Below are 57671 nucleotides of genomic sequence, written 5' to 3' on the forward strand. Positions count from 1 at the left end.
TGAGCGAACCGCTGGCGCAGGGCGAGACATTGGTACTCGAACTCGAAGTGAAGTCCACCTGGCTGGGGCGCTGGCTCGATCCCTATGTTGAGGTGGGCGATGATCGTCAGGATCTGGAGCGGGGCGTCAGAGGGCGGCGTTTCCTCAATCTGTCGGGGCAGGTCGATGCGCTGGCGCAAGGGACTCTGACGCTGCGTGGCCGATATTGCGTACCTGCTGCGACGGGCGTGTTGTGGGTAATGGCCAATCCGGACTACAGCCGCCAGCGGGTCATGGTCATCGCGCCCCATGCCGATGATGCAGAACTCGCCGCCTTCGGTCTGTACAGTCGATGCGAAGGCGTCAGCATCGTCACCCTGACCCAGGGTGAGATCGAGGCTGAAGACTTTCAGCGCCTGGGCCTTGATCAATCCGCAGCAGCACGATTGAAGGGCCGCTTGCGCAGTTGGGACAGCCTGGTGATTCCGCTGTGGGGGGGCGTGCCTGCCGAGCGTTGTGTGCAATTGGGCTATTACTGCCTGCAACTGCCGTCGATGGCCGAAGCGCCGACCCAGGCGTTCGGCTCCCGGGAATCGCAGGAAAACGATATTCGCAGTGTGCGCCGGCATAACCCATTGATCCTGCCCGCCGACGTTGACGGGCAGCCGACCTGGCAAAACCTGCTGGGTGATCTGACGGCCCTGCTTGAGCACTATCGCCCGGAAGTGGTCGTTACACCGCATCCTGAACTCGATCCCCACAGTGATCATGTAGCGTCGACCCAAGCGCTGCTTGAGGCTATCGAACGCAGTAGCTGGAAACCGGCGACCCTGCTGCTGTACGCCAATCACCTGCACGACAATGATCGCTGGCCGATGGGGCCTGCCGGTGCGGGTGTTCCGCTGCCTCCCGCCATCGAGCCGCTACCGGCTGATCGCCTGTGGAGTCCGCTGCTGTCGGCTGACGTGCAACTGGACAAAGCCATGGCGCTGGCCATGGAACACGATCTGCAGGGCCGACAGGCGTTCAAACGGCAATTGCGCCGCTGGATCCAGCAGGCTCTGGCCGGCCGTCGCTGGCCTGAAACGGGCAGTAACGAGTTTTTCCGCAAGGCAGTCCGGCGTCACGAGTTGTTCTGGGTGCGCGACCTTTCAGATTGAGGCGGACGGCGCTTTACCCTGTGTTAATATCGCGCCCCTGTTCATTTTGTATGTGGGTTGCTCCATGAAGTTGTCCATGCCGCGTTTCGATCAAGCCCCGGTCTTGGTAGTCGGCGATGTCATGCTCGACCGTTACTGGCATGGCGGAACCTCACGGATTTCCCCTGAGGCGCCGGTGCCGGTCGTTAAGGTCGAGCAGATCGAAGACCGTCCGGGCGGTGCCGCGAACGTTGCCTTGAACATTGCCGCGCTGGGTGCGCCGGCGTCGCTGGTCGGTGTGACCGGCGATGACGAAGCCGCCGACAGCCTGAGCAACAGTCTCAAAGGCGCGGGCGTACGCGCTCTGTTCCAGCGCATCGCGCACCAGCCAACCATCGTCAAGCTGCGGGTCATGAGCCGGCACCAGCAACTGCTGCGTATCGACTTTGAAGAACCGTTCGCCACCGACGCTCTGGCCCTTGGTTCGCAGGTCGACGACCTGCTCGAAGGCATCAAGGTGCTGGTGCTCTCCGATTACGGCAAAGGCGCCCTGAAAAACCATCAGGCGCTGATCCAGGCCGCCCGCGCGAAGAACATTCCGGTGCTGGCCGATCCAAAGGGCAAGGACTTCTCGATCTATCGCGGCGCCAGCCTGATCACTCCCAATCTCAGCGAATTCGAAGCCATCGTCGGCGGTTGCGTCGATGAGCATGAGCTGGTGAGCAAGGGCGCCGCCCTGATGCACGACCTCGAACTCGGTGCGCTGCTGGTAACGCGCGGCGAACATGGCATGACCCTGTTGCGTCCGGATCAGCCGGCGCTGCACCTGCCGGCCCGTGCCCGTGAAGTGTTTGATGTCACCGGTGCCGGTGACACGGTGATCTCCACCCTGGCGGCAGCGATTGCCGCCGGTGAAGACCTGCCCCACGCCGTTGCGCTGGCCAACCTGGCCGCCGGCATCGTGGTTGGCAAACTCGGTACGGCCGCCATCAGCGCCCCGGAACTGCGTCGCGCCATTCAGCGTGAAGAAGGTTCCGAGCGCGGAGTGTTGGGGCTGGAGCAGTTGCTGCTCGCCGTGGCCGATGCCCGTGCGCACAACGAGAGGATCGTCTTCACCAACGGCTGCTTCGACATCCTCCATGCCGGCCATGTGACCTACCTGGAGCAGGCGCGGGCACAGGGCGACCGGCTGATTGTCGCGGTCAACGATGATGCTTCGGTCAGCCGTCTCAAAGGCCCGGGCCGCCCGATCAACAGTGTTGACCGGCGCATGGCGGTTCTCGCCGGCCTCGGCGCTGTGGACTGGGTGATCAGTTTCCCTGAAGGCACCCCGGAGAACCTGCTGCGCGAGGTCAAACCGGACGTGCTGGTCAAGGGCGGCGATTACGGCATCGATCAGGTAGTCGGCGCTGATATCGTCACTGCTTATGGCGGTACCGTAAAGGTGCTGGGACTGGTGGAAAACAGCTCGACAACTGCGATTGTCGAGAAGATCCGCAGTCGTTGATCAGATGAATTTTTACCGTTGTGTACTGCGTGTGAACGGATTTTGCCTTGGGGATTTTACCGTTTCCGTTGATGTAGGCTGCTTTGAATCCGATGCGCTTGCCTGCCTACGTCGCGTGGTCAATTAACCTATGAAAGTCATGCTCCTGGTGATGGACGAGCAGCGGGTCATTCTCGACCGGCTCTACGACATCGTGCAGCAGAACTGTGATGAGTGTTTCATCTATCGTTTGAGCAAAAAACAGCAGTTGAATCTGGGGTCGTTTCTGGCCTCGGTCGATTACCAGACCTTCGATCGCGTGGTGATTTTCTCCCGGGTCAAACGCCTGGCCACGCAACTGCAGGTGCTCAAATGCATCCCCGGGCTGGTCTTCCTCGAACACGACGCCTACCAGAACTACATGCCAGCGAGTAAATACCGCGGCGCGTATTCACGGCTCTACCGTCGTCTGCCGAGTTGCCGGGCGCTGGTGTCCGGTGCCGTGGTCGCGCGCAAGATGCTCGCTGAAGGCATCGACACGGTGTTTGTCTCCAAAGGTTATGACGAGCAGATGCTGCACAACACCGGCGTCGAGCGGGACATTCCCATCGGTTTTCTTGGCAGCTTGAAAAGCACCGAATATGCCGAGCGCAAAGCCATGCTCGAGTCGCTCTCGCAGCGAACCGGGATGCTGGTGACCCGTACCAAGTCGGGTGCGGAATACCTGCAGACGCTCAATCGCATCAGGATTTTCGTCAGCGCCGACATCGGCATGAACGAGTTCATGATCAAGAACTATGAGGCCATGGCCTGCGGTTGTGTGCTGCTGGCCTGGAGTCAGGGCGAAGAAGACCGTCTGCTCGGCTTTGAAGACATGCACAACACCGTGTTCTACCGCAGCGCAGATGAAGCGGTGGAAAAGATCCAGCTGCTGCAGAGCGACCCGGAACTGGCAGAGCGCATCGCCCTCAATGGCCAGGAGTTCGCGCAAAGCCGTTATTCCTTTGCCCGTGTCGGTCAGGCACTGGCTACGGAAATCCAGCGTGAGATGCGTCCATGGCAGCCGCCCTCGGCGTTCACGCGATTCTGGGTGAAGCTGCGTTACGGGATGAAGGTGCCGGTCTGAATGAAGGACGAACACATGGCGCTGGATGCGCTGCCCGGTGGTGATCAGTCCGTACCGGGGGCGTTACCGACAGAACTTCTCGACTGTCTGAGTCGTGCGCCTCGGGTGGTGCTGATTGCCAACAACCCGGCCATTACCGCGGCGGACTTTCAGGCGTTGAACATTGGCGTCGATGACGTCGTCGTCAGCTTCAATACCTGCATCAAAGCGGCGCTGCTCAACAAGCAGAGCGTCAATGTCTTTGTGCATGGCTACAACGCGCCGGACGCGTATTTTTTTGGTCTGCCTTACGCGCCGCCGGTACAGCAGATGTTCGAACAGGCGAGCGAACGTTGTTTCAGCATGCTGGTGGGCTGCGCCGCACCGATGTGTCCACTGCCACGCGTGGCCATGTATTGGGATCGCATTCCACTGCCGCCACTGTGGAACTACCCGGTCGACCGCCCGGGCGGCAAGCGCTACGTTGGGCCTTCCACCGGTTTCAACACGCTGGTGCTGTTTGACTGGTTGCGCGCTCATGCCGGTTATACCTATCAGCTCATGACCCTGGGCTTTTCCAACGAAGCAGGAAAACTGTGGGGTGGCCATGCCTGGGACTATGAGCGTGACTGGCTGCAGAAGTCGGACATCATCGTGGTGCCGCTGCAACCCCGTCGCTGGTGGCAAAAGCTGTTTCGGCCGAAGTAAGCGATATCGTCTATCCGGTTGCCAGCAGGCCCGAACTACTTTCAAAAGGTGCTGTTGAGTGTTGAAAATTGCCGTAGCTTTTTTCGGAATCCCGAGAAATTCGCCGATCTGTTTCCCCTCCATCGAGCAAAACGTGCTGGCGCAGTTGCCTGCGGGCAGCGATGTAAAGTGCTTCTACCATCTGTACAAGATCGATGAGGTGCAAAACACGCGATCCGGTGAGAAAGGCGAACTGAAGGCGGACAACTACCAGCCATTCGAATCGATGACCGGCACACTCACCTCGACCGAGGGCGTGCTGGAGCGCTGGGATTTCGAACAGGTCAAAGCACAGGGCGATACCTGGGCAGATGACTTTGCGTCATTGCGCAATTTGATCTTTCAGCTCAACTCATTGCATACCGTGACCAGCATGATCGAGCCGTTCAATCCGGATTTCGTTGTGTTCGTGCGCCCGGACAATTTCTTTCACAGCGCATTGCCTGCCTATGTCTTCGCTCACCCCGAGGCTCGCAAGCACAACGCTTATATTCCTGACTGGCAATGGTGGGGCGGTTTGAACGACCGTTTTGCCGTGTGCGGGCGCGACACGTATGTCGCGTACGGCAAGCGAATCGAATGTATTTTCGATTTCTGCAAGGCAACAGGCCGAAAGCTGCATTCCGAACGCTTGCTTAAATATGCCCTGCAGCAGGTCGATGCCAAAATCTGCACGCTGCCGACGCAGGCATCGCGGGTGCGCATTACCGGTGCATTTGCCGAAGAATCGTTCTCGCCCAAGCGTGGCATGGGCAAGCGCGAAAACCGCTACTTTCATTTCTTCGCCGGGTTGCGCACCTGGTGGGACCGTCGCCGCTAAACCGTTATTTACCGGTTTTCTTGCCCAGACCGACCAGTCGCAGCGCCTTGATACTCAGTTGCTTGAGTCCCTGACGCGGGGCTTTCGCCGGTTGCAGGCCCTGCTGCACCAACCAGTCCTTCCAGCGAATCCGCTCTTCGCGCACAACCCAGCCGGTTTGTGTGGCAAAACTCTCGGCCAGATAAAGACCCCGGGTGCTCGCCGGTACCAGTTTGTCGCGCTTGAGCGTGTACAACTCTGCCAATGGCGCGCCGTCCTTGAGGGGCATCAAGTACAGGTCGGGCCGTTTGCGGTCGAGTCGGGCCACCAGTTGATCACCCTCCAGGCGTTCGTCGACGTGGAACAGGCTCAGGGACTTGGCTTCCTTGGGCACATCCAGACGCAAGTCGTAGATCAATTGCAGCGATGCGGTCGGCAGATGCACGTAGGCCCGTGGGCGTTCGAGCAATTGCAGATTGGCGCTACGTATCGGTCGCGCTGAGCCGGACAGCGGGGTCAGGCGAAACGGCAGCGCTTCGCGATAATGCAGTGCAGCGGAGTAGGGCGCCGGCAGCCAGGTGTCGTTGAAACGTCCGCCGAGCCAGCCTTCCGGTGTTTCCAGCAAACACTCTTCGGCAATTTCCTGAATGGCCGTGTGTAGCGGAATATTCAGTTCATGCGCCGGCACGTAACCGGAAATCAATTTGAGCACGACATCGCCACGATCCTGACGGCGCTGGCGCACCAGCACCCAGTAGTCGCGATTCTGCCAATGCAGGGTCAGGCGCACGGAAACCCCGAGGTTGGCCAGTTCCAGCGAGAAGCGCTCGGTGTCAGCCACGCTCACCGGTTTACGCCGCTGCAAGGTCTGCGCAAAGTTCAGCGGCATGCCGACGCTCTGGTAGGTCAGACCTTCGGGGGTGGCTTCGACGTACAACGGCAGGGTCTTGAAGTTGCTCGGGTTCTTTCTGATGAGCGTGCGCGGCATATCGGCTCCTGCTTAAGGCCGCGAAGCGGCGTCAGTGACCACGTAGGACCTGGGCAACGGTCGCAACGTTGTGGGCGAGGTGCAGCGGATTGATCGTCCCGACAATAGCACTGGCCACGCCAGGTTGCGCGAACAGCAATTCGAAGCTGGCGCGCACCGGATCCACGCCCGGACTCAAACAGACGTGACCGCTGGCCAGGGCTTTTTTCACCAGAATGGCTTTGCCGTGGGCAGCAGCATAGTCAATGACAGCCTTCTCGTTTTGTTCGTTCAGATTGTAGGTGACCATCGCACAGTCGCCTTGCTCCAGCGCTTTCAAACCGCCCTCGACGGTTTTGCCGGAAAAACCGAAGCCGCGAATCTTGCCCTCGGCCTTGAGCGCCGCGAGTGTCGCGTACACCTGTTCATGCTCAAGGATCGCCATGTCGTTGCCGTCGGAATGCACCAGCACCAGGTCGATAAAATCGGTTTCAAGACGTTGCAGGCTGCGCTCCACCGACATCCGTGTGTGTGCTGCGCTGAAATCGTGTTGCGAGAGGCCATCGGCAAACTCTTCGCCGACCTTGCTGACGATCACCCAGTCTTGACGTTGACCGCGTAGCAACGGGCCAAGGCGTTCTTCGCTGCGACCGTAGGCCGGGGCGGTGTCGATCAGGTTGATGCCCAGATCGCGCGCCTGACGCAGCAGCATCCGCGCTTCATCATCGCCGGGGATCTGAAATCCGTTGGGGTATTTCACCCCTTGGTCGCGGCCGAGTTTGACTGTGCCCAGGCCCAGCGGCGAAACCGTCAGGCCGGTGCTGCCCAAGGGACGATGCAGATCGTGCAGGGTGGCAATGGTCATGGCAGCAATTGCTCCCAGGCAGGAACGCCCAGCGGTGGTTTTGGCAGTGCGGGCAATGGTTCGGTGGCTTGTGGCTGGATGCCGTCGCGCTCCAGGGCGGCGATGACCCGGTCAGCGAAGTCCGGCGCCAGCGCCAGTTTGGTCGGCCAGCCGACCAGCAAGCGGCCTTGCTCGGCAAGGAAGGCGTTGTCCGGGCGCGTCAGCCCGGTTTGCATTGGCTCGGCACGGTCAACCCGCAGGGTCGCCCATTGCGTAGTGCTGAGGTCGATCCACGGTAACAACTGGGCGATCTCTTTCTGCGCGGTGGCAATCTGCTCGGCCGGCTCGCGGTTCACACCTTCGCTTTCGGCGATGTCGCCACCCATGTACCAGACCCACTGGCCGTCAGCGGCCGGATGCGTGGTCACAGTGATGCGCGGTTTGGTGCCGCCGCCCAGGCAGTGGGCGTACAGCGGCTTCAGACCTGGGCCTTTGGCGATGATCATGTGCAGCGGGCGGCGTTGCATGGCCGGCTGGCTCAAACCGAGGTCTTCGAGCAGTTGGGCAGTACCGGCACCGGCGCTGAGGACAATGCGTTGCGCGCGGATTTCGCGACCATCGACTTTCAGGCCGACCAGCACGCCGGCCTCCAGCAGTGGCTCGATAGTTTGCCCGGCGAGCAGGCCATCTCCGGCCAGATCGGCCAGGCGCTGGATCAGGCTCGGTACGTCAACCACCAGTTCGGCAAGGCGATACACCTTGCCCTTGAAGCGTTTGTCTTGCAGGGCCGGCGGCAATTGCTCGCCCTTGACCTGGTCGACCCGGCCACGCACGGCTTTACTGGCGAAGAAACTGGTGAGGTTGCCGGCGAGGGTGCCTGGCGACCACAGGTAATGGGCCTCGGACAGCAGGCGCACGCCGGACAGATCCAGCTCGCCACTGCCGGCCAGCGCTTCACGCCAGCGGCGTGGCATGTCGGCGATGGCTTCCGAGGCGCCAGTCAGCGCGCCGTGCAACGCGTACTTGGCGCCGCCGTGGATAATGCCTTGGGACTTCACACTCTGCCCGCCGCCGAGGCTGGCGCTTTCCACCAGCACGGTCGAAAAACCCTGGCGGCGCAGGCGCGCGTTCAGCCAGAGGCCGGCGACACCAGCGCCGACAATCAGAACGTCGGTGGAAATAACGGATGGCATGCAGCGACCTCAGTGTTCAAGACGAGGGCGCAGTATACAGACTCGGGAAAGGGGCGGATTTGTCGATGATCAACAGGTTGAACGCAGAACCAAATGTGGGAGCGAGCTTGCTCGCGAAGAGGGTGTGTCAGATAGCAATCATGCGTCTGACGAACCGCTTTCGCGAGCAAGCTCGCTCCCACAGGGATTGTGGTTGGATTTTAGTGGCCGGCGGTTTTCGAGAACAGCTGGATCACCACGACACCCAGCACGATCAACGCCATCCCCAGCATCGCCGGGATATCCAGCTTCTGTCCGTAAATGAACAGCGCCGCGACGCTGACCATCACAATCCCCATGCCCGCCCACACCGCATAGGCCACGCCAACCGGAACGGTGCGCACCACCAGGGTCAGCATCCAGAACGCGATCGCGTAGCCGACGATGACCAGCACCAATGGCAGTGGCGTGCTGAAGCCTTTGACCGCTTTCATCGACACGGTGGCGATCACTTCGGCGCAGATGGCAATGGCCAGGTAGGCGTAGGCGTTCATGGTTCAAATCCTCAATGTGAAACGTTGCTTGCTGAGGCGGCATTCTAGTGATTCGCCAGATGGGGTAAAGTCATTACCTATCTGCTACAGAGATGGGTTGGTGAATCAACATGCAATGGAATCTGGATCAACTGCGGGTGTTTGTCGACGTCGCCGAACACCGCTCGTTTTCCGCCGTGGCGCGCCAGCAGCGTAAAGCGCAGTCGGCGATCAGCAGCGCGATTGCCATGCTCGAAGATGACCTGGGCGTCAGCCTGTTCGAGCGTAGCAGCGGCCGTCAGCCAACGCTCACCGAGGCGGGCGAAGCGCTGTTGGAAGAGGCACGTGAAGTCCTGCGTCAATGCGAGCGCCTGAATGGCCGGGCGATGGCGATGCTGCGCGGCCAGGAAGCACAACTGCGCGTGGCGCAGGATGAGGCGATGCCCTATCAGGCACTGGTGGAAAGTTTCGGTGAACTGGCCGAGCAGTTTCCCAGTCTTGAAGTGCAACTGACCAGCGCCGCGCAAGGCGAAGTCGCGCGCAAGCTGGTCGAGCGTCGTGCCGACCTCGGCCTGTTGTTCTATCACGATGAAATCCCCGAAGCACTGGAGCGCCGGGTGCTCGGCAGCGTCGAAATGGTCACGGTCTGCGGCATCAATCATCCGCTGGCGAAGCAGTCTTACGTGACCTGCCAGCAACTGGCGCAACACCGGCAGTTGCTGATGTCGACGCAAACCAGTGTCTATCCCGGCAACGAGCCGGCCAGCCCGCAGGTATGGCGCGCCGACAGTTTTTACGTGATGTCCGAATGGCTGGTACGCGACCTCGGCTGGGCCTGGTTGCCCCGGCATGTGGTGCAGTACTCGGCCTATCAGGGCTTGATGGTCGAACTCGACAGCGAATGGACCCCGCCGGCACTGGTGGTGGAACTGGTCTGGCGCCGCGACGAACCGCTCGGCCCGGCCGCGCGCTGGCTGGCCGAACGTTTTGCCGTGCACTTGCGGGCGATCGGCGACAAAAGTCGATAAACTCCGCCGCCATGAATAGAACTCTCTACACCGCGCTGTTTTACCTGGGGCTGCCATTGGTGGCGATTCGGCTATGGCTGCGTGCGCGCAAGGCGCCGGCGTATGCCAGACGGATTGGCGAACGTTTCTCCTACGGCATGCCGACGCTGCAACCCGGCGGCATCTGGGTGCACGCCGTGTCGGTGGGCGAAAGCATTGCCGCCGCGCCGATGATTCGCGCTTTGCTGCAACGTTATCCACAACTGCCGATCACCGTGACCTGCATGACCCCGACCGGTTCGGAGCGGATTCAGGCGCTGTTCGCCAATGAGCCGCGCATCCAGCATTGTTATCTGCCGTACGACTTGCCGTGTGCGGCGGCGCGTTTTCTTGATCGCGTTCAGCCCAAGCTCGCGGTGATCATGGAAACCGAGCTGTGGCCCAATCACATTCATCAGTGCGCCAAGCGCGGAATTGCCGTGGCATTGGCCAATGGACGCTTGTCCGAGCGTTCCGCCAAAGGCTATGGCCGCTTCGGCAAACTGACCGCGCCGATGCTCGCCGAAATGAGTTTGTTCGCCGTGCAGACCGAAGCCGAAGCCCAGCGCTTCCGCGATCTCGGTGCGCGCCCGGAAACCGTTGAGGTCACCGGCTCGATCAAGTTCGACCTGACCATCGATCCGCAACTGCTGCAACGTGCAGCTGACTTGCGTGGCCAGTGGCAGGCGCTGGAGCGTCCGGTGTGGATTGCCGCCAGCACCCATGAAGGCGAGGACGAAGTGATCCTCGACGCCCATCGCCGCTTGCTGGCCAATCACCCGGATGCGTTGCTGATTCTGGTGCCGCGTCACCCGGAACGTTTCAACTCGGTGTTCGAACTGTGCCAGCGTGAAGGCTTCGTCACGGTTCGGCGTTCGACTGGGGCCAATGTCGATGCGCAGACGTCGGTGCTGCTCGGCGACACCATGGGCGAGTTGCTGTTTCTCTATGCCTTGGCGGACAGCGCGTTTGTCGGCGGCAGCCTGGTGGCCAATGGTGGGCACAATCTGCTGGAGCCGGCAGCCTTGGCCAAACCGGTGATCAGCGGCCCGCACCTGTTCAACTTCCTCGACATCGCCGCGCAATTGCGCGAAGCCGGAGCGTTGGCCGAGGTCGATGATGCCGAAGGACTGGCGGTGGAAGTGCAGCGCCTGTTTGAGCTGCCGCGCGATGCGCAGCGTATGGCCGACGCCGGGCTGGCAGTGATGCGCCGCAATCAGGGCGCGTTGCAGCGTTTGCTGGATGGTTTGGGCCGACTGATCAAGTAAAGCAAAAAAGATCGCAGCCTTCGGCTGCTCCTACATTGGAATACGTTTCCTGTAGAAGCTGCCGAAGGCTGCGATCTTTTGTTTTTAAGGCTTAAGGCCGGGCCTTGAGCTGCGCCTCGGCCGCTTTGGCCAGATCCGGCGGGAGGAAATCCTTGTCCGGGTTGTAGTCGGCTTTCAGATAACGCCGTAGATCTTCCAGATCCCCCGGGTTCAACGTTCCCGCCGCCTGCTTCAAGCGCAGGTTGTCGAGGATGTAGTCATAACGCGTGTTGTTGTAGTTGCGCACCGAGGTGTACAGCTGGCGCTGCGCATCGAGCACGTCGACGATGTTGCGCGTACCGACCTGATAACCGATTTCCGTGGCTTCCACTGCGCTCTGGTTGGAGATGATCGACTGGCGACGCGCCTGCACCTGCTCGACGTCGGTGTTCACCGCGCGGTGCAGGTTGCGGGTGTTCTCGACGATCTGCCGGCGCAGGGATTCGCGCTGTTGTTCGCTCTGATTCAGTTGCTCATACGACTGGCGCACTTGCGAGCTGGTCAGTCCGCCGCTGTAGATCGGGATGTTCAATTGCAGGCCGACCGTGCTCTGTTCGACATTGTCACGGTACGGCACACCGAAAGCGTTCGGGTTGGAAAAGCCGAGGGCGTCGTTGTCACCCTTTTCGTATTTGGCCACGGCATCGAGGGTCGGCAAGTGGCCGGCCTTGCGCTGCTTGAGGGTCTGCTCGGCGGAGCTGACGGCGAAGTTGCTCGCCAGCAGATTGAGGTTCTGTTTCGCCGCGGTATCAACCCACGCCTTGGCGTCGTTCGGCGCTGGCGGCAGGATCGGCAGCGTGTGGACGATGCCCTGAATCGAGTTGTACTGGCGGTTGGTCAGGGTGATCAGCGCTTCGAAGGCATCGTCGACCTGACGTTGCGCAACGATGCGGTTGGCCCGTGCGGTGTCGTAGCTGGCTTGCGATTGCAGCACGTCGGTCTTGTCTGACAGGCCGACATCGAAGCGTTCGTTGGACTGGTCGAGCTGGCGCTTGAACGCGGCCTCTTCAGCTTTGGTCGAGGCGAGGTTGTCCTGGCTGCGCAGCACGTTGAAATAGCTTTCGGCCGATTGCAGGATCAGGTTCTGTTCGGTCGCCGACAGTTGCAGCGCTGCTTGCTCGTTGACGTCCTTGGCCGCCTGGTACTGGAACCAGCGATCGGCGCGGAACAACGGCTGGGCCAGAGTCGCCTGGTAGGAGTGAGCGCTGCGGTTGGCAGTGGCCGAGGGCTGATCGATCGACGTCCGCACATTGGCCACCTCAGCGCCGCCTGACAGGTTCGGCAGCAGACCGGCGCGGGCCTGTGGCACCACTTCTTTCTGTGCGCCGTACTGCGCGCGGGCGGCGGCGAGGTCGGCGTTGTTGTCGACCGCCTCCTGATAGACGCTGACCAGATCGGTTTTGGTCGACAAGGGCGCTTCTGCTGCCCAGGCCATTGCGTTGGACGCACAAGACACGGCAAGAGCCAGTGAGAGTTTGCGCAGCATGAGGCGATCCCTAGCATTAATATTATGGAAGTAATCCGGGCGCCAAAGGTAAGGCGCAGGCCCCACAGCGTCAAGGCGTGGCGGGGCAAAGCGAGTGTAGTTGCGCATTTGCCTCACAACAATCAGCCAAGCCCCTGTATTTATGCCATTCATCATGGTGTTTGCTGCGGTGTTGGCGTTCTTTGCCGGTTGTGTCTAGACTGGCCGGGTTCTTGTCGGGGTGCCTTGCTATGAGGCTGAGATCGAATAATTTCGGATCCCGTTGAACCTGATCAGGTTAGCGCCTGCGTAGGGAACAAGATTTCTCGTCACCCGGCGAGTCCTCTTGTGCTTCGTCCGGGAAATTGTTCGACAATCGAACGCTCGACGACGAGGCACAGCACCGGTCCTGGTGCGTCCGTGCCTTTCAGGTTCTGCTCCGACAATCCACTGCCTGGATGCTGTCTGGAGAGCCCGTGATGATGACGACAAAATCAAAAAACGCGATCAACCTGAGTGACTCGGCCAAGGTCGACGAGCAATCGGTCAAGCCGTTCACCCGTTCGCAAAAAGTCTACGTTCAGGGCTCGCGCCCGGACATCCGCGTGCCGATGCGCGAAATCACCCTCGACGTGACCCCGACCGATTTCGGCGGCGAAATCAACGCGCCGGTGACCGTTTACGATACGTCGGGCCCCTACACCGATCCGAACGTGGTGATCGACGTCCGCAAAGGCCTGGCCGATGTGCGTTCGGCGTGGATCGACGACCGTGGCGACACTGAGCGTCTGGCCGGCCTGAGTTCCAACTTCGGTCGCGAGCGCCTCGCCGATCCTGAATTGACCAAGCTGCGCTTTGCCCACGTCAACAACCCGCGCCGCGCCAAGGCCGGGGCCAACGTCACGCAAATGCACTACGCGCGTCAGGGCATCATCACGCCCGAGATGGAATTCGTCGCCATCCGCGAAAACATGAAACTTGAAGTGGCCCGCGCCGCCGGCCTGCTGGATCAGCAACACCCGGGTCACAGCTTCGGCGCCAGCGTGCCGAAAATCATCACCCCTGAATTCGTCCGTGAAGAGATCGCCCGTGGCCGCGCAATCATTCCGGCCAACATCAACCACACCGAACTGGAACCGATGATCATCGGCCGTAACTTCCTGGTGAAGATCAACGGCAACATCGGCAACAGTGCCTTGGGTTCGTCCATCGAAGAAGAAGTGGCGAAACTGACTTGGGGCATTCGCTGGGGCGCGGACAACATCATGGACTTGTCCACCGGTAAGCACATTCACGAAACCCGCGAGTGGATCATCCGCAATTCGCCGGTGCCGATCGGCACGGTGCCGATCTATCAGGCGCTGGAAAAAGTCGGTGGCGCGGCCGAAGACCTGACCTGGGAGCTGTTCCGCGACACGCTGATCGAGCAGGCCGAGCAGGGCGTCGACTACTTCACCATTCACGCCGGCGTGTTGCTGCGCTACGTGCCGCTGACCGCCAAACGCGTGACCGGTATCGTTTCCCGTGGTGGTTCGATCATGGCCAAGTGGTGCCTGGCGCATCACAAGGAAAACTTCGCCTACACGCATTTCGAAGAAATCTGCGAAATCATGAAAGCCTATGACGTCAGCTTCTCGCTGGGCGATGGCTTGCGTCCGGGTTCGATTGCCGACGCCAACGATGCCGCGCAATTCGGCGAACTGGAAACCCTCGGCGAACTGACCAAGATCGCCTGGAAGCACGACGTGCAAACCATGATCGAAGGCCCGGGCCACGTGCCGATGCAGTTGATCAAAGAGAACATGGACAAGCAGTTGGAGTGCTGCGACGAGGCGCCGTTCTACACCCTCGGCCCACTGACCACCGACATTGCGCCGGGCTACGACCACATCACCTCGGGTATCGGTGCGGCGATGATCGGCTGGTTCGGTTGCGCCATGCTCTGCTACGTGACGCCTAAGGAACACCTGGGCCTGCCGAACAAGGATGACGTGAAGACCGGGATCATCACCTACAAGATCGCCGCGCACGCAGCGGACTTGGCCAAAGGGCATCCGGGTGCACAGATTCGCGACAACGCCTTGAGCAAGGCGCGCTTTGAGTTCCGTTGGGAAGACCAGTTCAACCTCGGTCTGGACCCGGACACCGCGCGTTCGTATCACGATGAAACCCTGCCGAAGGATTCGGCGAAGGTCGCGCACTTCTGTTCGATGTGCGGGCCGAAATTCTGCTCGATGAAGATCACTCAGGAAGTCCGCGAATACGCGGCCAACCAGCGGATCGACGCGGTCGACGTGGACGTCGCCAAAGGCCTGGCGGAACAGGCCGAGCGGTTCAAGAAGGAAGGCAGTCAGCTGTACAAAAAGGTTTGATCTGACCTGAAAAGGGTGGGCCTGCAAGGGCCCCTTCGCGAGCAGGCTCGCTCCTACTTTGGAATGCATTCAAGTGTGGGGGCGAGCTTGCTCGCGAATGCGATCAACACAACAACAAATGTCCCTCTGAGATAACACCCTTGAGCATTCAACCCAGCACCTATTCCCCCGACCTCGCCGTACTCGCCGACAAGCGTGTGTTCGGCGGTCGCGATCTGTTTTCCCTGTGGTTCTCCCTCGGCATCGGCCTGATGGTTTTGCAAACCGGCGCATTGCTCGCGCCTGGCCTGGGCTTGTCCGGTTCACTGCTGGCGATTTTCCTCGGTACACTGGTTGGCGTTTTGCTGCTGGCCGCCGTCGGCGTGATCGGCAGCGACACCGGCCTGTCGTCGATGGCCGCGCTGAAACTCAGCCTCGGCAGCAAGGGCGCGAGCCTGCCGGCGCTGCTGAATTTGCTGCAACTGATCGGTTGGGGCTCGTTCGAAATCATCGTCATGCGCGACGCCGCCAGCCTGCTCGGCACCCGGGCGTTCAGCGAAGGTTCGTTGTGGTCGAGCCCGCTGTTGTGGACACTGTTTTTCGGTGCGTTGGCGACGTTGCTCGCGGTCAGCGGCCCGCTGACTTTCGTCCGGCAGATCCTGCGCAAGTGGGGCATCTGGCTGTTGCTGGCGGCGTGCCTCTGGCTGACCTGGAACCTGTTCGCCAAAGCCGATCTGGCCGATCTCTGGTCGCGTGCCGGTGACGGTTCGATGCCGTTCGCCGTGGGCTTCGACATTGCTATCGCGATGCCGCTGTCGTGGCTGCCGCTGATCGCCGATTACTCGCGTTTCGGCAAGCGCGCGAAGAATGTGTTCGGTGGTACTGCCGTCGGTTTCTTTATCGGTAACTTCTGGCTGATGAGCCTTGGCGTCGCCTACACCCTGGCCTTTGCGCCAAGCGGTGAAGTCAACGCGCTGTTGCTGGCTCTGGCTGGCGCCGGTCTGGGCATTCCGCTGCTGCTGATTCTGCTCGATGAGTCGGAAAACGCCTTCGCCGACATTCATTCGGCAGCGGTATCGAGCGGGATTCTGTTGCGCCTGAAAGTCGAACATCTGGCCTTGGCCATCGGCGTGATCTGCACGCTGATCGCCCTGCTGGCGCCATTGGCCCAGTACCAGAATTTCCTGTTGCTGATCGGTTCGGTGTTTGCGCCGCTGTTCGGCGTGGTGCTGGTCGATCACTTCATCCTGCGCAAGCGTAGTGCTCAGGTCGCGTCAGCCGCGTTGCGCTGGCCGGCGTTGTTGGCGTGGCTGGGCGGCGTGAGCACCTACCACTTGCTGGCGAATCTGTATCCGGATGTCGGCGCAACCCTGCCGGCGCTGGTGCTGGCAGGGCTGTTGCAGCTCGTGCTGGGCCGGGCCTTCAGTTACGGCCGGGAAACAGCTCGGGCTTGAGAATGCCGTTCAGACGCGGGTAAGGAATCTTCAGTTCGACGTGGCCCAGTGCGTAAGGCGCAATGGTGCTCACGTCGTACTTGAGGATCACACCGCCATAGGTCAGCGCCACGTTCGGGGTTTTCACGAACGGCCAGCTCTTCACAAAGTCCGCTTCCTGGTCGAGCTTGGTGCTGATCAACCAGCTGTTGTGCGCGACTTGCGCCGCTTTCCAGAATGCCTCTTCCTGACCCGGCATCAACATGTCGGACAGGTTCAGTACTTTATGCTGCTGGCGCGAATAGTTGATGAAACCGCGACCCGGTGTGCCATGCGCACCGCCGGTGTCGAGGTAGCTCGACACCTCGATGATCACCAAGCCGTCATGCTGCTCGCGTACTTTCGCTTGCAGGTAGCTGCTGTTGCGTGGGCCGGCGCTGGCCAGAAACTGCTCGCGGTAGGCCGCCAGGGTTGGCGCCACCGGGGCGTTTTTCTCGGTGCGGGTCATTTGCAGCAGGCGTTTTTCGATAATGCCGTCCAGCGCAGGTTCGGCCGGGAAGCGCAGGGTGTCGATGTTCACCAGCGGGCAATCAGGGTTGGAACATCCAGGCTTAAGTTGTTCCGACGCATCGCGGGTGGTTTCCAGCGGTGTGCGGTAGTTGGGCTGGAACAGGCTTGCGCACGCGCCGAGGGTCAGGGCGATGGCGGCCACGGAGGCAATTTTGAAAAGCGACATGGGCGTCCTTTCGAAAGCAGGGGAAGGCAAAAAGATATCCGCTTCGACTCTCGCAGAAGCAGTCAGTTCGCCACTAAGCTAATTAGAGTGGGTTTCGCCTCCACCGTCCATCCCGCTGACGGTAAAGGGGCTGCATCAAACCGTTCGGGCGCGTTAGGATGGCGCGAAGTCGAGGTTGCCAGTCACCAACAGCAACCTCGTAATGGATCTGCAGAAAAGAGGATGCTCATGACTGATTTTGCCAACGCCATTCCGACTACCGTCGACGTCGTGCGACGCGAGCGCTGCTACGAGGGTTTTTACAAACTCGATCGTTTGCACCTGCGCCATGAATTGTTCGCCGGTGGCATGAGCCGCGAGATCAACCGTGAAGTGTTTGTGCGTCACGATGCGGTGTGCATGTTGCCCTACGATCCACAGCGCGACGAAGTGGTGTTGATCGAGCAGTTCCGCGTCGGCGCCATGGGCAAGACCGACAATCCGTGGCTGGTCGAACTGGTCGCTGGTCTGATCGACAAGGATGAACAACCGGAAGAAGTTGCTCACCGCGAGGCGCAGGAGGAAGCTGGGCTGGACATCAAGGCCCTGTGGCCGATGACCAAATATTTCCCGTCGCCGGGCGGCAGCAACGAGTTTGTGCATTTGTATCTGGGGCGTTGCAGCACCGAAGGCGTTGGCGGCCTGCATGGCCTGGAAGAAGAGGCAGAAGATATCCGCGTCACGGTCTGGGCTTTCGAAGATGCCTTGCAGGCCGTCCGTGACGGTCGCATTGCCAACGCGGCGAGCATCATCGCCTTGCAATGGCTGGCGCTGAACCGCGCCGAAGTGAGGGGGTTATGGTCGTAAACAAGCTGCGCGATCGTTATCGAGTCGACCTCGTGGGGCTGCAAGCCGCCTGCGAGGCCAACTACGCGCGCTTGATGCGACTAGTTCCGGACATGCGCAACGAACCCGAGGCGCGGCGCATCGCCGTCACTCAGGGCGAGCAGATGCTCGGCGTGCTGGCCCTCGAAGTGCTGCAAACCTGCCCGTACACCACCACTTTGCAGGTGCGTCAGGAACACAGCCTGCCATGGCTGCCGGTGCCGCAACTCGAAGTGCAGGTCTACCACGATGCGCGCATGGCCGAAGTGATCAGCGCCGAACACGCACGACGCTTTCGCGGCATCTATCCTTACCCGAACGCGGCGATGCATCAGCCGGATGAAAAGGCTCAGCTCAATCTGTTCCTGGGGGAATGGTTGAGTCACTGTCTGGCGTTGGGGCATGAGTATGAAGTCGTACGCTAGTTGTGAACTGCGTCCGGTTCGGCGGTTTCCTCTTTCCCTGATCCCCCAGCATAATTGCGGCACTTGATCGATTCCGTGCTTTTGCCTTGGGAGAGCGCCTTGCCGAGCGTATCCACGTTGACCTCCGCCGATACGGCGCTGCTGGTGCAGTTGTCCGACAGCCATCTGTTTGCTGAAACGGACGGCACGCTGCTGGGCATGAACACCCGTGAAAGCCTGCAAAAGGTCATCGAATTGGTGCTGGAACAACAGCCGCAGATCGATCTGATTCTGGCCACCGGTGATATCTCGCAAGACGGCACGCTGGAGTCGTATCAGCAGTTTCGCCAGATGAGCGCCCAAATCACTGCCCCGGCGCGCTGGATTCCCGGTAATCATGATGAGCCGATGATCATGGCCCAGGCCGCTGTGCAGAGTGCCTTGCTGGAATCGGTGGTCGATATCGGTAACTGGCGGGTGACTTTGCTGGATTCGGCGGTGCCGGGTTCGGTGCCGGGGTTTCTGCAGGACGATCAATTGCAACTGCTGGTCCGTTCGCTGAGCGAAGCACCGGAGCGCCATCATCTGGTGTGCTTTCACCATCATCCGGTGTCGATTGGTTGTGCGTGGATGGAGCCGATCGGTTTGCGCAATCCCGAGGCATTTTTCGAAGTGCTGGATCGTTTTCCGCAGGCCCGGGCGGTGTTGTGGGGGCATGTGCATCAGGAGATCGACTGCGATCGCAACGGCGTACGTTTGCTGGCTTCGCCTTCGACGTGCATTCAGTTTGAGCCGGGGAGTGCGGACTTTAAAGTGGGTGAGCAGGCGCCGGGCTATCGCTGGTTGCGGTTGTTGCCGGATGGGCGGTTGGAGACCGGGGTTGAACGCGTCAGCGATTTTGCCTTCACGGTTGATTACGGTTCCAACGGCTATTGAGCGACAAATCATAGCCCTCATCGGAACGCCGCCCGCCCAGCCCTCTCCCGGAGGGAGAGGGAGCCGACCGAGGTGTATTGCGTCATCCATCGACCTGAAAGAATGTGTTGATTATGGATTCGCTGAAGCTCGCTCAAGTCGGTGTAGCACTTGAATATCCCCCATTCAGTCCCCTCTCCCTTGGAGAGAGCTAGGGTGAGGGGCGCCCCTGCTGAATGACCAATTTCTCGAAACCACCCCCAATCCGCGCTTCTCTCCCTGTAAACTCCGCAAACCCAAACCGACACCCAGGGAGCTCAAATGTCCGGTTCGATCCTCTATATCCACGGTTTCAACAGCGCTCCGGCCTCGAAAAAGGCCTGTCAGCTGGTCTCCGTGATGGAGCAGCTGGGTTTGAGCGACAAATTGCGTGTCCCGGCCCTGCATCATCACCCGCGCGAAGCCATCGGTCAGTTGGAACAAGCGATTGCCGAACTGGGCAGCCCGCTGCTGGTGGGAAGCTCACTCGGCGGCTACTATGCGACTCACCTGGCCGAGCGCCATGGCCTGAAAGCCCTGCTGGTCAACCCGGCGGTCAGCCCGCACCGGATGTTCGACGGCTATCTGGGCCCGCAGAAAAACCTGTATACCGATGAAACCTGGGAATTGACCCACGACCACGTCACGGCTCTGGCCGAACTGGAAGTGCCGGCGCCTCAGGATGCGCAGCGCTATCAGGTGTGGTTGCAGACCGGCGATGAAACACTGGACTATCGCCTCGCCCAGCAGTATTACCGCGCCTGCGCCTTGCGTATTCAGGCCGGCGGCGACCACAGTTTTCAGGGTTTCGCCGGGCAATTGCCGGCGTTGCTGAGTTTTGCCGGCATTGGCGCCGATTTGTATCAGGCCATCGATTTCTCCGCATTGTGAGCTGTGGCCCCATGAATTCTTTTTTCACCGAACATTGACGACGAGACCCTATGGCCACTCCCAGCGCTAGCTCTTATAACGCCGACGCCATCGAAGTCCTCTCGGGCCTCGACCCGGTGCGCAAACGCCCCGGCATGTACACCGACACCAGTCGGCCGAACCACCTCGCCCAGGAAGTCATCGACAACAGTGTCGACGAAGCCCTGGCGGGTCACGCCAGATCGGTGCAGGTCATCCTCCATGCCGACCATTCGCTGGAAGTCAGTGACGACGGCCGTGGCATGCCGGTCGACATTCATCCGGAAGAGGGCGTGTCGGGTGTCGAGCTGATCCTCACCAAGCTCCACGCGGGCGGCAAGTTTTCCAACAAGAACTACCAGTTCTCCGGCGGTCTGCACGGCGTGGGTATTTCCGTGGTCAACGCCTTGTCGACCGAAGTCCGTGTGCGTGTAAAACGTGACGGCAACGAATACCAGATGACCTTCAACGACGGTTTCAAAGCCTCGGAACTGGAAATCGTCGGCACCGTCGGCAAGCGCAACACCGGCACCAGCGTGTACTTCGCGCCGGACCCGAAATACTTCGATTCACCGAAATTTTCCATCAGCCGCCTCAAGCACGTGCTCAAGGCCAAGGCTGTGCTGTGCCCGGGGCTGCTGGTCAGCTTCGAAGACAAAGGCACCGGCGAGAAAGTCGAGTGGCATTACGAAGACGGTCTGCGTTCCTATCTGGTCGATGCGGTCAGCGAGTTCGAACGCCTGCCGGACGAGCCGTTCTGCGGCGCTTTCGCCGGTAATAAAGAAGCCGTCGACTGGGCCCTGCTGTGGCTGCCGGAAGGTGGCGACGCGGTGCAGGAAAGCTACGTCAACCTGATCCCGACGGCGCAGGGCGGTACTCACGTCAACGGTCTGCGTCAGGGCCTGCTTGATGCGATGCGCGAGTTCTGCGAATTCCGCAGCCTGCTGCCGCGCGGCGTCAAGCTGGCGCCGGAAGACGTCTGGGAGCGCATCGCGTTCGTCCTGTCGATGAAGATGCAGGAGCCGCAATTCTCCGGCCAGACCAAAGAGCGTCTGTCATCGCGTGAAGCGGCGGCGTTTGTCTCTGGTGTGGTCAAGGACGCGTTCAGCCTGTGGCTCAACGCCAACCCGGAAACCGGTCTGGCCCTGGCGGAACTGGCGATCAACAACGCCGGTCGTCGTCTTAAGGCAAGCAAGAAAGTCGAGCGTAAACGTGTGACTCAGGGGCCAGCGTTGCCGGGCAAACTGGCGGACTGCGCCGGGCAGGACCCGATGCGTTCCGAGCTGTTTCTGGTCGAAGGTGATTCCGCTGGTGGTTCCGCCAAGCAAGCGCGGGACAAAGAGTTCCAGGCGATCCTGCCGTTGCGCGGCAAGATCCTCAACACCTGGGAAGTCGATGGCAGCGAAGTACTCGCCAGCCAGGAAGTGCACAACATCGCCGTGGCCATCGGTGTCGATCCGGGTGCGGCGGATATGAGCCAGCTGCGTTACGGCAAGATCTGCATCCTTGCCGACGCCGACTCGGACGGTCTGCACATCGCAACGCTGCTCTGCGCATTGTTCGTCCAGCATTTCCGCCCGCTGGTGGATGCCGGTCACGTCTACGTGGCGATGCCGCCGCTGTACCGCATCGACCTGGGCAAAGAAATCTACTACGCCCTCGACGAAGCCGAGCGCGACGGCATTCTCGACCGTCTGGTCGCCGAGAAGAAGCGCGGCAAACCCCAGGTCACCCGATTCAAAGGTCTGGGTGAAATGAACCCGCCGCAGTTGCGTGAGACCACAATGGACCCGAATACTCGGCGTCTGGTGCAACTGACGCTGGGTGAAGACTTCGCCGAAACCTCGGAAATGATGGACATGCTGCTGGCGAAGAAACGCGCCGGTGACCGCAAGACCTGGCTCGAATCCAAAGGCAACCTCGCCGAGGTGCTGGCCTGATGCGGTTTGGCTGGGCCTTGGCGGGTGCGTTGCTGCTGAGTGCGATGAGCGTGTCGGCCGAGCCGTTGCAGGAATTGCGCGTGCTCTCCGAGCACCCGGTCGACGGCATGCGCGGCGGCAACCTGTCGGGGCTGGCCATGTGCGGCAGCGAGTTGTGGACGGTGTCGGATCGCGATGACGATCAGATCTATCGGCTCAATACCGCCGATCAGGTCTGGCAGGCCGAAGCCTTGCACATCGACGTGCCCCTGGTGCCGGAGACCGGTCTGCCGTGGGGGTTGCGCTCGCGCAATTGGGCCGCATCGTTCGTGCGCGGTGGCGACCTGGATTTCGAGGGCATCAGCTGCGACAGCGCCGGCAATCGCTACATTGTCAGCGAGGGCCATGCGGCAGTCTTGCAGGTGCCCGTCAGCGGCCCGGTCAACTGGCTGAAGATCTCGCCGATGATGGTTCGCGAAGCACGGGCCAGCGGCATGCTCCTGCATTTCAATGCGATCTTCGAGGGCTTGGCGATCAATCCGGCGGGCGATCAGATGTGGCTGGCTGCCGAACGGCAAAGCCGTGGCTTGCTGCTGATCAAGCGCCAGCAGACGGTGTGGGATTGCGACGGTCGTTGCGTGCTGCTCAGCGAGGGCGGCAAGGAAATGCAGCCGCCGCAGTTCCCGAAGGCCAGAGCGGTCGACCGGGACTTTTCCGACCTTTCATTGTTTAACGGCAAATTGTTTACCCTTGAGCGCAACGCCTTTCAGATTTGTCGGCGCGATGCGCAGACCGCCAAGGTCGAGCGTTGCTGGTCGTACGCCGCTGAACTGTTGCAGGCCAACCGCCGTTATTCGCAGAACTTCGGGCTGGAAGAGGCGCTGATCGTTGACGCTGATGGTGCGTGGGTCGGCGTCGACAATAATTTCGGCCCGCGGGCCGACGGTGAGGTTCGGCCGATCGTCTGGCGCTTCGCCGCGCCTGACGGTGGCTGGAGCGCCAAGCCTTAGCGTACTGCGTCCGAGTATTGCTGACGGGTATTTGCCGATCTGTGAGCAGATCAGGAAACTGCTGCAATACTCCAATCGGGACGGCCCTGGCCGTTGTGAGTGAGAACGCTTGAGGCGGCTCACTCGCGCAGGTTTTGGAGGGTGTGCCGGAAGCAAGGCGCGCTGGATGATTTACAGGTTTGCTGCGCTGGCCGCTGATTGAACAGCGAGCCATGAAGTGCAGACAATGAAGCTCTGAAGCAATGCTGTCGAGAAAGTAGTGTGATCGTTGAATTCCGACATGTCGTGCAAGGCTCGGGGAAACTTGAAACGCCGACTGCGGGAGATTCAATGATGAAACTCAACCTCTTTATTGCGGGTTTTTTGCTTGTCTGGAGTTCGCTGGGACTGGCCGCCGACCCGGAACTGCGGTTGCTTTCTGAGCATCCGGTGGAGGGGATGCGCGGAGGCAATCTGTCCGGGCTGGCCAAGTGTGGCGAGCAGTTGTGGACGGTGTCGGATCGTGACGACGACCGGATCTACCGGCTCGATAAGCAAGACAAGGTGTGGAAGGCCGAGGCTGTTTTGATTAATGTTCCACCGGTGCCTGAAGATCCCGGCCGGACGTTGGCCATGAAAACCCAGAGCTTTTTCAGATCGCTTGCGGGTAACGGTGCGTTGGACTTTGAAGGGATCACCTGCGACGCTAGCCAGAATCGCTACATTCTCAGTGAAACGTATTCAGCCATTCTCAAGATCTCACCCAGTGGAGAACTGGCCTGGTTGCGCATCTCGTCGCAGGTGCTGACTATGGCGCGAGAGGCTGGGCTGGCTACGCACGCCAATGCGTTGTTTGAAGGCTTGGCGGTTTCCGGCATTCTTGGCAGTGAAATCTGGCTGGCTGCAGAGCGGCAAAAAAGAGGGTTGGTCAAAATCAGGCGGCTACTGACTCCTCCCCTTGATAACAAATGGTACTGTTTTTCCATTTGTGTGCTCATGACCGAGGGAGGACTGGCGCCGCAACCGCCGCAATTTCCAGGCTCCAAACCGGTAGAGAAGGATTTTTCGGATATTGCTCTATTCAATAACAAACTGTTTCTCCTGGATCGCAACGCTTTCAAAATCTGTCGGCATGAAATGTTGACGGGTAAACAGGAACGCTGCTGGTCATTCGCTGCGGATGCACTGGTTCCGAATCGTCAATATGCGTCCGAACACGGACTGACCGAGGCGTTGCTGGTCGACGCGCAAGGCGCGTGGATTGGCGTCGACAACAATTTTGCAACCCGCGCCGATGGCGAGTCTCGCCCAATTGTGTGGCGCTTTGCAGCGCCTGAGGGCGGCTGGATTCAATGAGTATGGGTGAACAACGACAACAACCCCCGGGCAAGCGCGCCGGTCGGGTGCTGATGATTCTGGCCTGGTGTGCGGCGCTGTTTCTGGCGACGCGGTTTTTTGGCCAGTGGGAGCAACGCCAGCAGAATCCGAACGTCGTGGTCAGTTCGGAGCAGGGCGAAGGGTTTATCGAGGTGAAGCTGGCCGGCAATGCCCAAGGGCATTTTGTCGCCAGCGGTCAGATCAACGGCGAACCGGTCGAGTTCATGCTCGACACCGGCGCAACCGATGTGGCGATCCCGGCGGATCTGGCCAAGCGTTTGAAGCTGGAAGAAGGTTTCGGTGTGACCCTGAGCACGGCCAATGGCCTGAGCCAGGGCTATCGAACCAAAATCGACCGCCTGCAACTCGGTGACATCGTGCTGCGCGACGTCCGCGCACTGGTGGCGCCGGGGCTGCATGGCGATCAGGTGCTGCTCGGCATGAGCGCCCTGAACAAACTTGAATTTACTCAGCGCGGTGGCACCATGCTGCTGCGCCAGACAACGAACCGATGAGGCCTGCATGAGCAACCCCCTTGATCTCAGCCTGGACGGTGTAGAACGCCGCTCGTTGGCCGACTTCACCGAAAGTGCCTACCTCAACTACTCCATGTACGTGATCATGGACCGTGCTCTGCCGCATATCGGCGACGGCCTGAAACCGGTACAGCGGCGTATCGTCTACGCCATGAGCGAGCTGGGGCTGGACGCCGACTCCAAGCACAAGAAATCGGCGCGTACCGTCGGTGACGTGCTCGGTAAATTCCACCCGCACGGTGACTCGGCGTGCTACGAAGCGATGGTGCTGATGGCCCAGCCATTCAGCTATCGCTACACGCTGGTCGACGGTCAGGGTAACTGGGGTGCGCCGGACGATCCGAAGTCCTTCGCCGCCATGCGTTACACCGAAGCACGTCTGTCGCGGTATTCCGAAGTGCTGCTCAGCGAACTGGGCCAGGGCACTGCCGACTGGGGCCCGAACTTCGACGGCACCTTACAAGAGCCGCTGGTGCTGCCGGCACGCCTGCCGAACATCCTGCTCAACGGCACCACCGGTATTGCCGTGGGCATGGCCACCGACGTGCCGCCACATAACCTGCGCGAAGTCGCCACCGCTTGCGTGCGTCTGCTCGATGAGCCGAAAGCCACGGTCGAGCAGCTCTGCGAACACATTCAGGGTCCGGACTATCCGACCGAAGCGGAAATCATTACGCCGCGCGCCGACTTGCTAAAGATGTACGAAACCGGCAAGGGCTCGGTGCGCATGCGCGCCGTGTACCACGTCGAGGACGGCGACATCATCGTCACCGCGCTGCCGCATCAGGTGTCCGGCGCCAAGGTGCTGGAGCAGATCGCCGCGTTGATGCAGGCCAAGCCGTCGAAAGCCCCGCAGATCGCTGACCTGCGCGACGAATCCGACCACGAAAACCCGTGCCGCATCGTGATCATTCCGGTCAACAGCCGCGTCGATCATGAAGCGCTGATGCAGCACTTGTTCGCCAGCACCGAGCTGGAGTCGACCTACCGGGTCAACGTCAACATCATCGGTCTGGACGGCAAGCCGCAGCTGAAAAACCTGCGAGCGCTGCTGGTCGAGTGGCTGGAATTCCGCGTGCTGACCGTACGTCGCCGCCTGCAATTCCGCCTCGACAAGGTCGAGCGTCGTCTGCACCTGTTGGACGGTTTGCTGATCGCCTACCTCAACCTGGATGAAGTGATTCACATCATCCGTACCGAGGAGCATCCGAAGGCCAAGCTGATCGAGCGTTTCGCCCTCAGTGAGATTCAGGCCGACTACATCCTCGACACCCGTCTGCGTCAGTTGGCGCGACTGGAAGAGATGAAGCTGCGCGACGAGCAGGACGAACTGCTCAAGGAACAAGCCAAGCTGCAAGCCCTGCTGGGCAGCGAAGCCAAGCTGAAGAAGCTGGTGCGCACCGAACTGTTGAAAGACGCCGAAACCTACGGCGATGACCGTCGGTCGCCAATCGTCGAGCGCGCTGAAGCCAAGGCGCTGACCGAACACGATCTGCTGCCGAACGAAAAAGTCACCGTGGTGCTGTCTGAAAAAGGCTGGATCCGTTCGGCCAAAGGTCATGACATCGACGCCACCGGCCTGTCGTACAAGGCCGGCGACGGCTTCAAGACCTCGGCAGCGGGGCGCTCCAACCAGTTTGCGGTGTTTATCGACTCGACCGGCCGCAGCTACTCGGTGGCCGCGCACACCCTGCCATCGGCTCGGGGCCAGGGCGAGCCGTTGACCGGTCGTCTGACACCACCGCCCGGTGCGAGCTTCGAATGCGTGCTGATGCCGGAAGACGACGCGTTGTACGTGATCGCTTCCGACGCCGGTTACGGTTTTGTGGTCAAGGGCGAAGACCTGCAAGCCAAGAACAAGGCCGGTAAAGCCCTGTTGAGCCTGCCGAACAACGCCAAAGTCATCGCGCCACGTCCGGTGGCCGATCGTGAGCACAACTGGCTGGCGTCGGTCACGACCGAAGGTCGCCTGCTGATCTTCAAAATCAGCGATCTGCCACAATTAGGTAAGGGCAAAGGTAACAAGATCATCGGTATTTCCGGTGAGCGTGTGGCCAGTCGCGAAGAATATGTCACGGACATCGCCGTCCTTCCGGAAGGCGCCACCTTGGTGCTGCAGGCCGGAAAACGGACCCTGTCGCTGAAGGCCGATGACCTCGAACACTACAAAGGTGAGCGTGGGCGTCGTGGCAATAAGCTGCCGAGGGGCTTCCAGAGAGTGGATGCGCTGCTCGTCGAAAACCTCAATTAGGCGCCCTAGAGCGTTGGATCTACGATTTAACGCGTAGATCGACGCTTTGGCGCTGGAGTCGGAACGCATATTCACGGATGATATGGCCTTTCCAAGCGCCGGCGTGGCCGAGCGTTCTTCATATTTATTGAGTATTTTCACTGTGGTCAGCCTTGTGGCGGCCACCTGGACGGGATGATGACTGCTCTGCGCCCCCTTATTTTCCTGCTCGCCGGCGTTTTGGGCCTGGCGGGTTGCAGCGTTCACCAGCCGGTGTCGCTGTATCAACTGGACAGTGGAAGTCCGGTTCAGCCTGCGCAAAGCGCGGGCATGGCGGTTCTTTTGGGTCCGGTAGTCGTAGCCGATTACCTGCAACGTGAGACATTGCTGCAACGTCAACCCGATGGCAGCCTGCAAGCAGCGACAGACGGTCGTTGGGCTGGCAGCCTTTCGTCGGATATCGATCAGTTGCTGATGCGTCAGGTTGCTGGCCATCTGGACAGCCAGCGTGTAGTGCTGGCACCGGCCACTACGGGGTTCACTCCGGATGTGCAGGTGTTGCTGACCATCACGCGTCTGGACTCTGGCCAGAAACAACCGGCGATTCTCGATGCTCAATGGCGTCTGATCGACCGTCGTGGTCAGGTGCGCGATAACCGCATCGTTCATCTGCAAGAGCTGCATGCCGGCAGTACCGCTTCGCAGGTTCAGGCCCAGGGCATTTTGCTGCAGCGTCTGGCCGAGCAATTGTCTGTAGCGCTCAAGCCGTTGGCCAATCAGCCACCGGTGGCCGAGGCACCGCGTAAAGCGGCACCAAAACCGGCAGCGCCGGCGGCGGAATCAGAGAAACAACCGAAGATTCCGATGGCATCGCCGATTCGGACAGACATGGAAGTGTTCCGCTTCTAAGCTGGATCGAGTCAGAACAGAGCCCGCCTTGTGCGGGCTTTGTTGTGTCTGGGGTTCTGCGCGAAAGATCAAAAGCCCCTCACCCCAGCCCTCTCCCTGAGGGAGAGGGGGCCGACCGAGATGTCTGGCGCCATGCATCGACCTGAACGATCCTGGCTGTTATGGATTCAAAGCAGGACGTGCAGGTCGGTGTATTCCGGCAATAATCCCGGATCGGTCCCCTCTCCCTGTGGGAGAGGGCTAGGGTGAGGGGCTTTTCAGGGTGCTTGCAATCTCGATAACACCGGCCACAAAAAAGCCCGCAGACAATCACTCGTCTGCGGGCTTCCGTGTTTCAGGCCTTAGGCTTACGCCCGGCGCTCATGCATCCGCGCCAGTTGCCGTTCCAGCATCGACGGATACGGTTCCATCAACCGCTCCACGCAGCAAGCCCCCTCAGGGCTGGCGATTGGCCGGATCCGTGCACGCTGGCGTATCAGCGCATCGTCACTGATCTTGCGTTCGACCAGCAGCAGGTTACGGCTGTGCTGCGACAAGGCCAGCGCATCCTGCGCCGAATCGGTCAGCAGCAGATCAATCTGACTCAAGCCGAACAACTCATCGCCCAGGGTCAGGCCCAGCTGCAGTTGCAGGGTGATGCCGCTGTCTGCGACTTCAATCTGCAACTGATGACCCAAGGCCCGCAGCAACTCGCCGCAGCAGATTGCGTTGGTCAGGTAATCGTCACCGCTGTCTTCGGTGTGGAAGAGCATCAGCGTGCTGCCGTCGTTGAGGGTTTCGATTTCACCCTGATACAGCGAAGCAGCCTGATCGAGGCAGTCACGATAACGCTCCTGCAATTCTTCCAGACGTGCCCGCGGCAAGCGGCGCAGTTGTTCCTGTGAGCCCAGTTGTACCGCCAGCACGGCGCTGTGTTGTGGCACGCTCGGAGTCGCCTTGCGGGCGACCGGTTGTGGCGCAACGTCCAGCGATTCATCGCGCAGATCAGCGAACGCGTCATCGTCATCATCGTCTTCGACGGTGCTGACCAGATGTCGCGGTGCAGGCTTCTGCGCGGCCATCGGACGGGTTTCGTCGAAACTCGGATCACGCAAGTTGCGCACCTCGAATTCCGGCTCGTCCTCTTCGTCCTCGAACTCAGGCTCCGGTTCCGGTGCAGGCTCTGGCGCGTAGTTGGCGTGCAGCTGACGCGCCAGATCGCCGATTTCATCCTGACGATCAATGCCCGGCGTGTGTTCGTCGATGCGTCGCAACCAGACACGCAATTGCAGCAACGGCGTCGACAGATAGCGGCCCATGCGCAGGCTCAGGGCCAGCGACAGCGCCAACAGGATCCCGCTGAGAATGCCCATGCTTTGCAGGCTGATGGTCATCGGCTGCTGGAACTGATCCATGTCCAGGCTGATGCGCAGTTGCCCGGCAGTCACGTCCTGGAAGGTGATCTTGCTCTCGTACATGCCCTCGGCTTCGCCCAGCAGGCTGTGCTTGGGCCGCTGACCGGACTCGGCGAGGATGCGGTTGTCCACGCTGTAGATCGCCGCGTGGGCCACCAGTTTGTTCTTGGTCAGATTATTGAGCAGCACGTTGAGGCTGAGGATGTCGTTGGACACCAACAGCTCGGTGGCCGAGGTCGCGGTCTGCGTGGTCAGGCTTTCGCCCAGCGCATCGGCCTGCTGGTGCATGGCCTGCTTGAATTGCAAACCCATCACGCCGGCATAGATCACCAGGGCCAGAGCGACCAGGATCACGTTATGGCTGGCAATGCGCAATGCAATCGGTACACGGCGGTGGCGCAGTGCACGGAAGATCAGCAGGAAGAAGTTATCGGTTTTAACTGGCGTGGGCCGGTTCACTGAGCTCGGCTCTTTTGTCCGTGAAGTTGACGCGCAGTATAGCGACAGGCCCTAGACCGGCAAAGCGCTCGCGGTGCCCGATGGTCACTGAAAGTGGGTAGAATGCGGTTTTTTTCCAGTTGCGGGGGTGCGCGTTGCGCGAAATCGTCCTGATTAACATCACGGGAGTCGACCGTCCGGGTCTGACTGCGGCCATTACCGGCGTTCTGGCACAAGGTGGTGTGAACATTCTCGACATCGGTCAGGCGGTGATCCACGACACCCTGTCGTTCGGCATCCTGGTTGAAATCCCCGATTCCGAGCAAGGCAAGTCCGTGCTCAAGGACATTCTGTTCAAGGGCTACGAGCTCGACCAGCAGGTGCGGTTCACGCCGGTGTCCGAAGAGGATTACCAGCAATGGGTGGGTAATCAGGGCAAGAAGCGTCACATCGTTACCCTGCTGACCCGCAAAGTGACCGCTGGCCAATTGCAGGCTGTCAGCTCGATCACCGCCAAATATGGCCTGAATATCGATCACATCGACCGTCTGTCGGGTCGCATGCCACTGGACACGCCAGCGGACAAGGGCAAGGGCTGCATCGAGTTCTCCGTGCGTGGCGAAGCCGCCGATCCACAGGCGCTGCGTGCCGAATTCCTCAGCGTTGCCCAAGCGCTGAACGTCGACATCGCCTTCCAGGAAGATTCGCTGTTCCGGCGCAACCGTCGTCTGGCGGTGTTCGATATGGACTCGACGCTGATCGAGGCCGAGGTCATTGACGAGCTGGCCAAGGCTGCCGGGGTTGGCGAACAAGTCTCCGAAATCACTGAGCGGGCCATGGCCGGCGAACTGGATTTCCGCGCCAGCTTCAAAGAGCGTCTGGCGTTGCTCAAAGGTCTGGATGTCAGCGTGCTGGACTCGATCGGCGCTTCGCTGCGTCTGACCGAAGGCGCCGAAACGCTGTTCGCTGAACTCAAGCGACTGGGCTACAAGACCGCGATCCTGTCCGGTGGCTTCACTTATTTCGCCAAGCAATTGCAGGCAAAACTCGGCATCGACTATGTGTTTGCCAACGAACTGGAAGTGGTCGATGGCAAGTGTACCGGCGTGGCGATCGAGCCGATCGTCGACGCGCAGCGCAAGGCTGATTTGCTCAAAGAGCTGGCACACAAGGAAGGTTTGCGTCTGGAGCAGACCATCGCGGTCGGCGACGGTGCGAATGACCTGCCGATGCTGGCGATTGCCGGTTTGGGCGTAGCGTTCCGTGCCAAGCCGTTGGTGAAGCAGTCGGCGAAGCAGGCGATTTCGACGTTGGGGCTGGATGGCGTGTTGTATCTGCTGGGTTTCCGTGATCGCGACGGGCAGCTCTGAGATCTCTATCGCCTGACTTGGCCTCTTCGCGAGCAGGCTCGCTCCCACAGTTGAAATGTATTCCAATGTGGGAGCGAGCCTGCTCGCGAAGGTTGCGCCGCCGATCCATCGGCGGGCACTTAAAGCGATTTCCACAACGAATCAAAATCCTCTTCGCTCCCGGCATTGCGCGCGGTTTCCAGCGAACGATAGGCGAACTGATTGAAACTGTGCGTACTCGCCACCCGTCGATCCAGCCCGGCGCGGTGTTCTTCGCCTTGGGTGTTGATCAGCACTTTACTGCCTTCCTGAAACGGCAAGCGCGGCGCCAGCAAGGTTGCCGGCAAATCTATCGCACTGATCTCCGGTAACAATAATCCGCGCAGATACTGACTGTGATCGTCCCGTGAGCGCACCAGTTGCAGGCCGCAAGGCTGGGCATGTGGCGCCACCAGCTCAATGCCCATTTGCGTGCCGCCGCCGCGCACCTGGCGGATCCAGCGAATGACCGCAATGCTCCAGCCCAGACTGACACTGTCCTGAATGCCGAGCATTTCCCCGGCCTGCAGCTCGGCGGGCACTTCATTTGGCCACGCCAGGCAATATCCACCGGGGCTGTGATTGATCACCGGCAGGGCATGGGTCGGGTAATGCGGCGTACTGTCCGTGCCGCTTTCATCCTCGAGCAAATGGTCGTACTGGATTTCCTCGTAAGGCAAAAATTCATCAGTTTTGCTTTGCGGTGCGGCGTCGAAAGCCTGGCTCCAACTGTCCTTTTCACCTTTGGCGACGGCACTGCTGAAATTCGCCGAGCGCGTTCCGGGGTGTTTGAGCAGCTCGCTGAAACTGCGCTCGCCACCCAGATAAAAGTGCAGCGCGCTCATGCCCACGCACACGGTTAGATGGCCTTGGCCGACGGTGCGCTGAAAGCTGCGCTCGGCGGCTTGTCCCCAGGTGGCATGCAGGTGTTGCAGGGTGTCGAAGCTGAGCCCGGGCGGAACGGGCAGCGGCGTCGATGCGGGCTGGTGCTGCAAATGCGCTTCGATGGCGTTCACCAGTGGCTGCGGATCGAAGCCGAGCAATCCGGCCTGTTCTTCGCTGCGAAACATGTTGCGGTAGCGCGGGCCGGTATCGATCGCCGGGCTGATCGCAAACAGTCCTTCGCTCGAGCGACCGGGATGCAATTTGAGTAGGGCGCTCCACGGTTCGAGTACTTCAGCCAATCGGGCGATCTGGTTCTGCCGCAATTGATTGCAGCGGGCACTGCCCAGGAGCAGGGCGGCGATGTAAGTCTGTTCAAGCGTGAGTTCGGTGGTGAGGCTGGCGAGATCGTCGTGGACCCGGCGCTGTTGCAGTTGCAGTTCGCAGGCGATGCGATACAGCTGATGCAGTTCGAACCACACCTGCTCCGGTGCCGCGCTGTACAGCTGCGTCGCACGCAGCAGTTGACCCTTGAGTGTATGGGTCGCCCGTTGCAGGGCCGTGCTGACCAATATCGCGCGATCCTTGCTGTACTTCGGCGCAATCCGCAACATGATCTGTTTGTAGCCGACGGCCAGATGGCTTTGCAGCGCCTGACACAAATTGCTGATCTTGCGTGAACGCTCGTCGAGCATGATCGCCTGATGCAGGAAGTGCCGTTCCAGATGCTGGCAGACGAAATACACCTCGGGTCGCAGCAGCTCCAGCAGGTTGAGGCGATTGTCACTGGGGGTGAGCAATTGATTGAGTTCGCCCAGGCCTTGATACAGCAGGCGGGCGGTTTCACCGATGTTGGCCTTGGGCAGGCCGGCGATCCAGCGCTTGAGGTCGCGCGGCGTTGCTTCGCAAAACGACAGACGCGTTTGCGTCGGGGTCGGGGCGCTCAGGGAGGGTTGGGGACGAGACTCACTCATGCCTTGACGGGCTCCGGCGGCGGAAGGGGCAATGCCCAAAACTCTAGCAGCTGTGGTCTGTTTCGCTGGGTAGCGTCAGACTTTTTGACCGCTGGTCTGCTGGCCGGATGCCATTCCCCAAGCCCTACTAGTCTCTCAGGCGTGCGATCGGAAACGCACGGTTGCACGGCCTGCCGTCAACCTCGGGCAGGTCTCCCGAAACTTCAAGGAGATGAAGTTCATGTCTAAATATGCAGTGGCAAATCAATGGGGTGGCAGTTCGGCGCCGTGGCATCCGGGTGGAACCTGGGTACTCGGCGGGCGGGACAACCAGAATGTCGTCGCGATCGAGATCAAGTCGCGCGATGACGGTAAAACGTTCACCGGCACCATGACCTATGCCGGGGAAGGTCCCATTGGCTTCAAAGCGCAGCGCACCGGTCAGAACCAGTACAACGTCGAGAATCAGTGGGGTGGCAATGATGCCCCATGGCATCCGGGCGGCAAGTGGGTGATTGGCGGCCGGGACAATCAGAACGTTATCGCGTTGAGCGTCACGTCCAGTGACGGAGGGAAAAACCTCAGTGGCACCAATACCTATGCCAACGAAGGCCCGATCGGCTTTCTTGGGCAAATAGAGTAACGGCACCACCGAGTCGTATCCGCCTTTTCGCAGACGTGTGAAAAGGCGGATCAGTGGCTCACATCATGTTCAGGCTTTTGGCAGCGCCAGGCCTTGCCCCATCTGCACTGGCGAACCCGCCACCAGCTCTTGCGCCCATGTCACCTGATCCGGCCCGAACAGCACGATCGCGGTCGAACCCAGTTTGAAGCGACCCAGTTCGGCGCCTTTTTCCAGATGGATCGGCGCGCGGGCGGCTTCGTCGTAGCGGAAGGTTTTCAGCTCGCGCTTCGGTGGGGTGACCAGGCCGGCCCACACGGTTTCGATCGAAGCGACGATCATCGCACCCACCAGCACCACGGCCATCGGCCCGCGCTCGGTGTCGAAAATGCACGCCACGCGCTCGTTGCGGGCGAACAGTTCCGGAACGTTTTCTGCGGTGGTCTGGTTGACCGAGAAGATCCGGCCCGGGATGTAGACCATTTCGCGCAGGGTGCCGGCCAGCGGCATGTGCACGCGGTGGTAGTCCTTCGGCGAGAGGTAAATGGTGGCGAAGTCGCCGCCCATGAACGGTGCAGCGTTAGCCGCATCACCGCCGAGCAGTTCCAGCACGCTGAAGCTGTGGCCCTTGGCCTGGAACACGCGACCGTGTTCGATCGGGCCAAGCTGGCTGACCGCACCGTCGGCCGGGCTGAGGATCGCGCCCGGGGTTTCGTCCAGTGGACGCGCGCCGTCTTTCAGGGCGCGGGTGAAGAAGGCGTTGAAGTGCTCGTAGGCAGTGAGGTCTTCGACCAGCGCTTGCGACATGTCCACCTGGTAGCGCTTGGCGAACCATTGGGTGAAGGCATTCTTGAACCAGCGCACGCGGCACTCGGCAATGCAGCCGGCCAGACGCGACAGCAGGTGATGAGGCAGCAGGTACTGGCTGAGGATAAACAGACGCTCTTTCATTAGTTGTCCTTAAAAACCTTAAATCTCGACTGGCGTGTCAGGGTGGTTGCCCCATTCGCCCCAGGAACCGGCGTAGCCCTTGACCCGCGGATAACCGAGGGATTTGGCCACCAGATAAGTGAAGCCCGACCGGTGATGGGTCTGGCAGTGGGTAATGATTTCTTTGTCCTTGGTGATCCCGAGGTCTTCGAGGATCTGCGGCATGTCTGTGCGAATGCGCAACTGACGGGCCTTGTCCATGCCGGCAGTCCATTCGAAATTGACCGCGCCGGGGATGTGCCCAGCCTTGGCGGCCAGCACTTTCTCACCGGAATACTCCAGCGGCCCGCGCGCATCCCAGATCGCCAGATCGGCAGCACCGAGGCGGCTTTGCAGGTATTCACGGGTCGCGGTCGGTTCTTCATGCAGGGTCAATGGCACAGGGCCGCCCACTGCAGGCGGAACCTGGATCGACATCGGCATGCCGGCCGCCAGCCACGCCGGCAGACCGCCGTCGACGTAGTGATATTTGTCGTGACCGATCACGTCGAGCAGCCAGATGAAACGCCCGGCCCAACCGCCGCCTTCGTCGTCATAGACCACGTAGACCGCATCTTTGCGATGGCCCAGCTCACCGAATAACGCTTCGAGATCGGCTTTCGCCGGCAGCAGTCCCGGCGCCGGCGGCTGGCCGAGCTGGGTGCGCTTGGGATCGACAAAGCGTGCGCCGGGAAAGTGACCTTCGGCATAACGGGCAGGGCTGGTCAGGTCCACCAGAATCAGTTCAGGGGAGTCGAGACGCGGGAGCAGGTCGCTCGCCTCGATGACGAGCGGCAAGCCAGAGAAGTCAGACATGTGAGGTCTCCAGAGCACAAAGGGGAGGATTGTAGCGCAGCCTCATCGGCCGCGGCTGCTAAAGCTGTGCAGGGCTTTTTCGATGCACTGTGCGGTTTTGCCAAAGGCTTGCACGGTGATATCAGCGAACGGCCCGCCGCCCTGATCGGCGACGACAATCATGATCACCCGGCCGTTATTGACCAGGGAACGCAGGAACAGATGCTCGCCACGAAACAGGGTGCGCAGGCTCGCTGGCAGCAGAGCGGAGAACTGAGCGTTGTTCTCGGGATTGATCCGCACCTGCGCCTGTTGCGCGAGCAGCCGTTGCAAGACCTTGCTCTGGCTGACGACGAAATTCAGCGCCGCCGCTTCTTTCGGTAGCCCGGCGGTTTGATTCACGCGCAGATTGGACTGTGTGCGATCGGCCATCAGGATCATCACCCGGCGCATGCCGCTGGCGACCAGCGCATCGCGAGCGGCGACGGTCAGGCTCATGGCATTGGTGAAGCGGCTTGGCTCGGCCAATAGCTCGGCGCATTGCTGGCGCCATTGCGTCAGATCTTCCGAGGTTGGCGCTGCGGCGGGCAGCATGCCGGCTGGCAAACGACGGGTGCCCCACGGCCACAGCAACGAAACCGCCGGATGCCACAGGTCGGGCATCGCATGATGGCGCGCGCTGTTGGCGGCTTGCTGGTGCAACTGTTGTTGCACTTCATCCATGGAAATCTGCAGATAAAGGCTGGTCAGGTACTGCCAGCGTTCGCTGTGCGGACTGTCCCACGCCTGTTGCGCAGACAGTGCCAGGCCGTTGGCCAGCAGCACGGTGTTGGCCGGCTGGTTGAGCCAGCGGCGCAGGGTCGGGTCGTCATCGAGGCGGTTTTGCTGGCGCAACGGATGTTCGCTGTCGCGGGCGATGCGCAGCACTTTGACCAGTTCGCGCTGTTCACTCAGCAGCAGCTTATAACCCTGCTGCACCCAGATCGGCAGGTGCCAGACTTGCACCAGCGCCTCGGCGATTTTCAGCAGGCGTACGCCGAACAATTGCTTTTCGACCACGCGCGCCGATTCGCCCTTGTGGATAACCCGCAGTTCCCATTCTTCGAGCAATTGCGGATAAGTCAGCGCCAATGGCCACAGCGGCGACAAAAACAACAGGCTGCCCCAATGAATGTCCTGCCACAGCCGCGCCAGGCGACTGGCGAAAAAACCGTTGGCCTGTTGCGTCGCGTGCTGGCTGATCATCTGTAACTGGCGCAGGGCCTTGGGGATTTGCATCTGCGGTTCGGCGGGCAGGCGCGCGAGCAATTCTTCAGTCCGCGCCAGGCCGAGACGGTTGATCGCCACCTCGAGATTTTCCGCCGGTGCGGCCATGGTGCCGTGGGTGTGACGATTCGCCTCACGGATGATGCTCAAGGCCAGTGCCGGGCTGTCCTGCATCAGGTCGGCGATGTCGCGCAGCGAGCTGCGATTGTCGCGGATCGCCCGACAGACTTTGTCGTGAGCCTCTTGCGGCACGGGCAGCCGGACGCCATCGAGCAACTTTACCCAGCCGTCGAGGGTGGTCGGTTTTGCGTGTGGGACGTTCGTTTCATTAGCCATGTCTGGACGGGATCTTCACTGACTGTAGACGCGCCCGGCATGGGCTAAATTGGCTTTTCGCCTGAACTGGCTATAGTCTGGCGCAGTTTTGCCGATAAGTAGAAGAAGAGATTTTTTAACTTCCGAATATGACCTTGAACCCGACTTAAATAAGTACTTTCTACCTATGGCTAAAATTATCGGCATCATCGTCGTATTCGCGAGCGTGCTCGGCGGATACGTGCTCTCCCACGGCAAGATTGCCGCCCTGATCCAGCCCTTCGAGGTGATGATCATCGGTGGTGCGGCACTGGGTGCATTCCTCCAGGCCAACCCCGGTTACATGACGATGCACGTGCTCAAGAAATCCCTGAGCATGTTCAGTTCGCGCTTCAGCCACACGTTCTATCTGGAAGTGCTCGGGCTGATCTACGAGATCCTCAACAAGAGCCGCCGCGAAGGCATGATGGCCATCGAAGGCGACATCGAAGATGCCGCCGCGAGCCCGATCTTCGCCAAGTACCCGGCAGTGCTCAAAGACGAACGCATGACCGCGTTCATCTGCGATTACCTGCGCATCATGTCGTCCGGCAACATGGCGCCGCACGAGCTGGAAGGCTTGTTCGACATGGAACTGTACAGCCTGAAAGAAGACCTTGAGCATCCATCTCATGCGGTGAACGGCATCGCCGATGCCATGCCCGGTTTCGGTATCGTCGCGGCGGTACTCGGTATCGTGGTGACCATGGCCTCGCTGGGTGAAGGCGATCAGAAGTCCATCGGCCTGCACGTCGGTGCGGCACTGGTCGGTACCTTCTTCGGTATTCTCGCAGCGTACGGTTTCTTCGGCCCATTGGCGCATTCCCTGGCCCACGATGCCAAGGAAGAGCTGAACGTCTACGAAGCCATCAAGGCCTCGCTGGTGGCTTCGGCTTCCGGCATGCCGCCGTCGCTGGCGGTCGAGTTCGGTCGCAAGGTTTTGTACCCGGCGCACCGTCCAAGCTTCGCCGAGCTGGAACAAGCGGTTCGCGGTCGCTAAGTCATGGAAAATAATCAGCCGATTATCATCAAGCGCGTCAAGCGCATAGCCGGCGGGCATCACGGCGGGGCGTGGAAAATCGCCTTCGCCGACTTCGCCACGGCGATGATGGCGTTCTTCCTGGTGTTGTGGCTGCTGTCCACCGCCACGCCCGAGCAGAAGATCGCCATCGCCGGTTACTTCAAAGACCCGGTCGGCTTTTCCGAAAGCGGCACGCCGTACATCATCGACCTGGGCGGCACGCCGACCCTGGCGCCGGAAAACACCCTCAACCCGGAAGTGAAGTCGCAGCCGCAACCGGACAAGGTCACGGTCGACACCGAGCAGGTTGAAGGCATGGCCGAACAGGTCGAGAAGGAACGCCTCGAACTGCTCCTGCAAGAACTGCAGAACAAGGTCGACGAGAACCCGCAGTTGCAGAAGTTCAAGGATCAGATCCTCTTCGAGATCACTCCGAATGGCTTGCGCATCCAGATCATGGACGCCGAGAACCGGCCGATGTTCGACTCCGGTTCTGCACGCCTGAAACCGTACTTCGAAGACATCCTGCTGGCCATGGCCGACACCATCAAAGCGGTGCCGAACAAGATCAGCATCAGCGGTCACACGGACGCCAAGCCTTACACCGGCACCGGTGATTTCGGTAACTGGGAATTGTCGGCCAACCGTGCCAACGCTGCCCGTCGTGCACTGGTCGCCGGTAGCTATCCGGATGCGCAAGTGGCGCGGGTCGTCGGTTATGCCTCGTCGGCGCTGTTCGACAAGGAAAACCCGTTCAACCCGGTCAACCGTCGCATCGACATTGTCGTGCTGACCAAAAAAGCCCAGGCGGCCATCGAAGGTTCGCAAGGTGCGGATCCGGCGAAACCGGCGGATCAAGGTCAGAATGGTGCCGCTCCGGCAGCCCCAGTCGACCCGAATGCACTGCCGGCGGATCAGCAACCGGTGCCGGCGCACGAACTGCGCGAACGCCTGAACCTGTTCGACGACGCTGCGCCGAAACCGGCTGAGCCGGGGAGTGCGGGGCCTGCTCCCGCTGCTCCGCCAGTCACTGCACCGGCTCCCGCGCCGAAACGGTGATTCACAAAAAGCCACGGTCACCGTGGCTTTTTTGTTTCTGCCTGCGTCGCAATGAGCAGTCGCAGTATTCGCAATCACGGAAGATCAGTAATGGAAAGACTCAAAGCCTATTTTCAGCGGCACGGCAACGCACCCTTCAAGTTTGGCGAGGGGCGGGTCAGTGGCTATATATCAGCCACCCTCGGGCTGTTGAGCCTGTTGGCGGTGTTCTGCTTCCTGTTTCCCGAGTGGCTGACCACAGCCGAACTGCGCAAGGTCTATGACGAGCAGTTCGCGCGCACCACGCTATTGCTCGGTCTGGTGGTTTCGTTCAGCCTCGGCACCCTGAATATCCTGCTCAACAAACGCAAGCGTCTGGGGATTACCGGTCTGGTTGCATCGGGCCTGGCGGTGTTCCTTGGGGGCACCAACGTACAAGTCAGCTCGATCGGGCAGACCCCGTACTCGCTCGGTCTGGACTGGTTCGTGCTGGCGCTGCTGGTGTCGGCGATCGTGTTCATTCCGCTGGAAAAACTCTATTCCAAGGATCCCGAGCAAAACATCCTGCGCCCGCACTGGCGCACCGACCTGACCTACTTTTTCGTCAGCCACATGCTGGTGCAGTTCATCCTGATCTTCATCACCGCCTCGTCGAGTTACATCGCCGGCTGGGCGATGTCGCCGGGCTTGCAGGCCAGTGTCCAGAGCTTGCCACTGGTGGTGCAGTTTCTGCTGGCGATACTGGTCGCCGATCTCGGTCAGTACTGGCTGCACCGGCTCTACCATGTAGTGCCATGGCTGTGGCGCATTCACGCGGTGCATCACTCCAGTACGCACATGGACTGGCTCGCCGGCTCCCGCGTGCACTTCATTGAAATCCTGCTGACCCGCACTGGCGTGCTGGTGCCATTGATGCTGCTGGGCTTCGCGCCGCAAGCGTTGAATGCCTATGTAATCCTGGTCGGTGTTCAAGCGGTACTGGCCCACGCCAACGTGCGAATCAACGGCGGCTGGCTGAACTACCTGATCGTGCTGCCGCGCTATCACCATTGGCACCACGCCCGGCACAAGGACTACATCTACAAAAACTACGCGATCCACACGCCGCTGGTGGATATGCTCTTCGGTACGTTCAAGCTGCCGCCAAAGGAATGGCCGGTGCGTTATGGCGTGTTTGGCAAGGAGCTGCCAGGCGGGATTGTGCGTCAGCACCTGTATGCGTTTCGCAAGCCTGAGCCAAAAGTAGTTGTGCCAAAACCGCCGGCCAGCGTGTGAGGCAAAAAAAGCCGCGAGATGATCGCGGCTTTTTTACGTCTGTCAGAACCCGCGCCGAATCCGGTTCTTCAGTTGTTCGTGGAAAATCTCGGCGTTGCGCTTATAGGTGCCGCTAAAGGATTCATTGCTCGAATCCAGCGTCATCGAGCGTTTATTCGACACTTCCTCGCGATACGCGTCGATAAAAAAATTCAGATCACTGTCCGTGCTCAGCTTCGGCCACTTATCCAGATACAGCGGCAGCTCCGTCGGCCCGGTCTTGAACGAGCAGATCCGCCGGTTGCTGATGGTCGCTTCGCCAATTTCGAACGGCACCCACCACGATAACGCAGTCTTTTCCGAGACCACTGCCAGCAGGTGCGTGCATTCGGTGATGTTGCGGGTGATGACCCCAGTGATGTCGTCGGTGGTCTGCGACTCGGGGTCGAGCACGTCGAGGTAGGTTTTGATGTTGGCCTGGATCAGGCGGCTATTGATGGCGATGGCGTGGGCGCGATCCATGTGGCGGTAGCTGATGAATACGGGCATCAGAAGTGTCCTTTTATGGCGAGTTCGCGGTAGTAGGCGCCGAGGGCGGTGAGGCGGCAGCCGGTGGAGTTGATGGCGGCGTAGTACATGTGTTCGGCGTCCACGGGCTCGATCAGGCTGTGGCGATTGCACATTTGCAGTTGCTTGAAGATGTCGCCGTGCTCGGGGTTGAACAGCGCTTCGGTGGGCTCGTAGCTGGGGTCGAGTCTGAAAACGAAGCTCGGTTCCGGGAACCAGTCCTTGAGTTTGCGCAGGGTTTCTTCGGCGATCAGCGGCGCGACCTCGCGTAGCGGCACAAACTGCGAGACATTGGTCTTGAATACCGGACGCTGTTCCCAGGCTCCCAGCGCATTGTCGACAAACGAATAGACGCTACCGGGGGTGACCTTGCCGAGTACGTTGGCAGCGCCACCATGCAGCGCTTGCAGCAACAGATCCGTAAATACCCCGTGACCGCGGCTTTCCAGGGCGTACTGTTCTTTTTTGCAGGCGGTGAGAATGGTCACGCCTTCGCCGATCACACTGCTGCCGCCGCGCAGGTTGCGCAGGGCGCCTGCTGCACCGGCCTGGCAGCAATCGAGAATGATGATTTTATTCTTGATGTGCGGGGCTTTGTCCGCCCATTCCAGAATGTCGCTGATGCGAATACCGTCTCCGCCAGGCTGATAGTCCTGGGGAATCAGTAGTCCTTCGTCGATGCTGGTGTCGAACTGCCCATGACCGGCGAAGTACAGCAGTGCCACGTCACAGTCGCCTGAGAACAGGCTCTGGATCTGCTGTTTCATGAGTTTGAGCGTTAGTTGTTCTTCGGCCGACGTCAGCACTTTGCTGCTGAAGTTCGGGCGCCCGTTGGCGTGACGCTCCAATACCGAAGCCATGGCCATTGCGTCGTTGTTACAACCGCTCAACGGCGAGACGTAGTCGTAGTGGTTGATGCCGATAAACAGTCCCTTGCGCATGATCACACCGCCGTATGCAGGCGAATCGCGCTGACGATGCTATTGGTGTTCCACGCGCATTCGGCGTGTGCCGCGTCACGTACCACGGCGGAAATGCGCTCGGCGCCGAATGGCTTGATCGCGATGATCACCTTGCCCATGCGTTTGGCGATCTCGATTTCCTTGTTGATCCACTTGCTGTAGGTCGAATACATCCCGGCCATGATTAGTACCGCCGAGCAGGGGCGAATCTTGTTTTCGATGGCTTCTTCGAGCTGCTTGTCGGTCTGCGCGCCCATGATCGGGTTATGTGGCGGCACGGAAAAATTCTTGAAACTGAAATCCGGCCTGGCGCCGAGCAGGCGTACCAGATTGTCGTGAGCGTGGGCGTAGTTCCACGAATGGCTGATGAACAGGTGATAGGTCTGCATGGGGTTCCTCGAAGGTCGCGAAGGTGCGAAGGAGGACCCCAATCTAGGCATCTGGAGCTTGCCTACAAGGGTTGGGCGGTGAAAGAGAAATGTCCTGCAGGCAGGCGTGTGCGGGCCTGTAAGAAAAGTCTGGCGTTTAACGGAATCGAGGGTTTGTCAGGCGCAGTCCGACATCCGGCAGCCCTCGGGCGAGGTACTGCCGGTGCAGATGTTTAGTAGCCGTTTTCCGGCAGGCTGGCGATGATCGAGCGGTAGCTGTTCATCCGCTGCTGCTGCACGCGGCCATCTTCCAGCGCCTTGAGCAGTGCACAACCGGGTTCGCGGTCGTGTTTGCAGTCGCGAAAGCGGCAGGTGCCGAGCAGGTCATTGAACTCGATGAAACCGGCTTCAACATCGGCGCGGCTGACGTGACCCAAGCCGAATTCGCGGATACCCGGGGAGTCGATCAACTCACCGCCGCCAGGGAAGTGGAACAGGCGCGCAGTAGTCGTCGTGTGCGTACCCTGACCGGACAACTCGGACAACGGCCCGACACGGGTTTCCACTTCAGGCAGCAAGCTGTTGACCAGCGATGACTTGCCGACACCGGACTGGCCGACGAACACGCTGATGCGGCCGTCGAGCTGCTGTTGCAGTTGTTCCATGCCGTTGCCGTGGTGCGCCGACACTTCCAGCACCGGATAACCGAGAGTGCGGTACACCGCCAGCAGCGCATTCAGTGCTGGGGCGTTCTGCTCGTCGATCAAGTCGAATTTGTTCAACAGCAGGAGCGGCCGGATGCCAGCGTGTTCGGCGGCAACCAGATAGCGGTCGATCAGGTTGGCATGCGGCTCGGGCAGCGGCGCGAAGACGATGACGATCATGTCGACATTGGCGGCTACCGGTTTGAGCTGGCCACGGCTGTCCGGGCGGCACAGTTCGGTGGTGCGCGGCAGTTGCGCGACGATCACCCCGATGCCCTGATTGCCGGCACGCCAGACGACTGTGTCGCCGGTCACCAGCGCAGGCAGGTTGGCGCGCAAGTGGCAGCGGAACACCTGGCCGGCCTGATCACCGTCAACGGCCTCGACCTCGACCTGTACACCGAAGTGGGCAATCACCAGGCCGGTCTGTTCCGGGCCCAGGTCGCCGCCCTCAAGGGCTTCGACAGCCGAGGACTCGCGTTTGGCGGCGCGTGCAGCGCGCTCGCCCTGAATCTTTTCGATGCGCCAGTTTTGACGACGATTGAGTTGGCGTTTGGCCATGGGTGTTCCGTCTGAAGAATGCAGCGATTAGGTAAAACGGCCGCGAGTTTAGCACGCCCGGCCACCGGCCTAGGCTAAACTGCGCAGCATTGCCTAGGAGCCGACATATGCAAAACCCGCAGAACCTGATCTGGATCGACCTGGAAATGACCGGTCTGGATCCGGAAAACGACGTCATCATCGAGATGGCCACCATCGTCACCGACAGTGATCTGAACACCTTGGCCGAAGGCCCGGTGATCGCTATCCACCACAGTGACGAAGTGCTCGCGCGTATGGACGAGTGGAACACCCGCACCCACGGCAACTCCGGCCTGACCCAGCGCGTGCGTGACAGCCGAATCAGCATGGCCGAAGCCGAAGCTGAAACCATCGCCTTCCTGGAAAAATGGGTACCGAAGGGCAAGTCGCCGATCTGTGGCAACAGCATCTGTCAGGATCGCCGCTTCCTTTATACCCACATGAAAGCGCTGGAAAGCTATTTCCACTATCGCAACCTCGACGTCTCCACGCTCAAGGAACTGGCCGCGCGCTGGGCACCGGACGTGCGCGACAGCTTCAAGAAGGGCAGCACCCACCTCGCGCTGGACGATATCCGTGAGTCGATCGCCGAGTTGCAGCACTACCGCAAGCATTTCATCAAGTTCTGATGCCTGGCGATGGGGGCGGGCATTGCGATTGCCCCCTTTTGGTGCCGCACTGAAATGGCTAGACTGCGCGCCTTCCTGCCTGGATCGCCACCATGTTGCTGATGCTCTATCTGATCGCCATCACCGCTGAAGCCATGACTGGCGCCCTGTCTGCCGGGCGGCGCGGCATGGACTGGTTTGGCGTGGTACTGATCGCCTGCGTAACAGCCTTGGGCGGTGGCTCGGTGCGCGATGTGCTGCTCGGGCATTATCCGCTGACCTGGGTAAAACACCCGGAATACCTGGTGCTGACTTCGGTAGCGGCAATGTTCACCGTGTTCACCGCGCGCTGGATGCGCCACTTGCGTTCGCTGTTCCTGGTGCTCGACGCCGTCGGTCTGGTGGCGTTCACCCTGATTGGCTGCATGACCGCGCTGGAAATGGGCCACGGCATGCTGGTGGCGTCGGTCAGCGGCGTGATCACGGGGGTGTTCGGTGGCATCTTGCGCGATATTTTCTGCAACGACATTCCGCTGATCTTTCGCCGCGAACTGTATGCGAGCGTCTCCTTCGCTGCAGCGTGGTGCTACATGCTGTGTCTTTATCTGAATGTGCCCGGTGAACAAGCCATTCTGATTACGCTGTTCGGCGGGTTCTTGTTACGTCTGCTGGCCATCCGTTTTCATTGGGAAATGCCCAAGTTTGTTTATAACGACGAGCCTTGATGGTTGTCGCCGGAAAATAGTTGTTTGCCAGATAAAAGTCTGTAAGCCACTAGAGGTTTGCAAGCGTATGTTTCTTACATTTTTCGCTTTGCTGTTTATTTGAAAGGTCTGTAATTTTTTTGTTGGCATATTTTCGATGTCGACATTTAAATATTACTCTTCGAAGGAACACATCATGAGTGAAAGCATGGATGCTACACACGATCAGCAAACCACTGCGCCCATACTCGCAGGCCTTGCCATTATGAAGGTCAAGTTTGATGCGAGCGACAATACTCGCACCAAGTCGCTGTTTGGTAATGGCCGGATGCAGGTGAAAGTACAAGTTTTGGTTTCCGGGATAGACGCCAACGGCAATGCCATGCACGTGCCTGCAGATGTAATGGAAAGCATCGAACTGATTCATTACAGCACTGGCAAAACGTTGCGCGACGGCTGGGCCGCAAGCACCGATCAAGGGCGGTTTACGATTGAGGCGCGACCTTCAACCTCCGCCGGAGACGCTCCCGACAACGATCCGGAAAATGACAGCGTCCATCCTCAGGTCCGCACGTTTTGGGTATCCTCATCGAGCGCCGGGACGACCCAGATTGGTGCGCGCCTGTCGCTGAACGGTGAGAGGATTCTCAGTAATGGAACGACACTCTCCAGTGTTCATGACAGTAGTGTAACCATCGAAGCACAACCTCCATCGGCGTACTCCATCGAAGAATTTCGCTGGTATCAAACCCGGCGCGGCGATGAATTGCCCGGCAATCGAATCTGGAGCCATCGTCTTGGGCTCTATCCGCGAGGGCAGCAGATCAAGCTGGTCGATTGGGTTGTAGACGGAGTAGGAGAAGGCGTTGACCATAAGTTTGCGGGGGGTAACAGACTTAATGAAATAAAAACCAATTATATGGAGGTCATTCTTGTTCGCCCTGAAAAACAAAGTGTGACTGTGATCTTGCCGGCTAACGGAGATCCTTTTGTATACACCTTTTTTCCTGACGCCCATACATGGGGTCGAGAACATTATGATGTGAAGATTCAGAGCGATGGCGAGCTAACTGTCGTGCAAGCCCTGTCCGAATACTCGGAAGCCGGTAAAGGTTCCAAGTACGGAAACAAGCTTCACTTTCTTGCCATTGATGAACACGGTACGGAGCATAGGCTGGCGATTCGCGTAAACTTTTACGAGCGAAATTTATATCTGGAACGAGGCTAAGACTCACCTTCGCTGATGCAATGCCAGTGGATGTAGTAGATAGATATGCTTTTTGGCATGGTAACTACCGATAAGCTGTGGTGTTCAATTATCAGGTAATTGCATTCAAAGTGCTTTTGCTTATATCGAGTGTTGGCCCCTTCTGTAATGCGGGGCCAACGCAGCCATATCTCAAGGATGAGCAGCCATGACTGGCAAACCGCCAAAGGTCAAACCTGTACCTGCCCCAATCAAAATCCCCGAATTCAGCGTAGACGGTACTCATCGGCCACCGCCCGGCTCTTCAGCAATGCCGCACCTGTCTATACCCCATCACCTCGAAACGCTGCCCGTTTCCTTCGGGCCTGACTCGATCGCAGTGACGCCAGCGATCAGAGTGAGCGTGAACCCGAGGTCATCTGCGATCGATGAGTTCGCGATGCGTGCCGCGAAGTACTCACTGGCAGATTACTGGATACCCGCACCCAAAATCTTCGGTGAAGCCGATGCGCAAGGCATCAGGATTGTGAAGCAGCGCCAGTACGTGGCCGTGGCCGATGACCATGTCGTGCAAGTGGTGCTGGACGCTGAGAGCGGGCTGTTTCGCGCCACTCTGGCCAGTGAGCTCGACCCCTCCGGCCCGCTATTGAAGCCGGACAACGAAGGCCGGTTCTGGGGGCCGCTGGACAGCGATGTCACCCCCTTCACTGACTCAATCTCAGTACAAACCGCAGAACTTTTTCGGCGGATGGGCCGTTCCGTGGCGCAATTTTCCGCCGCCATGGTTGCACGTGTGCTGGCAGTGAGCGGGGTCAATGAACCAGTGCTGCGCGATGTGCTCATGAATGATCGCCCTGCGCCTTTTTTACTGGAGGACACCATCAGGCGATTCGAACTTGATCAGACGATTCAGGCGCAGGGACGCGGGGCCGCCCCTGAGCGATTTAGGCGGTTCAAGGATCTGGAAGATGCCTTTGAATCCGATTGCGATGAAAACACTTTACGGATGCGCCGGGTGTTTCCACATCTACCGAAAACCGCTGCGCAGGCGATATGGCGCAATATGAGCGCTGCCGAACGTTTACATATGCACAACCTGCCAGGCATGCCTCAGCGAGTGGCGAAAGAGGCACTGGTGGCGCTGCGAGAGATTCGCCTGGCAAGGGCCGTGGAAGGCATTCACTTAGAGGCCGTAGCCAACCCGGACAGTGATCGGTTAGTGCTGCATATGCTCGGAAATCTGGCGAATTGGCCGCGGCAGACGCGTGTCGAGATTCGCCAAAGGACGATGGACGGGCATGTCCTGAGCGCTATCGGCGATGCCCGATCACCGTTTCGTCACATACTGATCCGTCAGGATGATGGCTATGTCCTCCAGAACAGCGACGCCCAATTACCTCGGAAATCGAAGGATCTGTACTCAACCATCTGGTTTCTGTTGTCGCCCGGGCATCGTCAGTTGCTGGGTGTGACAGAAGATGGTGGTGCGGCGTTGCAACAGTGGGTCCGCGCGCAGCCGTTGCCATCACGCCAAACTGTGAGTGAGTTGTTGGGGATGGCGCCGCTTGCGGTCACCGTTGATCCTGCCACTGCACAACACCGGCAAAAGGGGCAGTTGCGTGGCGGCGGCGACAACAACCCGACATCGACCAGGTCCGTTGCCGACCGTGTGCGTGATCTTTATCCGCATCTTCCAGATGAGGAGGTGACGGCATTTATCACCGAGCGTTTGAAGAGTGATCCATCCGGCATATTGCTGCGCCTGGAAAAAGAATTTGCGACATTGCGTAATGAACTGGCGATATGGAATGCCGATGGGGCGTCATCTCATACGCAGACGTCGGAACCAGAGGGAGCGTCGACGCTTGCCGAACGACGCCAGGCTCGCGAGAAGTTCAGCGCAAAGCTGCAAGATATCTGGCAGCGCAAGTCGGTTTCGAGATGGGGCGAGGGGGATTATTATTTTTCTCACTATGTTGATTTTTCGGGTGAGTTACCAAGGTTGTCCGCCCGATTTGAATATGTAGCAGAGTTGATATTGACCGCAAATGAACCGGGTGCACGGATAGGTGCGTTTCTCGACAGCTTTCCGAATATTCAATATTTGGGAGTCGTTGGCATAAAAATGGAGGGATTCCCGTCAGGAATATTTCAAATGCGCCAGTTAAGCGAGCTTACGCTGGACGGGTGCTCGCTAAAACTATCCGAGGTCACAGCTGAAGGATTGTCCAGAATCGAAACGCTGACCCGATTGAATCTGGCAAACAATCCTCTGACAGTTGCTCCGCATGTAGGCTACATGGCCGGTTTAACCGGATTGATGCTGAGCAACGCACATCTTTCCAGCGTTCCTTCAGGCATAGATTCGCTCAGGAAGCTGGGGGTCGCGGCATTGCATGATAATAATATTTCTGACGTGGGATATGAATTGTTCGAGATTCCCGATACGCAGGATCTATTCATTGGTTTATTGAATAATCCGCTGAGTGACGCGTCAAGGCAACGGATTAGTCAGTATCTTGAAAACTCCAGTATGGATCGGAAGGTGGAAATCCAGACGGAGGAGGTGGTTTTCGAATCTGACTCCGATAGCGAGTCCTCGGAAAGCGGATTCTCGACAGGCTCAGACAGTGACTGAATATTGGTGGAAGTAACCGCTCCTTTGTTTTTCTAACATAACCTGACAAGAATAAACTGCCCGTTGGCTCCTCTTTTGATTCTGTGCAGTTGAGATCAGGAGGGGAGCAAGTTGTTGAGTGCTGAAATCAAAGGGGCAGGCGGAGTGTGGTTGAAGTTTGCTTGATGTGGTCTGCGATTGTTGAATGTATTAGCATTTGTGAGGGTTGTTGGGGTTGATGTTGAAATATTACTTTCTCATAATTTGTCGAATGTCGCGGCTGTTCTTATTTAAATCGATCGTCAATAGTTTGCTGAGTCCTTAGAGGGCGAAGTGTATTAATCAGCAAGGTATTGATAAATGTTTGATGAGCAAATTGGTATTTCCCGTATCGAAGTTAAATTCGATGCCACAAGGTCGGGCCAGCATAAAGTGCTTTATGCCAACGGGCGCATGCAGGTGCGTGTTTTGGTGCTTCTGCACGGGATCGATAACAATGGTGATGGCGCATCTCTGTATGGGCATCCCGCCCTGCAATCACTGCGGTTGATCGCCTATAACGGCGCGCGGCCTTTGGAAGGAAACTGGAGCGTATCGCTGCAGGAAAATCGTTATGCTCACGAAATGTCGGGTGGTGCGCCGCGAGTTACCGAAGTTCCACGTGCCACGCACAATCGGATAAGTGACGAGTCTGATCCCGTGCAGATTTTCCAGTTTTGGGTTTCGGCCACCAGGCCCGGAATCATGGAAGTGGCCGCCGAAATTCTCGTGGATGGCGTGTTATTGCGAAGTAACGGAATCGGCTTTGACAGCAGTGTTACGCTGGAGGCAATTCCGCCGAAAGAATATTCGCTGAAGAGCTTTACATTCAATGAATATGGTATCAAACAGCAGAAAGCACAATATGACTGGGTTCAAAGTCATCACATTGGGCTGCACGCGGACGGCAGGCAGATTCACCTGCTTGACTGGTACAGCAGTGAGGTAAAACTTGATCCTTATGATTCCGAAGATGCGGTGCAAGTCTATGCCTCCGGAAACATTCCTGGTACTCGCGATGGGCGCAGAAATTTTTACGGTTACATGGCACCCATCTACGGCCTGAAAGCAAATTTTCGCAGTCCCCTCGGTATTATGAACGTGCCGATCAACAATGTGCCTGGGCAACTGACGCTTGTTCAATATATTTCCGCTGACCTGCAAGTGGGGCGGGAAAGCGAGGGTTCATTCGAGTTTGCAGTGATCGATGAGTTTGGCTCGGAACACAGGCTGTGTATCGAAGGTAATAAAGAGCAGCGCACTTTTATTCTGGGTGAGTCCAAGCGATCAATGAAACAGCTTGTCTGATTTCATAATGTGGTCAGCGATGTTTGCTGGCCAAGTTTGCGAGTCAATATCTGGATCTTGAAATAAAAGGACGTTTTTCTATGGAAAGTAATTCATCTTCCGCTGTTCATTCAAGCGCTTTCAATTTCGGTGAGTTTGTTTCCGGAGGTGTTGATCCTCGTACGGGTATGTACACGTGCGCCTTTTCGTTGGGAAAGTTGCACTCGTCGGATCTTAACGGCCCTGAGTTCGCACTTTCACTGAGCTTCAATCCGCTTAATCAGACGGACTTTGGTTTTGGCATTGGTTGGTCTTTGACCCTGACCAATTACGACTTGCGCAGCAAAGTCATGACGCTGTCCAACGGTGAGCGCTACAAGGCTGTAGAAACGTCCACCGGTCTGAAGTTCAAGGAAATGAAGTTGCAAACGGCAAAGGTGCTGGTGACCGGAGCAGGGCGCTATGAAGTTCGCTACAAGGATGGTCGACGTGAACTGCTCAAGGTCCTGGCTGGCACTCAGGTCGCTGTAGCAGAAAAAATAATCGCGGCGAACGGTGTGAGCATCGCTTTGAAGTACGAGTTGTTCAACCAGTTTCCCAGGTTGAGCGAAGTCCGTGACAGCAAACGATGCCTGCTGAAAATCACACGCAGTGCAGGTCAGGTAACGTTGACCCGATATCCCGACACCTCGTCCGGGTCCGAATCCAGGTTGATCTTGAAAAACAGTCGGGTAACGGCAATCGAGCTTCCGGCCGGTAAAGGTTGGGAGCTGGAATATGAAGTGATTGATGACGCCAGCTATTTGCACCGCGTCGTCAATCCATTACGCGGCGTCGAGATCATTCGATACAAGCGGCAGGGTCATGGCTTCGAAAGTGGTGTGGAACGAACACTGCCGTTTGTTATCGCTCACGATACCTACCCTGGGCGCGGCCAGCCCAGACTCTGCAAGACATACACTTACTCCGACCGCAACTTCCTTGGGCAAGGCCTTCTCCCGGCCACGGACAATGACCTGGATCCTCTTTATCTAGCGCCCGGCGATTATGTCTACACCTCGGACGAACAGTTGTTGGTAAGCGGCAGAGTACATACCCGTATTAAACGCACCTACAACAAGTTCCATCTGTTGGTGGCTGAGGTTACAACCTGTGGCGACGCCCAGATCGCCACCGCCACGGAGTATCACTGTTCCGTCATCAAACCCTTCAATGAGCAGGTGGCTCAGTTCCGCATGCCGAWGGTCCAGACAGTGACTCACCTTGATCGGCGCACCCGACAGCAGCGTGTGGAAACCACAACCACCGAATTCGATCACGAAGGCAACTTGCTCAAGCACGTCGAGCCAAGTGGGGTGACGACTGAGACGGAGTTTTATCCGGCAAGTGGTGGAGATAATTGCCCGGAGGATCCGCTGGGTTTCTCCAGGTTCGCGAAAAAGAGGACGGTCACCGCTGCCGCGGCGGATGGTGCTTCGACTGTCACGTATTACGACTATGCGCTACATGCCGCACTGGAAGGTACGGAACTGGCATTTGTGTTACCGGTTGAGGAGCGTTTTTACGAAGTTGTGGAAGGTGTTGAGGTCTTGCGCTCGAAAACCGAGCGCAGTTACCTGAATACGCCCAAGGACCCGCTCAAACACGGGGCCACACAGCAGCAAAGTATCATTCTCAATGATAAAAAAACCTCTACTGAGTTTTCCTATGAACTTGCGGGTGACCGGTTGCGGGTCAAGTCCAGCACACGGGGATTTGACGGCGCGTTGCAGAGCAGTGAGAAGGTGCTTTCGACACTGACCGGATTACCGATGTCGGAGGTCGGTGTCGATGGCGAGCACATCGAACATGAATACGACGCAATCGGCCGGGCAGTGTGCAAAACGGTTGCGGCCGGCACACCTTATGCGGCTGCTACCCGGTGGGTCTATCTGGCCGCCAGCAAACAGCAGCCGGCCACAATGGTGACCACCGATCACGCCGGAGGCGAGCAACGAGTGACCTATGACGGTCTCGAACGTGTGATCACCGTTCAGGAAAAGGACTGCGACCATCCCGACAAGGACGGGCTCATCCCGACTCGCATGCTTTATTCCGCCCTGCATGATTCGGTCGGTCACAAGGTGAAAGTGACGCTGACCGATTGGCGTGATGGCAAGCCCTATCCGCTCAGCACCCGCTACGAATTCGATTCCTGGGGTCAGGTCAACAAGACGCTGCATGCCGATGGGCGTATCGAACACAGCGAGACGGATCCTGTCCTTCGCCAGCAAACCCATTGGCTCCAGGGGATGGGCAAGACACTCACCCTCATCAATGATTTCGGTAAACCGCTCAGTGTCGAGAGCTTCAATCTGAAGAACAAGAGTCTCGGCAAAATCGTTTACACCTATGACGGGTTAGGGCGCACAACCAGCGAGACAGATCCTGTCGGCAATATCACTCGATATGAATACGACGTTTTTGACCGGATAATCCGCAGTGTCCTGCCTGATGCCAGTGCGGTAGTGACCGACTACGCCGAACATAGCGATGCCGGGCTACCGATCGGCATCAAAGTCGGCGACACGGTGTTGGGGCAGCAAACTTATGATGGTCTGGATCGTTTGATACACAGTACCGTAGGCGGACGAAAGTCCGAGGCGGGTTATGAAGCGGGCTTCACTCAGCCGCAGTGGTACAAGAGTGCTGATGGCACAAAAACCGAATTCACTTATTTGCGCGATCTGGGCGGTTTACTGACGGAGCGCAAGTCAGGTGCATTGCTCACGACCCTGACTTACGACCCCGCCAGTGGCAATCCCTTGGCCTGTACCGAAAACGGCAGGGAGCGCAGCTTCACCTATTACCCTTCCGGACGCCTCAAATCCGAAACGACGACCTTCGGCGCTATCACAAAATCAACGTCCAGTACCTGGTCCCTGCAGGGACGACCGATCACCCATGTCGACGTACTCGGAGCCGAAAGCAGATCCGAATACGATAAGCACGGCCGCCTGTTATCCACCTCTCAGGGTTCGTTGAAAACCGAATTCCACTACGCCATCCAGACGGGGATGCTGGACTGGACGAAAACCGAAGAAACGTCGATCAAGCGGCAGATGATCACCCGGTTTGCCTATGACGATATCGGTCGTGAAACCCGCCGTACGTTCGAGATTCAGGGCCAGCCCGACCAGACGCTGGAATCGACTTACACGCTTGCCGGCAAACTGGCGCAGAAAGTCTCCAGGCGCGGCACGCAACTATTGCGCGACGAACAATTCACCTACGATGTGCGCGGGCGACTGATCCAGTACGACTGTGCTGGCACCCAAAAGCCCCGCGATCCGTATGGCAAGGAAATTGTCCAGCAGACGTTCACCTTCGATGCGCTGGATAACATTCTGACCGTGCAGACGAAGTTCCCGCTGGGCATGAATCTGACCACCTTCAGTTATGACAATCCTGATCCTGTACAGCTCAGTGCAGTCAAACATTCCCATGCCGACTATCCACCGGCAGTGACACTGGAATACGACGCCAACGGCAGGATGATCAAGGACGACCAGGCGCGAACCCTGGCCTATGACGCATTCGGACGTCTTGAGCAGTTGTCCAGCGCAGGGGGATCAGTCATTCGTGGCTACCATTACGACGGCTTCGACGATCTGGTCGAACTGTCGCAACCCGACAAGGTGATTACGCAGCGTTACTACCATGCGGGCCGGGTCGCCAATGAGGTGAGTGGTGAAAATTCGTCCAGTGTTGTGCGTCACGGTGGAGCGCTTGTGGGGCAACAGCAGCTCGGTTCGAACGCCGGCGCGCAGCTGTTTGGTACCGATCAGCAGCAAAGCGTGCTGGCAACGCTGGACAAGGAACAGCTCACCGATTGCGCCTACAGCCCTTACGGGCACCGCCCTGCCGAAGGTGGATTGTTCAGCCTGGCAGGGTTCAACGGCGAGCAACTGGATCCGGTGACCGGGTTGTATCTGCTGGGTAACGGTTACAGAGCCTATAGTCCGACACTGATGCGTTTTCTCGCCCCCGACAGCATGAGTCCGTTCGGCGCGGGCGGATTGAATGCCTACAGTTATTGCCTGGGCGACCCTGTCAATCGTGTTGACCCTACCGGACATATATCCTGGCAAACGATCCTGGGCATCGGCCTCAGTATTCTCGGGGTTGTGGCCAGCGTACTGACGATGGGCGCGGCGACGCCATGGGCAGTGGCGGCATTGGGGCTGGCGGTTGCTTCAGGTTTGGCGGGTATCGCCAGCGAGCTGGCCAATGAGCTGGCACCGGGTTCTCAAGCAGGCGAGATATTGGGCTGGATCAGTTTTGGTCTTGGGCTGGCTTCGCTGGGTGCAGGTATGGCAGCGGGTGCAAAAGCTGCAGTGAATGCGGGCAGGAAGATGGCTTCAGCCTTTAGCAAAGGGCTCAGTCCCGATGGCAAGCAAGCAGCCAAAGCGGCAAAACATTTCAAGAAGCCTGGAAAAGGCGCCAAGGCTGCGAGCAAAAAAACCAAGGCACCCGTGGAAACAGTGCCGGATGAACCTTGGCAATTGCACAGGGCCACCGGGACGGATGACGTGCTCAGCGCCACCGGTTATAAAAATTATCAGGATAAGGCTGACGATTTCTACAAACTCATTGAAAGCAATAAGTCCCCCCGCGAAGCAGCTAGGGAGATGACTCTGGCGTACTCGGAATTAGCCAAATACAGCCAAACAAGAAAGTTAACGCATGTTTATATGACGAAGACCACTGGAGGCACGGATCGTATTTACCTTCTAGAGGACAGTGCAACGAGAGTTTGCAAAGTCATTCAGTCGGGCGGCCATTGGTCTAACGGGCAAACCTCCGGAAGAATAAGAGCGGCTGAAAAGATAGATACAACTCGCATGTGAGCAGCCTGATTACGTTACTTGCCCATTATGAGTTTGAAGGTCTGGAGTGCCGTCCCAGTGCCCACTCCACATGTTCCCTGACCAACTCTGACGGATAATCCCGTCGCGCCTTCAACGCTTCCAGCACCGGAATCGTTGAAGGCGCATTGCCCAGCCCCACCGCGAGATTCCTCAACCAGCGCTCATACCCCGCCCGCCGCAACGGCGAACCTTCAGTGCTGCTCAAAAACTTCTCTTCATTCCACAAAAACAGCTCCGCTAATTCGGCATTGTCGAGATTGTGCCGTGGCTTGAAATCGCTTTCCCCTGAGGGCTTGGCGAAGCGGTTCCACGGGCAGACGATCTGGCAGTCATCGCAGCCGAACACACGATTGCCAATCAGCGGCCGCAGATCCTCGGGGATTGCGGTTTTCAGCTCGATGGTCAGATAGGAAATGCAGCGCCGCGCGTCCAGCACGTAGGGACCGACGAAAGCATTGGTCGGGCAAATGTCGAGGCACGCGGTGCAGCGGCCGCAATGTTCAGTGCTGTGCGGTTCATCCACCGGAAGTGGCAGATCGACAAACAACTCGCTCAGGAAGAAATAACTACCGGCCTTGCGATTCAGTACCAGAGTGTTTTTGCCGATCCAGCCCAGCCCGGCCTGTTCGGCGATGGCTTTTTCCAGCACCGGGGCGCTGTCGACAAACGCGCGGAAACCGAACGGGCCGATCTGCGCTTGAATCTTGTCGGCCAATTGCTGCACACGTTTACGGATTAATTTGTGGTAATCGCGGCCCAAGGCATAACGCGACACGTAGGCTTTTTCCGGTTGCGCGAGCATTTGCGCCATTTGCGTGTCGCCGGGCAGGTAGTCCATGCGCAGCGAGACCACGCGCAACGTGCCCGGCACCAGTTCTTCGGGGTGCGAGCGTTTGCTGCCATGGGCGCCCATGTAGTCCATTTCGCCGTGGTAACCGGCCTCGAGCCAGCGCGCGAGGTGCTGCTCATGCTCGGCCAGATCCAGGCCGCTGATGCCGACTTGCTGGAAGCCCAGCTCGCGGCCCCAATCCTTGATCGATTGGGCGAGGGCGGGCAGGTCTGTGGTGATGGCGGACATGAGGCGAGAGAAACCGGAGCTGAGGTGCGTATAATTCTGCCAGACATCGGAGCCCGAAGACGCATGCCGCACACGAAAGATGAATTACCCGACGCGCTGTATGGCGCCGCACAGGTGCGCGAACTCGATGCACGGCTGATTGCCGCCGGTACGCCGGGCTTCGAATTGATGCAGCGCGCGGCCCATGCGACGTGGCGCGCATTGGTACGGCAGTGGCCTTCGGCGACTGAACTGACGGTGCTGGCCGGGCATGGCAACAATGCGGGAGACGGTTATCTGGTCGCGGCCATGGCCCAGCGAGCCGGGTTGCTCGTGCGGGTGTTGGCGGTCGGTGATCCCCGGCAATTGCAGGGCGACGCGGCGTCAGCCCATGCCGAGGCCTCGACGCACGGTGTGGCGATTCAGGGCTGGAGCGCTGACAGCGAGTTGCGCGGGGTCATCCTCGATGCCCTGCTCGGCACCGGCCTGAGCGGCGACGTGCGTGAGCCGTATGCCACCGCGATCAATGCGATCAACGTCAGTGGTTTGCCGGTTGCTGCGGTCGATATCCCTTCCGGATTGTGTGCCGACACTGGGCGAGCGCTGGGTGTCGCGGTCTGTGCCGATCTCACGGTGACCTTTATTGGTCTGAAGCTTGGGCTTTTCACCGGTGACGCGGCGGATCATGTCGGCGCGCTGCTGTTCAACGATTTGCAGGCGCCAGCGGAAACTTACCGTGACATTCCTGTCCGCGCCCAGCAACTCAATGCCGCTAATCTTCCTCGATTGGCGCCGCGCGCGCCGGCGTCGCACAAGGGGCGTTTTGGCCATGTGTTGCTGATCGGTGGCGATCACGGATTTGGCGGGGCGATCCTGCTCAGTACCGAAACGGCGTTGCGCAGCGGCGCGGGCATGGTTTCGCTGGCGACCCGTCCCGAGCATGTGCCAGCAGCCCTGACCCGTGTGCCGGAAGCTATGGTTCTTGGCACCTCATCGGCCAATCAGTTGATGGGTTTGCTGGAAAAAGTCTCGACGCTGGTCGTCGGTCCTGGCCTCGGCCAGGCCAGTTGGGGCCGCGCATTACTGTCGGCGGCGGCCAACGCGGCATTGCCGCAAGTGTGGGATGCCGACGCACTGAACTTGCTGGCGAGTGATTTCGTTCAATTGCCCAAGGATTGCGTGATCACCCCGCATCCGGGCGAAGCAGCGCGTTTGCTGGGCATCAGCACCGCCGACGTGCAGGCGGATCGTCCGGCAGCAGCGTTGGCGCTGAGCAAAAAATATACAGCAGTGGTGGTGTTGAAAGGCGCAGGCAGCCTGATTGCGCATCCCGATGGCCGTTTGGCGCTTTGTCACCAAGGTCATCCGGCCATGGCCACTGCTGGACTCGGCGACGTACTGGCCGGGTTGACCGGTGCGCTGCTGGCGCAGGGCATGGCCGGTTTTGATGCGGCGTGTCTGGCGGTCTGGCTGCACGCCAATGCC

General features: G+C 59.2%; 47 protein-coding genes and 1 riboswitch (2 of these 48 running past the window's edge). Of the genes, 31 read left to right on the top strand and 16 right to left on the bottom strand.

What is annotated here, in order from left to right:
- From AC1DVF_RS02450 to AC1DVF_RS02470, 5 genes are all read left to right on the top strand, one after another.
- Nucleotides 1–1139: the 3' portion of a PIG-L deacetylase family protein gene (locus AC1DVF_RS02450; RefSeq protein ID WP_477781943.1), read on the top strand. The gene continues 262 nt to the left of window position 1, outside the view; only the last 1139 of its 1401 coding nucleotides appear in the window; its start codon lies off the left edge, out of view; the stop codon is at nucleotides 1137–1139.
- A gap of 64 nt (nucleotides 1140–1203) precedes the next feature.
- A complete protein-coding gene (hldE, locus tag AC1DVF_RS02455) occupies nucleotides 1204–2625 on the top strand; it encodes a bifunctional D-glycero-beta-D-manno-heptose-7-phosphate kinase/D-glycero-beta-D-manno-heptose 1-phosphate adenylyltransferase HldE (protein ID WP_034151682.1) in 1422 nt (473 codons plus the stop codon).
- 130 nt (nucleotides 2626–2755) lie between these two features.
- Entirely contained in the window at nucleotides 2756–3730 is a 975-nt protein-coding gene (locus tag AC1DVF_RS02460; protein WP_477781944.1) for a glycosyltransferase family protein, read from the top strand.
- Complete coding sequence (locus tag AC1DVF_RS02465) at nucleotides 3731–4417, top strand: hypothetical protein (protein ID WP_477781945.1); 687 nt, start codon at nucleotides 3731–3733, stop codon at nucleotides 4415–4417.
- A gap of 58 nt (nucleotides 4418–4475) precedes the next feature.
- Entirely contained in the window at nucleotides 4476–5276 is an 801-nt protein-coding gene (locus AC1DVF_RS02470; protein ID WP_095047268.1) for a hypothetical protein, read from the top strand.
- 4 nt (nucleotides 5277–5280) lie between these two features.
- On the opposite strand, the gene AC1DVF_RS02475 is transcribed toward AC1DVF_RS02470, so the two are convergent.
- The 4 genes from AC1DVF_RS02475 to AC1DVF_RS02490 all read right to left on the bottom strand — a co-directional run bounded on the left by AC1DVF_RS02475 (nucleotide 5281) and on the right by AC1DVF_RS02490 (nucleotide 8792).
- The gene (locus tag AC1DVF_RS02475) at nucleotides 5281–6243 is read right to left on the bottom strand and encodes a metal ABC transporter ATPase (protein ID WP_093430143.1); all 963 of its coding nucleotides are present in this window, start codon (nucleotides 6241–6243) and stop codon (nucleotides 5281–5283) included.
- Between the two features lie 31 nt (nucleotides 6244–6274).
- Nucleotides 6275–7087, bottom strand: coding sequence for an aldo/keto reductase (locus tag AC1DVF_RS02480; RefSeq protein ID WP_116255774.1), 813 nt, complete (start codon nucleotides 7085–7087; stop codon nucleotides 6275–6277).
- The gene (locus AC1DVF_RS02485) at nucleotides 7084–8259 is read right to left on the bottom strand and encodes an NAD(P)/FAD-dependent oxidoreductase (RefSeq protein WP_477781946.1); all 1176 of its coding nucleotides are present in this window, start codon (nucleotides 8257–8259) and stop codon (nucleotides 7084–7086) included. Before AC1DVF_RS02485 ends, AC1DVF_RS02480 begins: the two co-directional genes overlap by 4 nt.
- A 200-nt stretch (nucleotides 8260–8459) precedes the next feature.
- Nucleotides 8460–8792 carry a DMT family transporter gene (locus tag AC1DVF_RS02490; protein ID WP_016985677.1) on the bottom strand — a complete coding sequence of 111 codons (333 nt, stop codon included), beginning with the start codon at nucleotides 8790–8792 and terminating at the stop codon, nucleotides 8460–8462.
- Between the two features lie 110 nt (nucleotides 8793–8902).
- On the opposite strand from AC1DVF_RS02490, the gene AC1DVF_RS02495 reads away from it, so the two are divergent.
- Both AC1DVF_RS02495 and waaA read left to right on the top strand, forming a co-directional pair.
- Complete coding sequence (locus tag AC1DVF_RS02495) at nucleotides 8903–9799, top strand: LysR family transcriptional regulator (protein WP_093430146.1); 897 nt, start codon at nucleotides 8903–8905, stop codon at nucleotides 9797–9799.
- 11 nt (nucleotides 9800–9810) lie between these two features.
- Nucleotides 9811–11085 carry a lipid IV(A) 3-deoxy-D-manno-octulosonic acid transferase gene (gene waaA, locus AC1DVF_RS02500; protein ID WP_477781947.1) on the top strand — a complete coding sequence of 425 codons (1275 nt, stop codon included), beginning with the start codon at nucleotides 9811–9813 and terminating at the stop codon, nucleotides 11083–11085.
- A 91-nt stretch (nucleotides 11086–11176) separates the two neighbouring features.
- On the opposite strand, the gene AC1DVF_RS02505 is transcribed toward waaA, so the two are convergent.
- Nucleotides 11177–12610: a TolC family outer membrane protein gene (locus tag AC1DVF_RS02505; protein WP_093430148.1), complete on the bottom strand. Its 1434-nt coding sequence runs from the start codon at nucleotides 12608–12610 to the stop codon at nucleotides 11177–11179.
- A gap of 206 nt (nucleotides 12611–12816) precedes the next feature.
- Nucleotides 12817–12922, top strand: a riboswitch (TPP riboswitch).
- Between the two features lie 149 nt (nucleotides 12923–13071).
- Here AC1DVF_RS02505 and thiC point away from each other — a divergent pair.
- Together thiC and cytX are read left to right on the top strand one after the other, a co-directional pair.
- Nucleotides 13072–14961: a phosphomethylpyrimidine synthase ThiC gene (thiC, locus tag AC1DVF_RS02510; protein ID WP_064117168.1), complete on the top strand. Its 1890-nt coding sequence runs from the start codon at nucleotides 13072–13074 to the stop codon at nucleotides 14959–14961.
- A 140-nt stretch (nucleotides 14962–15101) separates the two neighbouring features.
- The gene (cytX, locus tag AC1DVF_RS02515) at nucleotides 15102–16394 is read left to right on the top strand and encodes a putative hydroxymethylpyrimidine transporter CytX (RefSeq protein WP_477781948.1); all 1293 of its coding nucleotides are present in this window, start codon (nucleotides 15102–15104) and stop codon (nucleotides 16392–16394) included.
- On the opposite strand, the gene AC1DVF_RS02520 is transcribed toward cytX, so the two are convergent.
- Complete coding sequence (locus AC1DVF_RS02520) at nucleotides 16363–17109, bottom strand: RsiV family protein (protein WP_016985683.1); 747 nt, start codon at nucleotides 17107–17109, stop codon at nucleotides 16363–16365. The genes cytX and AC1DVF_RS02520 overlap by 32 nt on opposite strands.
- A gap of 228 nt (nucleotides 17110–17337) precedes the next feature.
- Here AC1DVF_RS02520 and AC1DVF_RS02525 point away from each other — a divergent pair, with 228 nt between their 5' ends.
- The 10 genes from AC1DVF_RS02525 (at nucleotide 17338) to AC1DVF_RS02570 (ending at nucleotide 28200) form a co-directional block, all read left to right on the top strand.
- Nucleotides 17338–17955, top strand: coding sequence for an NUDIX domain-containing protein (locus tag AC1DVF_RS02525; RefSeq protein WP_093430152.1), 618 nt, complete (start codon nucleotides 17338–17340; stop codon nucleotides 17953–17955).
- Entirely contained in the window at nucleotides 17946–18398 is a 453-nt protein-coding gene (locus AC1DVF_RS02530; protein WP_042557354.1) for a DUF1249 domain-containing protein, read from the top strand. The genes AC1DVF_RS02525 and AC1DVF_RS02530 overlap by 10 nt, the downstream gene beginning before the upstream one ends.
- 99 nt (nucleotides 18399–18497) lie before the next feature.
- Entirely contained in the window at nucleotides 18498–19313 is an 816-nt protein-coding gene (gene cpdA / locus AC1DVF_RS02535) for a 3',5'-cyclic-AMP phosphodiesterase (protein WP_116255779.1), read from the top strand.
- A 300-nt stretch (nucleotides 19314–19613) separates the two neighbouring features.
- Nucleotides 19614–20222, top strand: a complete 609-nt coding sequence (locus AC1DVF_RS02540; RefSeq protein WP_116255780.1) for a YqiA/YcfP family alpha/beta fold hydrolase — start codon at nucleotides 19614–19616, stop codon at nucleotides 20220–20222.
- 50 nt (nucleotides 20223–20272) lie between these two features.
- Nucleotides 20273–22180 carry a DNA topoisomerase IV subunit B gene (gene parE, locus AC1DVF_RS02545; protein WP_034151667.1) on the top strand — a complete coding sequence of 636 codons (1908 nt, stop codon included), beginning with the start codon at nucleotides 20273–20275 and terminating at the stop codon, nucleotides 22178–22180.
- Entirely contained in the window at nucleotides 22180–23169 is a 990-nt protein-coding gene (locus AC1DVF_RS02550) for an esterase-like activity of phytase family protein (protein WP_099757828.1), read from the top strand. The genes parE and AC1DVF_RS02550 overlap by 1 nt, the downstream gene beginning before the upstream one ends.
- Nucleotides 23170–23502: 333 nt before the next feature.
- A complete protein-coding gene (locus tag AC1DVF_RS02555; protein ID WP_460131080.1) occupies nucleotides 23503–24504 on the top strand; it encodes an esterase-like activity of phytase family protein in 1002 nt (333 codons plus the stop codon).
- Nucleotides 24505–24506: 2 nt separating this feature from the next.
- Entirely contained in the window at nucleotides 24507–25040 is a 534-nt protein-coding gene (locus tag AC1DVF_RS02560; RefSeq protein WP_460089646.1) for a retropepsin-like aspartic protease family protein, read from the top strand.
- A 7-nt stretch (nucleotides 25041–25047) separates the two neighbouring features.
- Nucleotides 25048–27312 carry a DNA topoisomerase IV subunit A gene (parC, locus tag AC1DVF_RS02565; protein ID WP_093430157.1) on the top strand — a complete coding sequence of 755 codons (2265 nt, stop codon included), beginning with the start codon at nucleotides 25048–25050 and terminating at the stop codon, nucleotides 27310–27312.
- A 177-nt stretch (nucleotides 27313–27489) separates the two neighbouring features.
- A complete protein-coding gene (locus tag AC1DVF_RS02570) occupies nucleotides 27490–28200 on the top strand; it encodes a PqiC family protein (protein ID WP_093430158.1) in 711 nt (236 codons plus the stop codon).
- Between the two features lie 347 nt (nucleotides 28201–28547).
- Here AC1DVF_RS02570 and AC1DVF_RS02575 read toward each other — a convergent pair whose 3' ends face one another.
- Complete coding sequence (locus AC1DVF_RS02575; RefSeq protein ID WP_186621169.1) at nucleotides 28548–30053, bottom strand: AhpA/YtjB family protein; 1506 nt, start codon at nucleotides 30051–30053, stop codon at nucleotides 28548–28550.
- A gap of 134 nt (nucleotides 30054–30187) precedes the next feature.
- Here AC1DVF_RS02575 and serB point away from each other — a divergent pair, with 134 nt between their 5' ends.
- A complete protein-coding gene (serB, locus tag AC1DVF_RS02580; RefSeq protein ID WP_093430160.1) occupies nucleotides 30188–31402 on the top strand; it encodes a phosphoserine phosphatase SerB in 1215 nt (404 codons plus the stop codon).
- Nucleotides 31403–31521: 119 nt separating this feature from the next.
- Here the strand turns inward: serB and AC1DVF_RS02585 are convergent, their stop codons facing one another.
- Complete coding sequence (locus AC1DVF_RS02585) at nucleotides 31522–33276, bottom strand: molecular chaperone (protein WP_477781949.1); 1755 nt, start codon at nucleotides 33274–33276, stop codon at nucleotides 31522–31524.
- Nucleotides 33277–33496: 220 nt separating this feature from the next.
- Here AC1DVF_RS02585 and AC1DVF_RS02590 point away from each other — a divergent pair, with 220 nt between their 5' ends.
- On the top strand, nucleotides 33497–33898 hold the full coding sequence (locus AC1DVF_RS02590) for a lectin OAA family protein (protein WP_477781950.1): 402 nt from the start codon (nucleotides 33497–33499) through the stop codon (nucleotides 33896–33898).
- A gap of 69 nt (nucleotides 33899–33967) precedes the next feature.
- Here the strand turns inward: AC1DVF_RS02590 and asd are convergent, their stop codons facing one another.
- Genes asd through AC1DVF_RS02605 form a run of 3 tightly spaced genes read right to left on the bottom strand, consistent with a single transcriptional unit; the run spans nucleotide 33968 to nucleotide 37243 of the window.
- Nucleotides 33968–34828: an archaetidylserine decarboxylase gene (gene asd, locus AC1DVF_RS02595; RefSeq protein ID WP_093430163.1), complete on the bottom strand. Its 861-nt coding sequence runs from the start codon at nucleotides 34826–34828 to the stop codon at nucleotides 33968–33970.
- A gap of 18 nt (nucleotides 34829–34846) precedes the next feature.
- Nucleotides 34847–35662: a thiosulfate sulfurtransferase gene (gene rhdA / locus AC1DVF_RS02600; protein WP_258709152.1), complete on the bottom strand. Its 816-nt coding sequence runs from the start codon at nucleotides 35660–35662 to the stop codon at nucleotides 34847–34849.
- A 42-nt stretch (nucleotides 35663–35704) separates the two neighbouring features.
- Nucleotides 35705–37243: an HDOD domain-containing protein gene (locus tag AC1DVF_RS02605; protein ID WP_477781951.1), complete on the bottom strand. Its 1539-nt coding sequence runs from the start codon at nucleotides 37241–37243 to the stop codon at nucleotides 35705–35707.
- 166 nt (nucleotides 37244–37409) lie between these two features.
- Here AC1DVF_RS02605 and motA point away from each other — a divergent pair, with 166 nt between their 5' ends.
- The 3 genes from motA to AC1DVF_RS02620 all read left to right on the top strand — a co-directional run bounded on the left by motA (nucleotide 37410) and on the right by AC1DVF_RS02620 (nucleotide 40595).
- On the top strand, nucleotides 37410–38261 hold the full coding sequence (gene motA, locus AC1DVF_RS02610; RefSeq protein WP_007952169.1) for a flagellar motor stator protein MotA: 852 nt from the start codon (nucleotides 37410–37412) through the stop codon (nucleotides 38259–38261).
- Between the two features lie 3 nt (nucleotides 38262–38264).
- Entirely contained in the window at nucleotides 38265–39341 is a 1077-nt protein-coding gene (motB, locus tag AC1DVF_RS02615; RefSeq protein ID WP_477781952.1) for a flagellar motor protein MotB, read from the top strand.
- A 90-nt stretch (nucleotides 39342–39431) separates the two neighbouring features.
- Nucleotides 39432–40595 (top strand): sterol desaturase family protein, encoded by a 1164-nt coding sequence (locus tag AC1DVF_RS02620; protein WP_477781953.1) that lies wholly within the window; start codon nucleotides 39432–39434, stop codon nucleotides 40593–40595.
- 42 nt (nucleotides 40596–40637) lie between these two features.
- On the opposite strand, the gene AC1DVF_RS02625 is transcribed toward AC1DVF_RS02620, so the two are convergent.
- The 4 genes from AC1DVF_RS02625 to rsgA form a co-directional block, all read right to left on the bottom strand.
- Nucleotides 40638–41123, bottom strand: a complete 486-nt coding sequence (locus tag AC1DVF_RS02625; protein WP_093430168.1) for a toll/interleukin-1 receptor domain-containing protein — start codon at nucleotides 41121–41123, stop codon at nucleotides 40638–40640.
- Nucleotides 41123–42082: a caspase family protein gene (locus AC1DVF_RS02630; protein WP_099757835.1), complete on the bottom strand. Its 960-nt coding sequence runs from the start codon at nucleotides 42080–42082 to the stop codon at nucleotides 41123–41125. Before AC1DVF_RS02630 ends, AC1DVF_RS02625 begins: the two co-directional genes overlap by 1 nt.
- A 2-nt stretch (nucleotides 42083–42084) precedes the next feature.
- On the bottom strand, nucleotides 42085–42492 hold the full coding sequence (locus tag AC1DVF_RS02635) for a TIR domain-containing protein (protein WP_093430170.1): 408 nt from the start codon (nucleotides 42490–42492) through the stop codon (nucleotides 42085–42087).
- A 212-nt stretch (nucleotides 42493–42704) separates the two neighbouring features.
- Nucleotides 42705–43736 (bottom strand): small ribosomal subunit biogenesis GTPase RsgA, encoded by a 1032-nt coding sequence (rsgA, locus tag AC1DVF_RS02640; protein WP_016985702.1) that lies wholly within the window; start codon nucleotides 43734–43736, stop codon nucleotides 42705–42707.
- Between the two features lie 107 nt (nucleotides 43737–43843).
- Between rsgA and orn the strand changes: the two genes are divergently transcribed.
- The 6 genes from orn (at nucleotide 43844) to AC1DVF_RS02670 (ending at nucleotide 55108) form a co-directional block, all read left to right on the top strand.
- Nucleotides 43844–44386, top strand: a complete 543-nt coding sequence (gene orn / locus AC1DVF_RS02645; RefSeq protein WP_003221098.1) for an oligoribonuclease — start codon at nucleotides 43844–43846, stop codon at nucleotides 44384–44386.
- Between the two features lie 92 nt (nucleotides 44387–44478).
- Complete coding sequence (locus tag AC1DVF_RS02650; protein WP_093430171.1) at nucleotides 44479–45090, top strand: trimeric intracellular cation channel family protein; 612 nt, start codon at nucleotides 44479–44481, stop codon at nucleotides 45088–45090.
- Nucleotides 45091–45265: 175 nt separating this feature from the next.
- Entirely contained in the window at nucleotides 45266–46297 is a 1032-nt protein-coding gene (locus AC1DVF_RS02655; RefSeq protein WP_257356900.1) for a hypothetical protein, read from the top strand.
- Nucleotides 46298–46484: 187 nt separating this feature from the next.
- Nucleotides 46485–48914 carry a leucine-rich repeat domain-containing protein gene (locus AC1DVF_RS02660; RefSeq protein WP_477781954.1) on the top strand — a complete coding sequence of 810 codons (2430 nt, stop codon included), beginning with the start codon at nucleotides 46485–46487 and terminating at the stop codon, nucleotides 48912–48914.
- A 339-nt stretch (nucleotides 48915–49253) separates the two neighbouring features.
- The gene (locus AC1DVF_RS02665) at nucleotides 49254–50240 is read left to right on the top strand and encodes a hypothetical protein (RefSeq protein ID WP_460089659.1); all 987 of its coding nucleotides are present in this window, start codon (nucleotides 49254–49256) and stop codon (nucleotides 50238–50240) included.
- Nucleotides 50241–50263: 23 nt separating this feature from the next.
- On the top strand, nucleotides 50264–55108 hold the full coding sequence (locus AC1DVF_RS02670) for an RHS repeat domain-containing protein (RefSeq protein ID WP_477781955.1): 4845 nt from the start codon (nucleotides 50264–50266) through the stop codon (nucleotides 55106–55108).
- 25 nt (nucleotides 55109–55133) lie between these two features.
- Here AC1DVF_RS02670 and queG read toward each other — a convergent pair whose 3' ends face one another.
- A complete protein-coding gene (queG, locus tag AC1DVF_RS02675) occupies nucleotides 55134–56207 on the bottom strand; it encodes a tRNA epoxyqueuosine(34) reductase QueG (RefSeq protein WP_460130663.1) in 1074 nt (357 codons plus the stop codon).
- A gap of 63 nt (nucleotides 56208–56270) precedes the next feature.
- On the opposite strand from queG, the gene AC1DVF_RS02680 reads away from it, so the two are divergent.
- A protein-coding gene (locus tag AC1DVF_RS02680; RefSeq protein WP_460089664.1) for an NAD(P)H-hydrate dehydratase crosses the window boundary here: on the top strand, nucleotides 56271–57671 show its 5' portion. 99 nt of this gene lie beyond the right edge of the window; only the first 1401 of its 1500 coding nucleotides appear in the window; its start codon is at nucleotides 56271–56273; the stop codon falls past the right edge of the window.

This window comes from Pseudomonas sp. P4_D7, assembly GCF_056401755.1.

What these genes read in the sequence shown, in the direction of transcription:
- motB (WP_477781952.1), top strand. Translation starts at nt 38,265, where the DNA reads ATGGAAAATAATCAGCCGATTATCATCAAGCGCGTCAAGCGCATAGCC.
- AC1DVF_RS02550 (WP_099757828.1), top strand. Translation starts at nt 22,180, where the DNA reads ATGCGGTTTGGCTGGGCCTTGGCGGGTGCGTTGCTGCTGAGTGCGATG.
- AC1DVF_RS02660 (WP_477781954.1), top strand. Translation starts at nt 46,485, where the DNA reads ATGACTGGCAAACCGCCAAAGGTCAAACCTGTACCTGCCCCAATCAAA.
- AC1DVF_RS02590 (WP_477781950.1), top strand. Translation starts at nt 33,497, where the DNA reads ATGTCTAAATATGCAGTGGCAAATCAATGGGGTGGCAGTTCGGCGCCG.
- AC1DVF_RS02635 (WP_093430170.1), bottom strand. Translation starts at nt 42,492, where the DNA reads ATGCAGACCTATCACCTGTTCATCAGCCATTCGTGGAACTACGCCCAC.
- hldE (WP_034151682.1), top strand. Translation starts at nt 1,204, where the DNA reads ATGAAGTTGTCCATGCCGCGTTTCGATCAAGCCCCGGTCTTGGTAGTC.
- AC1DVF_RS02485 (WP_477781946.1), bottom strand. Translation starts at nt 8,259, where the DNA reads ATGCCATCCGTTATTTCCACCGACGTTCTGATTGTCGGCGCTGGTGTC.
- AC1DVF_RS02495 (WP_093430146.1), top strand. Translation starts at nt 8,903, where the DNA reads ATGCAATGGAATCTGGATCAACTGCGGGTGTTTGTCGACGTCGCCGAA.
- AC1DVF_RS02585 (WP_477781949.1), bottom strand. Translation starts at nt 33,276, where the DNA reads ATGAGTGAGTCTCGTCCCCAACCCTCCCTGAGCGCCCCGACCCCGACG.
- AC1DVF_RS02530 (WP_042557354.1), top strand. Translation starts at nt 17,946, where the DNA reads ATGGTCGTAAACAAGCTGCGCGATCGTTATCGAGTCGACCTCGTGGGG.
- AC1DVF_RS02650 (WP_093430171.1), top strand. Translation starts at nt 44,479, where the DNA reads ATGTTGCTGATGCTCTATCTGATCGCCATCACCGCTGAAGCCATGACT.
- AC1DVF_RS02540 (WP_116255780.1), top strand. Translation starts at nt 19,614, where the DNA reads ATGTCCGGTTCGATCCTCTATATCCACGGTTTCAACAGCGCTCCGGCC.
- AC1DVF_RS02555 (WP_460131080.1), top strand. Translation starts at nt 23,503, where the DNA reads ATGAAACTCAACCTCTTTATTGCGGGTTTTTTGCTTGTCTGGAGTTCG.
- AC1DVF_RS02465 (WP_477781945.1), top strand. Translation starts at nt 3,731, where the DNA reads ATGAAGGACGAACACATGGCGCTGGATGCGCTGCCCGGTGGTGATCAG.
- AC1DVF_RS02475 (WP_093430143.1), bottom strand. Translation starts at nt 6,243, where the DNA reads ATGCCGCGCACGCTCATCAGAAAGAACCCGAGCAACTTCAAGACCCTG.
- rsgA (WP_016985702.1), bottom strand. Translation starts at nt 43,736, where the DNA reads ATGGCCAAACGCCAACTCAATCGTCGTCAAAACTGGCGCATCGAAAAG.
- parE (WP_034151667.1), top strand. Translation starts at nt 20,273, where the DNA reads ATGGCCACTCCCAGCGCTAGCTCTTATAACGCCGACGCCATCGAAGTC.
- asd (WP_093430163.1), bottom strand. Translation starts at nt 34,828, where the DNA reads ATGAAAGAGCGTCTGTTTATCCTCAGCCAGTACCTGCTGCCTCATCAC.
- orn (WP_003221098.1), top strand. Translation starts at nt 43,844, where the DNA reads ATGCAAAACCCGCAGAACCTGATCTGGATCGACCTGGAAATGACCGGT.
- AC1DVF_RS02620 (WP_477781953.1), top strand. Translation starts at nt 39,432, where the DNA reads ATGGAAAGACTCAAAGCCTATTTTCAGCGGCACGGCAACGCACCCTTC.
- rhdA (WP_258709152.1), bottom strand. Translation starts at nt 35,662, where the DNA reads ATGTCTGACTTCTCTGGCTTGCCGCTCGTCATCGAGGCGAGCGACCTG.
- AC1DVF_RS02630 (WP_099757835.1), bottom strand. Translation starts at nt 42,082, where the DNA reads ATGCGCAAGGGACTGTTTATCGGCATCAACCACTACGACTACGTCTCG.
- thiC (WP_064117168.1), top strand. Translation starts at nt 13,072, where the DNA reads ATGACGACAAAATCAAAAAACGCGATCAACCTGAGTGACTCGGCCAAG.
- AC1DVF_RS02520 (WP_016985683.1), bottom strand. Translation starts at nt 17,109, where the DNA reads ATGTCGCTTTTCAAAATTGCCTCCGTGGCCGCCATCGCCCTGACCCTC.
- AC1DVF_RS02570 (WP_093430158.1), top strand. Translation starts at nt 27,490, where the DNA reads ATGACTGCTCTGCGCCCCCTTATTTTCCTGCTCGCCGGCGTTTTGGGC.
- AC1DVF_RS02460 (WP_477781944.1), top strand. Translation starts at nt 2,756, where the DNA reads ATGAAAGTCATGCTCCTGGTGATGGACGAGCAGCGGGTCATTCTCGAC.
- AC1DVF_RS02605 (WP_477781951.1), bottom strand. Translation starts at nt 37,243, where the DNA reads ATGGCTAATGAAACGAACGTCCCACACGCAAAACCGACCACCCTCGAC.
- AC1DVF_RS02625 (WP_093430168.1), bottom strand. Translation starts at nt 41,123, where the DNA reads ATGCCCGTATTCATCAGCTACCGCCACATGGATCGCGCCCACGCCATC.
- AC1DVF_RS02490 (WP_016985677.1), bottom strand. Translation starts at nt 8,792, where the DNA reads ATGAACGCCTACGCCTACCTGGCCATTGCCATCTGCGCCGAAGTGATC.
- AC1DVF_RS02480 (WP_116255774.1), bottom strand. Translation starts at nt 7,087, where the DNA reads ATGACCATTGCCACCCTGCACGATCTGCATCGTCCCTTGGGCAGCACC.
- AC1DVF_RS02560 (WP_460089646.1), top strand. Translation starts at nt 24,507, where the DNA reads ATGGGTGAACAACGACAACAACCCCCGGGCAAGCGCGCCGGTCGGGTG.
- AC1DVF_RS02525 (WP_093430152.1), top strand. Translation starts at nt 17,338, where the DNA reads ATGACTGATTTTGCCAACGCCATTCCGACTACCGTCGACGTCGTGCGA.
- waaA (WP_477781947.1), top strand. Translation starts at nt 9,811, where the DNA reads ATGAATAGAACTCTCTACACCGCGCTGTTTTACCTGGGGCTGCCATTG.
- parC (WP_093430157.1), top strand. Translation starts at nt 25,048, where the DNA reads ATGAGCAACCCCCTTGATCTCAGCCTGGACGGTGTAGAACGCCGCTCG.
- motA (WP_007952169.1), top strand. Translation starts at nt 37,410, where the DNA reads ATGGCTAAAATTATCGGCATCATCGTCGTATTCGCGAGCGTGCTCGGC.
- queG (WP_460130663.1), bottom strand. Translation starts at nt 56,207, where the DNA reads ATGTCCGCCATCACCACAGACCTGCCCGCCCTCGCCCAATCGATCAAG.
- AC1DVF_RS02655 (WP_257356900.1), top strand. Translation starts at nt 45,266, where the DNA reads ATGAGTGAAAGCATGGATGCTACACACGATCAGCAAACCACTGCGCCC.
- AC1DVF_RS02665 (WP_460089659.1), top strand. Translation starts at nt 49,254, where the DNA reads ATGTTTGATGAGCAAATTGGTATTTCCCGTATCGAAGTTAAATTCGAT.
- AC1DVF_RS02505 (WP_093430148.1), bottom strand. Translation starts at nt 12,610, where the DNA reads ATGCTGCGCAAACTCTCACTGGCTCTTGCCGTGTCTTGTGCGTCCAAC.